This window comes from Camelimonas fluminis, assembly GCF_014656355.1.
Classification (GTDB): domain Bacteria; phylum Pseudomonadota; class Alphaproteobacteria; order Rhizobiales; family Beijerinckiaceae; genus Camelimonas; species Camelimonas fluminis.
In genome coordinates, this window is sequence record NZ_BNCG01000001.1 from 315,221 (window position 1) to 363,159 (window position 47,939).

The window sequence follows — 47,939 nt, forward strand, 5'->3', positions numbered from 1 at the left end:
ATAATGCGGCTGCGCGGACCCACGTAGATCGGGCCGGTGTTCTGCGTTGACATGACGCCCTGCACGCCCATGGAGACGGTGACATCGCCGATCTCGGTGGGCGTGACCACGTCAGCCTGGATGCGACCGTAAGTGAAGGCCCCCGACTGGCCCTTGCCGCCGATCTGTACGCCGGCGCCGACGCGCCCGCCCACGTGAATGCAGGCTGCGGTTCCCTTCACCCGATAGAAGCCGGGGCCGCGCTCGGGGCAGGGCTCCGCGCCCCACAGATCCGGGATATACGGCCGGCGCGGAAACGCCGCGGGCGAATCATAGCTGGCGAGGCGCGGCAGCTCGGGCGTCGCCGGAGGCTGGCGGAACAGATCAGGCGAGCGATCAAGGCCGAAGGCCTTGACGACATCCGGCGCTGCGCCGAGGCGCGGGGCGGGCGTGGACGTTGGCTGTTGCGAGAAGCTGAAAAAGCTGGGCGGCTCGGGCGGACTGGCCAGCGCCGGTGAGAGAAGGACGATGAGCGCCCCTGCGGCGAGCGCCGGCAGCGGGAGCTTGCGCGTGATTGCCCGTCGGGCAGGGGCCGTCCGGCTGATGGTCATGATTGGCATCTGCTACCCCGCATTTCCGGCTGGCGCTCCGTTAACGGCAACGTCAGCAGTAACAGGCGCGGGCAGGATAACCGGGACCAGGCGCGGGCTCAAATGGCTATTTCACGCAGCAGGTTGAGGCGGGCGCGCCGTGCGCCGGCCCCTGGCGTCATGTCCGCGCGAGCGGTGCGGGGCCAATCTAACAAGCGATCAATTGCCATCAACAGGCCAGGCCGCTGGCGCAAAAGATAATTCTGCCCTGAAGCCAGGAATGTCAGCCAGAATCGTTCAAAAATCATCTGGCGCCAAAAATAACATGTTGCACCGCTCCGAACGTGGTCGTATGAATCAGGTACGACGCAGTATCCGAACGGAACGCGTGTTCCGGAGCAACGGTTTGCGATCAGGCCGGTGAGTAGGCCAAAAAAAAGGCCACGTCAGAGACGCGGCCATAAAGTCTAGGGAGGAAACGCCCAAGGAGGGCTGCAGCATCGCTGCTGCAAAGTCTCTATACGCGTTCTCCCGATTCCTCGCAAGCTATTTGCGACAGGAACGCTGTCCTTTTTCGCTGGGCGCCTATGTGTCCGGTGCATGACGCTTTGGCCAGGCAATATCGGCCGACTTCATTCTGAAATTCGCGTGTTGGATGGGCCTGCTGATGGCGGCGGGGCCTTGCCGTGCTTCGTTGGAGGACGCCTCCGCCCACCCTGGCAATGATGGGACATGCCATGACGCCAGGGCCCAATCAGCCTGCCGCGCCAGGCCTGCCTGAAGGGGCGGGAGGCGGCCCCTGCGGCGCTGGCTTTTCCCGCAAGGACATCCGTCATACGAATTCGCGCGCCGATCGCGGACGCATCAGCGCCCTGGCAATCAGTGAGCCGCGAATTGCTGGCGCGCCGTCCGGCACCCGGTCCGGGGGGACGGACGGCGGCTGTGGTGTTAACGCCCATTCGGGGAAAGCGGAAACCACGCCAACAAAAAGCGCCAGATCAACAAGTGGGGCATTCCAACCGGCGTTTATCGGAATGCGCCTGCGTGAGAGGCCGCTGTGGTCGCGGCGACCGCCGCTGTGGGCCGCGGGATGCCCTGATATGGAAGGCAGGGGCGTCCGTTGCCCCTGAAGACCGATAACTCGCCCGTCTCGGGACTGCATGAACGGGGAGGTCGGCTGGCCATCTGGGCCGGTTCCAGTCCGCGGGAGCCTGGCCCGTTCTGTCTTGCCACAACCGGCGTGCATCAATCAACTGTATTCCGGACAAAAGAAAAGCCGCCCGGAGGCGGCTTGTCTGGTGCGTCTGCACTGTAAGGGCCCGGTTGCCCGGCGCGTCAGTGCGTGAACGCGCCCCGGATCTGGCTGACGCCGCTGCGGACCAGCGCTTCGGCGGTCTCGCCCTGGGTGCGCTGGCGCAGGATGACCTCGGCGGCGCGCAGGCCAGCGTCGGCGGCGGCGGAGCGGACCTCAGACGTCGCCTGGGCTTCAGCCTGAGCGATTTTGGCTTCGGCGGCGGCGGTGCGGCCGGCCACGAACTCGGCCAGACGGTTGTGCGCCTCCTGGGAGACGCGCGCGGCCTCATCGCGGGCGGCGGCGACGATCTCGCCAGCTTCCTTCTCGGCTTCACGACGCTTGGTCATGTACTCGTCGCGCAGGGCGCGGGCCTCGGCCGACAGGCGACGGGCTTCCTCAAGCTCGGTGGCGATCCGCTGGCCGCGCTTGTCGAGCAGATTGCCGATCGTCTTGAAGCCACCCATCCACGCCGCAATGCCGAGGAGGATGAAGAACGCGACGGCGACCCAGAATTCGGGCGTATTCCACATCGCTTTTACTCCTGAAAAGCGCCCGTTCAGCTGATCAGCAGCGAGCGCCCGAATTCCGGTAAATGTTGAAACCCACGTCAGGCGAAGGGCAGTGAAGCCCTCCGGCCATTGTGGGTCAGACCGCCGCGCTGTCCAGGGCGGCGTCGACTTCCGCGCGAGCCGGAGCGGCGCCGGTCAGACGCTCGACAATGGTCGAGGCGGCTTCCGCGGCGATGTCGCGGACATTGGCCATGGCGGCGGCGGCGTTGACGCGGATGGTTTCTTCCGCCGAAGCAATCTTCTGGTTCAGATCGGCTTCAAGCGCCTTGCGGCGGGCTTCGAACTCCGCGGCCATTTCCTCGCGGGCCTGATGGGCGATGGCCTGCGCGTTGGCGCGGGCGTCGGCGAGGGCCTTTTCATAAGCCGTGACGGCTTCCTCTGACTCGGCGCGCAGCCTCTGCGCTTCGGCCAGATCGCCGGTAATCTTGCTGTGACGCTCGTCAAGCACCCTGGCAATGCGCGGCAGGGCGATGCGGGACATCAGGAAATAGAGCACGGCGAAGGAGATCAGCACCCAGAAAATCTGCGACGCGAAGGTCGCGCTTTCGAAGGGCGGAAATGCGATCGCGCCGTGGACCTCATTGGCCACTGCCGTCGAGGCGGTATGGGTAGGGCTAGCCATGCGACCTAATCCTCAGGCGGAACCGGCTGGTTCGCTGCCCGCACAGGCGGGATTGCTTTTGTCGGCTCAGGATCACCGTGTCGCCAGGGCGTCCTGTTCGCCAGGGCGTCTTGGCCGAAATCCTGTCCGTATATTGGCCAGAGCCTCCGCGCCGGGCGTCGCCGCCTGCATGGGAACCTCCAGCCTGTCCAACGCCTGGCGCCGTCGCCGCCCGGTCCCTGTGGTTCCGGACGACGCCTTGGCTCCAACGCGCCAGGTAGACTGGCCCGGGAATGGACGCTGGGCGACCACTCCCGATGCGTCAATCAGACTGCGAACAGCAGCAGCAGCGCGATCAGCAGCGAGAAGATGCCCAGGGCTTCGGTCAGCGCGAAGCCGAGGAGCAGGGTGCCCTGCTGGCCGGCGGCAGCCGACGGATTGCGCAGCGCGCCCGAGAGGAACTGGCCGAACAGGTTGCCGAGGGCGAGAGCAGCGCCTGCCATGCCGAAGCAAGCGAGACCAGCGCCGATGTACTTGGCTGCAACGGGATCCATTTGAAAACTCCTGGTCGAAAAAGTTGGAGAGACTGGGATCAATGATGGCCCGGATGGAGCGCATCGTTGAGGTAGATCGTTGTCAGGGTGGCGAACACATAGGCTTGCAGCGCCGCGACAAGGAACTCGAGAGCGGTCAGAGCGATGGCCAGCGCCAGCGGCAGCGGCGACAGCACCGCCCACGCGCCGGCCGTCAGCAGGGTCACCACGAAACCGGCGAAGATCTTCAGGGCGATGTGGCCGGCCAGCATGTTGGCGAAGAGACGAACAGACAGGCTGATCGGACGCGACACAAACGAGACAATCTCGACAGCCACCAGCAGCGGCAGCAGCCAGCCCGGCACGCCCGACGGCACGAACAGCCTCAGGAAGCCAAAGCCATGGCGGTAGAAGCCGTAAATGATGACAGTGCCGATCACCAGGGCCGCAAGGCAGAAGGTGACGATGATGTGGCTGGTGACGGTGAAGCCGTACGGCAGCATGCCGAGCATGTTGAGAACCAGCACGAACATGAACAGCGAGAACACGAAGGGGAAAAACTTCATCCCTTCCGTTCCGGCGCTATTTCGCACCGTTGTCGCCACAAATTCGTACAGACTTTCGACGATGGACTGCATGCGACCGGGCACGACGGCGGCGCGACCGATGCCGCCGATCATCAGGACAGCGGTCAGCGCGACGGCGACCCACATGTAAATCGCCGAATTCGTCACAGCGATCTCATGGGCGCCGGCGTGGCCAAGCGTCACGATATTCTTGATCTGGAACTGATGGATCGGATCAGCCATGGCCCGTCAGGTCCCCTTCCTGTCGCCTCGCAACGCCCCGCCAGGCCCAAACGCCTTACGGTCCGTTCATAATGTCAATCGATCAGCGCTCGTTAGCCTATCCAGACTTCAAGCGCCAGACCGTGCGGTTCACACAATCGGTTTTTATTGCCCGGCGCCGTCTTTTTTATCTGACGGAACCTGCAGTTGTCCGGTTGCGCGCATAACGTTGTAGACGCCGGTCAAGAAGCCCAGCATCAAAAATACAATCAGTCCCCAGGGGGACACGCCCAGAAAGCGGTCCATCGACCAGCCAATGAGCCCGCCGGCGGCGACGCCAGCGATGAATTCAGCGGAGAGGCGAAAAGCCCGCCCCAGCGGCGATGGGCCAGAAGCAGCCTGTTTCGCCGCGTCCGCAGCCGCCTTGCGCGTCTCTACCTCATGAACAGCATCGAGCTTCGCGCCGAGGCGTTTCATCCGGAGGGCAAGATCGGAATCCGCCGCAGGCTGCTCGCCCGCGTGTGTGTTCCGCCTGTCCGGCCCGTCGTTGCTCATGGAGAAGCCGCCCTCTGTCCGCAAGGCCTGAGTCCAGAATTTCCCCATAAGCCGGCGGCACCATAATTTTTGCACTTTCCGGTGTCAAGGCTCGGAAAATCTATGCAAGTTATTGTAAATAAATAAATAAATTCATTTGGTGAATTGTGGCGGGGCAGCGGCTTGCGACATCGCTGCGACTCTTTGCGCCCCTGGGGAATGCCGGTGACGGCGCGACATGGACGAAAATGCGGTGAAACAGATTCGGGATTTCGCCGCATCCGGTTGATTTGGCGCGCCTTTCCACCTTTGGCCGCGTGATCGACGGCTGGGGCGGCGGTTGCCGGTCACATTTCCCGGCGGATCGCGGCGAATCTTCCGGGTCCGGGCATGGCGCTCGTTGGTGGAGGCGATCAGCCGACAAAAAAGCCGGCTCCCGCGGGAGCCGGCCGTCTCTTTGCGCCCGCGGGCAGAATCACTCGCCGAGCAGCGGCTTCAGTTCCTTGTCCAGGTCGGACATGGACAGGGCGCCGCGAACCATCTTGCCGTTGATGAAGAAGGTTGGCGTGGAGCCAACGCCCAGCTTTTGGGCGCGTTCGCGAACCGCGTTCACCCCGTCCAGCAGCTTCTGGTCCGCCAGGCAGCTTTCCACCTTCTCCCGGGTGAAGCCCGCCTGCCTGAGGAGGTTGACCAGTCCATCCAGAGGCTTGTCGGTGGCCGCCCAGTCGTTCTGGCGGGAGAACAGCAGGTCGGTGACCGGATAGTATTTGTCATTGCCCTCGCAGCGGGCGAGCACGAAGCCGCCGGCGGCGAGGGGATCGAGCGGGAATTCACGCAGGGTGAAGCGCACCTTGCCGGTGTCGATGTATTTCTTCTTGAATTCCGGGAAGGTGTTGTTGTGGAAGTCAGCGCAATGCGAGCAGGTCAGCGAGGCGTATTCGATGACATGAACTTTGGCGCTCTTGTCCCCCAGCGTCACGTCGCCGAGCGGGCCGGCCTCGGCAAGGTCCTGGGCGCTGACGGTTTGCGCCATCGCCGGGGCGAGTCCCAGGCCGCCGGCTACGGCAAGGGCTGAACCAACGGCCATGGTTTCCAGCAGTCGGCGGCGTGTGATCATCTCATGCTCCTGGCCGGGGCTGCCGGCTTTACAAAATTCACGAGGGACGATCGCGGCCAGATCTCCGCCGCGTCGGTTCGGTTGGTCGTCCACGCGCGGCTGGCGTTCGCGACGCTGGCGCATGGACCCTGGGCGAAGGTAATTCCCGCCAGAATTCAGGCGGAAGCATGTCTGAAGCGCAGGCCTGGATCAATCATTGACCTGGCGAATGGACGGGGACCCCGCAGCGCCGTCGTGCTGTCAACAGCCGAAGCGGCCAGAGCGCGGGGCCAGGCGTCAGGGCCTGGCTCAGCCGGGGCCTGGCTGGCTGAGGACGGCGGCGCCAAGTCGGGTCAGGGCGCCGCGCAGGCGTTCGTCTTCAACGCGGGCGGTTAGCGATTCGGCCTGTTGCTGCGCCTGCGGATCAATGGCCGGAGCCGGTGGCGGCGGGGCCGGGCGCGGCGGCGACCCCTGACGAATGAGGATTTTGCCGATGCAGCGCCAGCCGAAGTGGGCGTTGATGCGCTCGATGATCACGGGCGCGGTGTGCTGCAGCTCAAGGGCAAAGGCGCTGCTCGCCAGCACCTCGAGCGTCGCCGGAGTTTTTGGGGCGTCGCCATGGCGGGGCTGGCGCGGCCAGTTGATGCGCAGGGGCCGCGCATATTGCGCCAGGCGCGGGCCGACGATGTCCTCCCACGCCAGCAGGATATCGCTGGCGGCAAACCCTTGAGCCGCCAGCGCCTTGTCGAGACAGCGGTCGAGCAGGTCGGCAAGGGGAACCGGGCGGGAGGAGCGGGCGGGAGGGCTCATGACATGATGCTCATGGCGTTGTCGCGCGTCCCGGCGCGGGGCCGACCGTGCGCTACACGACGTATTTGTATATGCCTGCGACGGCGCGCTGGATAGCGCTATCGGCGCGGGAGAGCGTTTTCGGACAGCGACGACGCCGGTCCGGCTGGGCCGGGGCGGTTTGTCGGGTCGCCCGACGCGGTTTGCATCGGCAGTTTTCATGCGGGAATTTTCATGACGGCGGATTGTTCGTGACGCGTACGCCCCGGTTGCCATCCCCCGGACGTGGCCAGAATGGCGCGCGGGCCTTTGCCGCCCGGCGACGCGGCGCCGCGAAGCCGGCGCCGGTCGATGCGGCGGCCGCGCCCGCGCCGCCGGATCAGGAATCGTTGCTCCATATGGCGGCTGGGCAGACGTCCCAGGAGCCGGATCGGGGTGCGGCGGTTCCGGAAGCCGGCCCGGATCCGGCGGCGTTGCTGGGCTGGTATGACGCCCACCGGCGCACCCTGCCATGGCGGGCGCCGCCTGGCGCGCCGGCCGATCCGTATCGGGTTTGGCTTTCCGAAATCATGTTGCAGCAGACCACCGTCACGGCGGTGCAGCCTTTCTATGCGCGGTTTCTGGCGCGGTTTCCGGATGTGAACAGCCTGGCGTCGGCTCCGGCCGAGGCGGTGATGCAGGCCTGGGCCGGGCTTGGCTATTACTCCCGGGCGCGCAACCTGCACGCCTGCGCCCGCACCGTTGTGGCGGAGCATGGCGGCGCTTTCCCCGCCTCGCTGGACGGGTTGCTGGCCCTGCCAGGCGTCGGCCCCTACACGGCGGCGGCGGTTGGCGCCATTGCCTTCGACCTGCCGGCGGCGGCGGTGGACGGCAATGTCGAGCGGGTGATCAGCCGCATTTACCGGGTGGAGGAGCCGCTGCCGGGCGCCAAGCCGCGCATCCGCGCCCTGACCCAGGCGCTGGTTCCAGCATTGCGCCCAGGCGATTTCGCCCAGGCGATGATGGATCTGGGCGCGATGATCTGCACGCCGCGTCGGCCTGCCTGCGGCGTGTGTCCCTGGATGGGGTCTTGCGCAGCGCGGGCGGCGGGCGATGCGGAGACCTTTCCGCGCAAGGCGCCGAAAAAGGCGGTTCCCTCGCGATTCGGCGCGGCGTTCGTCGGCGTGCGCGCCGACGGGGCCGTGCTGTTGCGAACCCGGCCGCCGGAAGGATTGCTAGGCGGCATGGACGAACCGCCAGGCGGGGCCTGGCGGGAGGGCGACGCCATGCCGGCGTTGGCGGATTTGCTGCAGGAAGCGCCGTTTGCCGCCCCGTGGCGGCCCGCCCCAGGCGGGGTGCGGCACGTGTTCACGCATTTCCGGCTGGAACTTGTGGTGTTCGTGGCGATCGTCGCGACAGATTACGCCGCGCCGGCCGGCATGCGCTGGGTCCGTCGGGCCGATCTGGCGCGCTCGGCCCTGCCCAATGTCATGCGCAAGGTGGTGGCGCACGGGCTGGAGTTCGCCGGTCGCGCCCGATCCGGCGTGGAATGAAAAAAGCCGGCGCGTGGCCGGCTTTCATTTTTGCAGTGAGCCGTCGGTCGCTGCGGTTCAGGCGGCGGCGCGGTGTGTCTGGCGGTACTCGCCGCGCAGGGCGTCGATGTGCAGGCGCTGGCCGTTGCGTTCGATCATCCAGTAGGTCCAGCCGTTGCAGGACGGCAGGCCCTGGGACAGGGCGCCAATCTTGTGGATGGAGCCCACGGCCGGGCCGAGTTGCAGGGTTCCGTCGGCCCGCACCAGCGCCTTGTGGCGACGGCGCTCGTCTTCCAGCATCTCGCCAGGGGCGATCAGGCCGGCCTCGATCAGCGACAGGAAGGCGACGCGGGGCTCCGAGCGTTTGGCTGGCGCCGCGGCGAAGGCTTGCGGGTCGACCGGCGCCGCAGCGTCCACCCGCTGTTGCGCCGCCCTGGCGTAAACCGGATCTCGCTCGATGCCGATAAAGCGGCGGCCGAGTTTTTTCGCCACGGCGGCGCTGGTGCCGGAGCCAAGGAACGGATCGAGCACCACGTCGCCTGGATTGGACGACGATAGCAGAACGCGGGCCAGCAGCGCCTCGGGCTTCTGGGTCGGGTGCACCTTGCGTCCCCCGGCGTCCTTCAGCCGCTCGTCGCCGGTGCACAGGGGGATGAACCAGTCCGAGCGCATCTGCAGGTCGTCGTTGCCGCCCTTCAGCGCCTCATAATGGAAGGTGTAGCGCTTCGAGCGCGTCGGCGTCGCCCAGATCAGGGTTTCGTGGGCGTTGGTGAAACGGCGGCCACGGAAGTTCGGCATCGGATTGGCCTTGCGCCAGACGATGTCGTTGAGAATCCAGTAGCCGAGATCCTGAAGGATCGCGCCGACGCGAAACACATTGTGATAGGAGCCGATGACCCACAGGGCCCCGTCCGGCTTCAGCACGCGGCGGCACTCGGCCAGCCATGCACGGGTGAAGGCGTCGTATTCAGCGAAGCTGTCGAATTTGTCCCAGTCGTCGTCCACCGCGTCCACATGGGAGTGGTCCGGGCGGGTCAGGGCGCCTTCCAGCTGCAAATTGTAGGGGGGATCGGCGAAGACCAGGTCGACGCTCTGCGACGGCAGCCGTTGCAGCTCGGCGAGGCAATCGCCAAGAATGATCCGGTCCAGCGCCAGCTCGCTGGCGGCGCGCTGGTCTGGGGGGGAGCCCGGCAGGGCGGCCGACGCGGTCAGCCCGGTACGCACAACCTTGATCCGGGAATTGACGCCAGCGATCCTGGCTCGTGAAACTTCCATATCGCCCTGCCGGTTACGCAACTCACAGGACGGCATGGTGAACATACGAGGTAAAGGCGACGTTTCCGGTTTTGGAGGCGTGTCCCGATCCGGCACAGATGGGCTGGGGGACAGCCTGCGGCGCGGCGCGCTTAACCGTTGGCTAACCAGGGCGCGTCAGGCCGGAACGTCAGCGCGGGTTCAGTGCAAAATCCTGCCATACTGAATCTGGATCAAATTTTATCTCTTTGAATCAGAATATTACGCTGATCCGGCCGTTTGCCGGCGCCGCGCCAGTTCTTCGGCGTGCTCCGGCATCAGGCGGAACGGCGCGAAGCTGAGGCGGTGCCAGGGGGAGGCGCCATGGCTTTCGATGGCGGCGCGATGGGCGGCGCTGCCATAGCCCATGTGTTTGCCAAAGCCATAGTGCGGGCAACTGGCGTCCAGCCGCGCCATCATCCGGTCGCGCGCCACCTTCGCGACGATCGAGGCGGCGGCGATGGAGGCGACCAGGGCGTCGCCGCCGATAATGGCGTCGGCGCCGCAGGGCAGGGCCGGCCGGTCGCGGCCATCAACCAGCACGTGGGCCGGCAGAGCAGGCAGGGCGGCGACGGCGCGGCTCATGGCGGTGAGCGACGCCTTGCGGATGTCGGTGGCGTCGATCTCCCAGACCGAGGCGCTGGCGACGCTGACGTGCAGGGCCCGGGCCATGATCTCGTCATGCAACCGGTCGCGCGCCGCTTTCGTCAGCTTCTTGCTATCATTGAGGCCGTCCGGCACGTCCGCGGGATTGAGAATCACCGCGGCAGCCACCACCGGGCCGGCGAGGGGGCCGCGCCCGACCTCATCGATGCCCGCCACTGGCCAGACGCCGCGCGCCCGCAGCCGTTCCTCCCGGTCGAACACCGGGCCTTCCGGAAACAGGATCAGCGAATCAGCCTGGGCTTCAGTCTTCAGTTTGCGCGCCATGGCCTATAGGTGAACCGGGCGCGACGGACGATCAACCCTGGCGGCGTTCCAGCCGTCGTCGCGCCGGCTTCAGGCATGGGCGGCGTTGTCGAGAAAAGCGATGCCATTGGCGTCCGCTCGCGTTCGGATGCGGCGCACGGGATCAATGTGGCGGCGGGCGGGGCGCGCGGCGGGGGCGTCGTCGGTTCCGAATAGCGACAGTTGTCCCTCCGCCACGGCGCTGTTGGGCGCGCGAAACTGGTTGATGTCCAGCCGTCGCCTTTCCTTGTTGAAGCCGATCCGGGCGCAGGCGAGCTGGAAGCGGCGGCCCGTCATCCAGGCGTAGGGGCCAGAGCCGACCATGCGATCCCCCCATGCGGCGTCGTAGTCCTTGCCGCCGCGCGACTGGCGCATCAGTGCGCGGGCGCGGCGGGCCTTGTCCGGCCATTCGGTCTCCAGCCAGGTCCACATGGCGTCGCGCACCTCATGGGGCAGGCGCAGCATCACATAGCCGGCTTCGCGTGCGCCGTGGGCGTGCGCGGCCTCAAGAATGCGTTCGATCTCGTCGTCATTCACGGCGGGAATCACCGGCGCGACCATCACTGAGGCCGGCACGCCGGCGTCAGCCAGCTTGCGGATGGCGTCGAGGCGGCGCGACGGGGTGGCGGCCCGCGGCTCCATGGAGCGCGCCAGCTTCGGATCGAGCGTTGTGATCGACAGGGCGACCTTGGCCAGGTTCTTCGCCGCCATGCGCGACAGGATGTCGATGTCGCGGGTGATCAGCGCCGATTTGGTGACGATGCCGACGGGATGATTGAAGCGCTCCAGCACCTCAAGAATCTCGCGGGTGATGCGGTAGCGCTGTTCGATCGGCTGGTATGGATCAGTGTTGGTGCCCATGGCGATGACGCGTGGCTCATAGCCCCGGGCCGACAGCTCCTTCTCCAGCAACCGCGCGGCGTCCGGCTTGGCGAACAGCTTCGTTTCGAAATCGAGGCCTGGCGACAGGCCCATGTAGGCGTGGCTGGGGCGTGCGAAGCAGTAGACGCAGCCGTGCTCGCAACCGCGATAGGGATTGATGGAGCGATCGAACGAGATATCCGGCGAAGCGTTGCGGGTGATGATGGTCTTCGGCTTCTCGACGGTGACTTCCGTGCGGAACGGCGGCAGGTCGTCCAGCGAGTTCCAGCCGTCGTCCACGTCCTCGCGGGTATGCTTTTCGAAGCGGCCGGTGGGATTGATGAGGACGCCGCGGCCGCGTCGCCGCTCCGGCGCGATGCGCTGGCGCGCCCCCCAGGGCTCGCCGCCGCCATGAGCCATGGCGGGCATGTGGGCCATGGCGGGCATCAGGTCCACGTCCTGACAGGCGACAGGGGCCTGATTTTCCAGGGTTTTGCGGGATGCTTCGCTCATGTCCGCGCCTCCGTTCCGGATCCCGGCCAGACTCACCCGGCCTGTGGATATCATAAGAACAAAATAGGAACATTGACAAGCGGGGCGGTGATGCGCGCAGACGTGGTCGCGAGGTCGGCAATTCACATTCCTCGCGTTTTGCATAAACAATGCGGCTGCTGCTGCGTTGTATGCAGGGGCTTGTTGAGCAGGGGACACGGCATGCGGTGGGAAGATTTCCGGACCTCGGAGAATGTCGATGACCGGCGCGGCGATGGTCCCTCGGGCGGCGGCATGCTGCCGGGTGGTCGTGGCGGCCTCGGGATCGGCACGATCGTGGTGCTCGGACTGGTCGGCTGGGCGCTGGGCATTGATCCGCGCCTGCTGATTTCTGGCGCTGAAATTCTGTCCGGCGGCGGAGGTCCCGCCTACGAACAGCAGGCGCCGCGTCCGCAGCAGGGCAAACCCTCGGCGCCGCCGCAGGACCAGACCGGCCGGTTCGCTGCAGCGGTGCTCGGCAATACCGAGGACGTGTGGAAGGTGGTGCTGCCGCAACAGCTGAACGTGCGCTACCAGGAGCCGCGGATGGTGCTGTTCTCCGGTTCCACCCGGTCCGCCTGCGGCGCCGCCCAGGCGGCCATGGGTCCGTTCTACTGCCCGGTGGACCGCACGGTTTACATCGACCTGTCGTTCTTCCAGGAAATGAAGCAGCGCTTCCGGGCCGGCGGCGATTTCGCCTACGCTTATGTGTTGGCCCATGAGGTGGGACACCATGTGCAGAACCAGCTCGGCATTCTGGACAAGGTGGAAGGGGCCAAGCGCTCGATGTCGGCGGCCGAGCGCAACGCCCTGTCCGTCCGGGTGGAGCTGATGGCCGACTGCCTCGCGGGCGTCTGGGCCAACAACAGCAACCAGAAATACAATTCCCTTGAAGAAGGCGATGTGGAGCAGGCGATGAACGCCGCCGCGGCCATCGGCGACGACCGCCTGCAGAAGCAGTCCCAGGGCTTCGCCGTTCCGGACAGCTTCACCCATGGCACCTCGGCCCAGCGCACGCGCTGGTTCATGACCGGGCTGAAATCAGGCAAGGTTCAGTCGTGCAACACGCTCAGCCAGAACGCGCAGCTTTGATGGGCGCGTTTGGCGCAGGACGCTGAAAAGCGCTCGACGCCATGTCAGCTTGCGGCGCTTTCATCGAGCGCCGCGCGGATGGCGCGGAAGTCGCGCCAGGCCAGGCGTTTTTGCAGGGGTGAGCGCAACAGATAGGCGGGATGCAGGGTCGGCAGCGCCCTGATCCCGGCGTCGCCCACATTGTAGGTGGACCAGCGGCCGCGCAGACGCAGGATGCCTTCGCGCACGCCGAGCAGGGCCTGGGCCGAGGGGCCACCGAGACAGACCAGCACGTCAGGATTCACCAAGGCGATCTGCCGTTCAATGAACGGGCGGCAGATGGCGGATTCCTGTGGCGTTGGCGTGCGGTTGCCCGGAGGCCGCCATGGCACGGTGTTGGCGATGTAGACCTGGCTGCGGTCAAGGCCGATGGCCGCCAGCATGCGGTCCAGCAACTGGCCGGAGCGTCCAACGAACGGCCTGCCGATGCGGTCCTCTTCCGCTCCGGGCGCTTCGCCAACGAACATGATCCGTGCATCAGGGGCGCCGTCGCCGAACACCAGCTGGCGCGCGGTGCGCTTCAGCGAGCAGCCGTCGAAGTCCGCCATGGCTTCCCGCAGGGCGTCAAGGGTTGTGGCGGCGCGGGCGATCTCGCCGGCCTGGAGCGCCACGTCGTCCGCCGCGCTGGCGAAGTTTGCCGGCGGCGCGGGCGCTAGGGGAGGCGGCGTTGCGGGGCTGGCGACCGGTAGCGGCGGGCGCGCGGCGGGCGGGGCTTCCACAGCGGCGGCGCGGCTGGCCGCTCCGGTCCGATCAGCGTTCTGCGCCCAGGCGGGAGCAAAACGGGGCGCCGGCGCGTTGACCTCTGCGAAGCGGTCGTGCGGCGTCTCGTCCAGCACCCAGTCAGCGCCGGCTTCCATATGGAACGCCAGCAGCGTTTCGAGGTCAGCAAGACTGTATTCCGCTGGATCAGGAGGCGGCCCGTCCGCCGTATCGCCGTTCATTCCGCGACCTTACGACAGCGCGCGGCGCGGCGCGACTGGCGCGACCGGGGAATGGGCGAGGGCAATGGGCGAAACGCCAGTTTCCCACTGGCCCAGAATTTCCGCTGGGCCGGAAACGCATTGGCTCAGGAGCGCGCCGGAGAAAGGGCGCATCCGGTCGCGCCAGGGGACAAGGCGCTGTTTCCCATGCGGCCGGGCGGGGGCGCCGGTCGGCGGAATTGACGCAGGCAGGCGTGGAAAGGGAGCGTTGATCCACATCAGTTCTTGTGAGACTGCCTCGAATGGTTCAAAAGTGAACGGTTTCTGGCCGCTTGCCCCATGGTCACAGTCCATCCGGTCGTGGCCGTGGCGAAGCGCCGTTTAACCGATTTGTCCGGTTCCGTCCCAGTGACGGCCGGAGCGCGTTGCGCCAGTCCGGCAAGGGCTGTCCGGGCGCGCCATGTGTAGCAGGCTTTTTGGGTTTCGCCACGCGGACGCGCCCCCCGGCCCCGCATCGCGGCGAAACGCAACAGGGACGACGTCCGGAGGAGCAAGGGGATGGAACTGCCTGAACGCGAGGGTATGGATTACGATGTCGTGATCGTCGGCGGCGGGCCCGCCGGCCTGTCGGCAGCGATCCGCCTGAAACAGCTCGCGAACGAGGCCGGAACGGACATCTCTGTCGTGCTGGTGGAGAAGGGCTCGGAAGTCGGCGCCCACATTCTCTCCGGCGCCGTGATCGACCCGATTGGCCTTGACCGCCTGCTGCCGGAATGGCGCGAGGATCCGGAGCGTCCGCTGAAGACGGAAGTGACGGACGACCGCTTCTATTACCTGGGCCCGGCCGGCGGCATTCGCCTTCCCAACTTCGGCATGCCGAAGTTGATGAACAACCACGGTAATTTTATTGGCTCGCTGGGCAACGTGGCGCGCTATCTCGCAACGCAGGCCGAAGCGCTCGGCGTGGAGATCTATCCGGGCTTCCCGGCCGCCGAAGTGCTCTATAACGACGCTGGCGCCGTCATCGGCATCGCTACCGGCGACATGGGCGTCGCCCGTGACGGCGAGCACAAGGGCGACTACACGCGCGGCATGGAGCTGCGCGGCAAGTACACCCTGTTCGCCGAGGGCGCGCGCGGCAGCCTGACCAAGGAAATCGCGAAGAAATTCAACCTGCGCGAGAAGTCTGACTACGACAAATACGGCATCGGCCTGAAGGAGCTGTGGCAGATCGATCCGGCCAAACACAAGCCGGGCCTGGTGCAGCATTCGTTCGGCTGGCCGCTGGACAACACCACGGGCGGCGGCTCGTTCCTCTATCATTTCGAGGACAATCTGGTCGCCATCGGCTTCGTGGTGCACCTGAACTACCAGAACCCCACCCTGTCGCCGTTCGACGAATTCCAGCGGATGAAGCAGCATCCGTACATCCGGGAGACGCTGGAAGGGGGCAAGCGCCTCAGCTACGGCGCCCGCGCCATCACCGAAGGCGGCTATCAGTCGGTGCCGAAGCTGTGCTTCCCGGGCGGCGCGCTGATCGGCTGCGCGGCCGGCTTCGTCAATGTGCCGCGCATCAAGGGCTCGCACAACGCCATGCTGTCCGGCATGCTGGCGGCGGAGAAGCTCGCAAAGGCGCTCGCCGCTGGCCGCGAGCATGACGAGCTGATGGAATACGAGCAGGCGTGGCGCGCCTCCGACGTTGGCCAGGACCTCAAGAAGGTGCGCAACGTCAAGCCGCTGTGGTCGCGCTTCGGCACGCGCATCGGCGTGGTGCTTGGCGGCCTCGACATGTGGACCAACGAGCTGTTCGGCTTCTCGTTCTTCGGGACGCTGAAGCATGGCAAGCCCGATTACGCCACGCTGAAGCCGATCGACCAGGTGAAGCAGATCGCCTACCCGAAGCCGGATGGCGTCATCTCCTTCGACAAGCTGTCGTCGGTGTTCCTCTCCAACACCAACCACGAGGAGGACCAGCCGGTCCACCTGAAGCTGAAGGATCCGTCGATCCCGGTGAAGGAGAACCTGCCGAAATATGGCGAGCCGGCGCGGCTGTACTGCCCGGCCGGCGTGTACGAGGTGATGTATGACGACGAGGCGGCGAAAACCAATCCGCGCTTCGTGATCAACGCCCAGAACTGCGTGCACTGCAAGACCTGCGACATCAAGGATCCGGCCCAGAACATCAACTGGACCACGCCGGAAGGCGGCGGCGGGCCGAACTACCCGAACATGTAAGACAGCGCGGCGGCCCATGGGCCGCCGTCCTGCTTTTGGGGGCTGGTGTTTTGATCCGCCGGCGGCGCCGTAACCGGATATTGGCTGCCGGTCATGCGCTGGCGGCGCGATGGTCGTCTGGTCCGCTCGCGTCGCGAGCGCCGCGCCTCCGGTGATCGGGAGAGGCTGCTTGCCGGGATGGCTCAAAACGGCCATTGTCTGGCGCCATAACGGCTGCCTTCCGCCAGAGTCGGTTACGGCCAGGGCGAATCGCCTGGCGATCGTCCTGTCACGCTAACCGGCTTCAGCCCTGAAGCCTGGGCCTGTGATGTTTCTGCGTGGGGCCGGATCCGGCTTCTGGCGGGGGCGACGGGCGCCGGCGCGTCAATGCGCGGGCAGGCGGTTCTGGAGCACGACTCTCTTCAAACAGAATGGGAGTTTGGCTCCTTCATTGTGAGTTGACGCGTTTTCCTGGCGCGGATGGCGCCCATTTCGCCGGAAAACCCTTCAGCAGGGGGCTGAAACAAATACCGTTTTGCTTCAGCTCCCGGCATGCTCCGGTTCGGGAGAATCGCCTTCGGGAAGATTTTTCGCCGGATGCGTCCAGAGGTTCAGCGCGGCCGGGCGCCCTCCACGGCCAGATATCAGCGAGAAGCCAGTGATACGTCTGTTTCGGCAACCATCGGGAATCGTGCGTTCTGTGGGCGTGATGGCTTTGGCCGTCGCGCTGGGCTGGACCGGGCCGGCGCTGGCCAGCCGCGACGCGGGGCAGGCTGGAGCGGATGAGCCGTCCGTCGCCGCAAGTCTCGAAGGGAACTATCTGGCGGCGGTCGTCGCGGGCGCTTCGCGGGACGCCAGCGCGGCGGCGCGTTACTTCGGCGAAGCCCTGCGTAGCGATCCGCGCAATCGCGACCTTCAGGAGCGCGCCTTCATCGCCTTCCTCGCCAGCGGCGAGATGAAGGAAGCCTTCGCCGCCGCGCAGAAAATTCTCGCCCGAGACCCCGGCAACGCCCTGGCCCGTCTCGCCATTGGCGTGCGCGACCTGAAGGCCGGGCAATACGTCAAGGCGCGCGCCCAGTTCCAGCGCGGCGGCGCCGCCGCCAGCGATGTGACCGCCACCCTGCTCACCGCCTGGAGCTGGGCTGGCTCCGGCAACTTCAAGAAGGCGCTGGAAACCGTCGACAAGCTGCGGAGCGTCAACGCCTTCACCCTGTTTCGCGAGTATCATGGCGGCCTGATCGCCGCGCTTGGCGGGCCGAAGTTTCGCTCCGAGGCCGACCGGCGGATGAACGCTGCTTACGCCATGGAGCGCACGACGCTGCGCGTGGTGGACGCCTATGGACGCTATCTGTCCGGCGTGGGTGACCGCGACGCCGCGACCGCCGCTTACGACGCTTTCCTGAAGCTGGCGCCGCGCCAGCCGATCGCGGCCGCGTCGCTGGGCGCGCTCAAGGATGGCAAGACCCTGGCGCCGCTGGTTAGCGGGGCCCAGCAGGGCGCCGCAGAGGTGCTCTATGGTCTGGGCGCCGCCGGCAACCAGCAGGGCGATGAACTCGCCGCCATGATCTATCTTCAGCTTTCGCTCTATCTGGAGCCGAAAAACGAGATGGCGCTGATCACCCTGGCGGATATCTACGAGCGGCTGCGCAAGCCCGAGGACGCCATCGCTGTCTACCGGGCCATTCCGGAGACGTCGCCGATGCGCGCCTCCGCCGATATCCAGATCGGCGTTGGGCTCGAGGCGCTCGGCCGCGGCGACGAGGCGATCGCCCATCTTGAGAAGCTGGTGAAGGAGCGGCCGGACGACGTGGACGCCCCGTCCGCGCTTGGCGCCCTCTATCGCAGCAAGAAAGAGTGGGTGAAGGCCGCTGACGCCTACACCGCCGCCATCGCCCGCACCGGCAAGCCCGAGCCGCGGTTCTGGTCGCTGTATTATTTCAGGGGCATGTCTTACGAGCGCGCCAGGCAATGGGCGAAGGCGGAGGCGGACCTGAAGCAGGCGCTGGAGCTGGCGCCCGATGGCGACGGGCGCGAGCGGGCCGTGGTGCTTAACTATCTCGGCTATTCCTGGGTCGATCAGGGGATCAACCTGAAGGAAGCCTTCGACATGCTGCACAAGGCCGTGGCCCTGCGGCCGCGCGACGGCTACATCGTCGACAGCCTGGGCTGGGCCTATTATCGCCTCGGACGTTACGACGACGCGGTGCGCGAACTGGAGCGGGCCATCGCCCTGAAACCATCCGACCCGACGATCAACGATCACCTCGGCGACGCCTACTGGAAAACGGGCCGCAAGCTGGAGGCGCGTTTTCAGTGGAACCACGCCCGTGATCTCGAGCCGGAGCCGGATGAGCTGCCGAAGATCCTCGCCAAGATCGCCAATGGCATGACGGATGACGGCAAGCCCGCTGAAGGCAAAGACGCGGCGAACAGGCCGGCGGACGGCAACGGCGCGACCGCGCCGAAGCCGGCCGACAGGCGGCAGGAAGGCGATCAGCCCTCCGGCAAGTCGCAGCCAGACGGCGCCGCGCCTGGCAAGGGGGAGGACGCGCAACCGTCGCCGAAGGGCGAGCCGGGCAAAGACGCTCCCGTGAAGGAGCCGGCCGACGGGTCGGGCAAGGATGCGCCTGCCGCGCCTGAGCAGCGCAAGCCTGATCAGCCTGCGCCGGGTTCCGCGCCTGCGCCTGGTCCTGCGCCTGCGCCTGGCAAAGGCCTGACGCCGGATGACCGGGGCGAAGCGCCTGTGGGGCGTGGCGGCGCGGTTTCCGGCGAGGCGCGGGATGGCGCCGGCAGCCAGACGCCGGCGCAGACGCCGTCTCCGGCGTCGCGGCCGGCAGAAAAGAAGCTGGACTGAAGCAGCGCGGCGTCCGCAACGCCGTGGATGGCGCCGGCAGAGGCAGGCGTCTTCCGCAAGGCGGACGCTGCTCCTTGCCAGGAAACGGTCTTCAACCGCAACGATGGGCAAATTCGGCGTGACCGGATTTTGCTCCAGGGCGTTTTTGGTGAAAAACCGTTCACCTGAAGTGCTCCATCCCTTTGATTTGACGCTTTTCCCGAAAAGTGGCCTCCACTTTTTTCAGAAATGCTCTGGCGGCCTGTTTCCGATATTTGCTCCGCCGCCCTGTATCCAGGGCTGCGAATGTCGGAAGTGGATTGTAAATGTTGAATTCGTTCCAATACCCCCGGTTGCATTGAAAATGCCGTGACGGATGGCGGATGGACCAGACCGACCTGCCTTTGACGACGCGCGCCCCGGCCAAGGTCAATCTGACCTTGCGGGTCGCTGGCCGGCGACCTGACGGTTATCATGAACTCGACAGCCTGACGGCCTTCACGGCCGGCGAGGGCGATGGCGTGGCCGATGGGCTGTCGCTGCTGCCAGGGGCGTCGCTTTCCTTGACGGTGACTGGCGATACGGCGGTGGAGGCCGGGCCAGACGACGACAATCTGGTGCTGCGCGCCGCGCGCGCGCTGCAACAATTGTGCCCGGGGCTGCAGACCGGGCGGTTTACGCTGGAAAAACGCCTGCCGGTCGCCGCCGGGCTGGGCGGCGGCTCATCTGACGCCGCCGCCGCCCTGCGTCTCCTGGCGCGGCTCAATGGTCTGGCGGCGGATGATGCGCGTCTGCGCGAGGCCGCCGCCGCGACCGGGGCCGATGTTCCGGTTTGCCTTGCCGCCAGGGCGCGGGTGATGGCCGGGCTGGGGGAGGTTCTCGGGCCGCAACTGACCCTGCCCGCGCTGCCGGCGCTGCTGGTCAATCCGCGCGTCGCGGTTTCGACGCCGGCGGTGTTCCGGGCGTTGGCCGCATCGCCGCTGCAAGCTGGCTCACCGCCCGCCATGCTGACGCCGGACGTTGCGACGGAAGCCGGGTTGCGGCGTTACTTGCTGGCGGGCTGGAACGATCTGGAGGCGCCCGCGCGAAGCCTCTGCCCTGAAATCAGCGAGGCGCTGGAGCTGGTGCAGCGGATGTCTGGATGCTGGCTGGCGCGCATGTCCGGCTCCGGCGCGACGGTTTTTGGGCTGTTTGACGATCAGGCCCAGGCCGAGGTCGCGGCGGGACGCATACATGCGACCTGGCCGGCGTGGTGGGCGCGCCCGGTCATGCTGGCCTGAGCCTCAGGGCGCGCGGGCGTCGCCCGCCTGGGCAATGCGTGACTTTCACGCCAGGTCGCAAAAGATGCGCACGCCTCCGCTACCGGCAAGGCCCAGGTCAGCTGCCGGCAAGGTTAAAGTCAGCGTGACGCATGTGCTTGCAAGACATTGCCGTGCGCACCTTGGACCTTCCCAAAACGCCATGAGCCAGGCTCATGGCGTTTTGGCATCGGTCAGTGCGCGCGCGAAATGCAGAAATCCACCGTGTCGAGCAACGCCGTCTTCAGCGGGCCGGCCGGGTAGCGGTCAAGCGCGGCGCGGGCGGCGTCGCCATAGCTTTCGGCGCGGGCAATGGTTTCGCGCAAGGCGCCGTTGCCGCGCATCATGGCGATGGCGCGCTTGAGGGCGTCGTCGTCGGTTGCGCCTTCCTCCAGCGCCTGGCGCCAGAACTCCCGGTCGGCGGCGTCGCCGCGCTGCAGCGACAGCACCACCGGCAGGGTCAGCTTGCCCTCGCGAAAGTCATCGCCGACGTTCTTGCCGAGGGCGTCGGCGGTCCCGCCGTAATCGAGCGCATCGTCGATGAGCTGGAAGGCGACGCCGAGGTTCATGCCATAGTCGCGACAGGCGGCGCGGTCGTCCGGGTTATTGCCGGCAAGGATCGGGCCGACCTCGCAGGCGGCCGCGAACAGGGTCGCGGTCTTGGCGCGGATAACGGCGAGATATTCGTCCTCGGTGGTGCCGAGGCTGCGGGCGGCCGAAAGCTGCATCACCTCGCCCTCGGCGATGACCGCGGCGGCGGTGGACAGCACGTCGAGCGCGTCGAGCGAGCCGACCTCAACCATCATGCGGAAGGCCTGGCCGAGCAGGAAGTCGCCGACCAGAACGCTGGCTTCGTTGCCCCACACCTTGCGGGCCGCCGGCTTGCCGCGGCGCATGTCGCTCTCGTCGACCACATCGTCATGAAGCAGGGTGGCGGTGTGCATGAACTCGACGCTGGCCGCCAGCTTGATGTGGCCTTCGCCCTCGTAGTTGCACAGCGCGGCGGCGGAGAGGGTGAGCATGGGCCGCAGCCGCTTGCCGCCGGACGAGATCAGGTGGTTGGCGACCTCGGGAATCATCAGCACGTCGGATCCCGTGCGCGACAGGATCATCTGGTTCACCCGCTCCATGTCGGCGGCGACCAGCTTCACCAGGCCTTCGATGCTGGCCTGCCTGCCCTTGTCCCTGTCCAGTGCAACGGCGATACCCAACCTGATCTCCTTCCGGTCCACGGTCCGGCGCGGCGAGGGCCTCAAGACGGCCAGCATCCGCAGGCCCGACTTGTCCAATGTTTCAACCGGATTTGCAAATGAAACCGCGATGCGAAACGCATCGGAAAGGGGCGGCGGATTGCCCCTGTAACAGTGTTGGCGTCTTCACAATGCAAGCGCGCCTGGCGGCGTTTTGGGCTTCTTGAACGCTCGCGCGTACGCCATCGGCGTGAACGCGACGCCGGCGGACTGGCGCTGCCTGCAGGCGGCGGCCAGAAAAGCCGCCGTTCCTGCCCGCGCGCATTCCTGCCCGCATGCAAATGCGCTATTCCTGCAGGCATGGAAGAATTGCTGCGCACCAATGACGTCGTCGCCCTCGGCTATATGACAGGCCTGCTGGATCAGGCCGGCATTCTCAATATGGTGGCTGACAGCCAGGTCAGCGCCATTGAGGGCTCGATTGGCGCCTTTCCCCGGCGGCTGATGGTCGCCGGCGACGCCCTGGCGGCGGCGCGCGCGCTGCTCGCGGAAGCCGGCTTGGCGGAATATCTGCCGCGCTCGCCGGATTGAACCGTGGTTGATGCGGAGCAAAGCCTCGACGCTTTCTTCAATGGCGGGCTGCAACTGGCGCAGTTCCGCAGCGGGCACCATCGCGGCGGCACCGACGGCGTACTCGCCGCCATGGCCGGCGCGACCATGGCGGAGGCGCTGTCACGGCGGCTGCGGCGGACAGTTGACGTGCTCGACATGGGGGCGGGCAGCGGGCTGATTGGTCTGGGGGTGGCCCTGGCCGCGCTAGAAACGCAGGTGACGTTGGCTGAGCGTGACGCCGGTCTGGCGGGGCTGTGCGCCGGCAATATCGCCCGCAACGGCATGGATAAACGCGTTCGCGTCCTCAACGTCGATCTGCTGGCGCGGCCGGGCGCGCTGGCGGCTGCGGGCCTTGCCGCGGAAAGCCAGGACCTGGTGGTGACCAACCCGCCCTGGTTCGCGCCGGAGGCGGTGCGCGCCTCGCCAGGCGCTGGCCGGCGGGCGGCGCACGTGTTCGATGCGACCGGGAGTGAGGTCCAGGCGCCGTTGCGGGAGGACGCCCTGCAGGCCTGGTTGCGGTGCGCCTGCCGGCTGCTGCGGCCGGGCGGGGCGCTGCTGGTGATCCACCGGGCTGAAGCCCTGCCGGCGATTCTCGCAGGAATGGCGCGGCGCTTTGGCGACGTGCGGGTGCGGCCGGTGGCGGCGCGGGCCGGCGATCCGGCGATCCGGGTGATGGTGGGCGGGGCGCGCGGCCGGCGCGGCCCGTTCGTGCTCGATGCGCCGCTCCCGCTGCACGAACGGGATGGGGCCTTCACCGCCGAAGCGGCCCGCGCGCATGCCGGCGAACGCCTGCCATGGGGCGGTTGATCGCTGGACACGGCTGCGTCCGGACGAATTCCAACTGTTTCCGTTGGCTTTTCGTTGTATAGGGACCTGCGTCGGCGCGCCGCCGCAGCGACAGAAGCACGCGATATCAGAAGAATGCGATCATGACCGGCTCCGATCAGTCCAGCCCGAAGCGCTCCTTTCAGGGGCTTATCCTGACGCTCCACGATTTCTGGGCGAAGCAGGGCTGCGTCATTCTCCAGCCCTATGACATGGAGGTGGGCGCCGGCACCTTTCACCCGGCCACCACCCTGAGGGCGCTGGGGCCGAAGCCGTGGAAAGCCGCCTATGTGCAGCCCTCGCGCCGCCCCACCGACGGGCGCTATGGCGAGAACCCCAACCGGCTGCAGCATTATTACCAGTATCAGGTCATCCTGAAGCCGAACCCGCCGAACCTGCAGGAGTTGTATCTGGCGTCGCTGGAGGCCATCGGCGTCGACCTTGCGCTGCATGACGTGCGCTTCGTCGAGGACGACTGGGAGAGCCCGACCCTCGGCGCGTGGGGCCTTGGCTGGGAGTGCTGGTGCGACGGCATGGAAGTGTCGCAGTTCACTTATTTCCAACAGGTGGCGGGCGTGGAGTGCGCGCCGGTAGCCGGCGAACTGACCTATGGCCTTGAGCGCCTCGCCATGTATGTGCAGGGCGTGGAGCGCGTCTACGACCTCAATTTCAACGGCGGCGAAGGCGACGACAAGGTGACCTATGGCGACGTGTTCCTTCAGGCCGAGCAGGAGTTTTCCGCGTTCAATTTCGAATACGCCGACACGGAAATCCTGTTCCGTCATTTTGCCGACGCCGAGAAGGAGTGCAAACGCCTTCTCGAAGCCGGTGAGCGCGCCGACGGCCGCCACGGCCTCGCCATGCCGGCTTATGACCAGTGCATCAAGGCCAGCCACGCCTTCAATCTGCTGGATGCGCGCGGCGTGATCTCGGTCACCGAGCGGCAGAGCTACATCCTGCGCGTGCGCGAACTGGCCAAGGCCTGCGGCGCCGCGTGGCTGCGCACCGAGGGCGGCGGCGCGGCGGCCTGAGTTGATCCAGGCCTCCGCAACCGTTTCGCCGCACGCCCGTTTGACGCTTTTCAGGCCCACCGGGGCCGATGGAACCTCCGATGCCCGACCTTCTGCTTGAACTGTTCAGTGAAGAAATCCCCGCCCGCATGCAGCGCAAGGCGGCGCAGGACCTGCAGAGCCTGGTGACCAACGCCCTCGTCGAGCGCGGCCTGCTGTATGAAGGCGCCGGCGCCTGGGCGACGCCGCGTCGCATCGCCCTGCACGTCGCCGGCCTGCCGGCGGTGGGCCAGGACGTGCGCGAGGAGCGCAAGGGACCGCGCGTCGGCGCGCCGGAGGGGGCGATCCAGGGCTTCCTGAAGAGCGCCGGCCTGACCTCTGTCGACCAGGCGCAAATCGTGTCCGATCCGAAAAAGGGCGAGTTCTATGTGGCGGTGATCGAGAAGTCCGGCCAGCCGACGCTGGACGTGCTGGCCGAGGTGCTGCCGCGCATCATCCAGAACTTCCCATGGCCGAAGTCGATGCGCTGGGGCGCCGCCTCCGCCCAGCCGGGCGCGATGCGCTGGGTGCGGCCGCTGCATTCCATCGTCGCCACCTTCGGGCCTGAAACCGAGGAGCCGCAGATCGTGCGGTTCAGCGTCGGCGGCGTGACGGCGGGCGACGAAACGCGCGGCCACCGCTTCATGGCGAAGGGCGCCGGGTTCCCCGGTCCGATCCAGGTGAAGCGCTTCGACGATTACGTCGCCGTGCTGGAGAAGGCGAAGGTGATCCTCGACATCGACCGCCGCAAGGACATCATTCTGGCCGAGGCGCGCAATCTGGCCTTCGCCCAGGGGCTGGAGCTGGTGGAAGACGAAGGCCTGCTCGAAGAGGTCGCCGGCCTGGTGGAATGGCCGGTGGTGCTGATGGGCGCCTTCGGGGAGGAGTTCCTGGCGATACCGCCGGAGGTGATCCGCGCCACCATCCGCGCCAACCAGAAGTGCTTCGTGCTGAAGAAGGCTGACGGCGCGCTGGCCAACAGATTCATCCTCGTGTCCAACATCGTCGCGCCGGATCGCGGCGCCGCCATCATCGCCGGCAACGAACGCGTGGTGCGCGCCCGCCTCTCCGACGCCCGCCACTTCTGGCAGACCGACCAGCGGCCGATGCCGGACTATCGCGAGCGTGAGGACACCAGGCATCTGAAGCCGCTGGAGCAGCGTCTGCAGAAGTTGATCGACTCCCGCTCCGTGTTCCACGAGAAGCTGGGAACCCAGGGCGAGCGCGTCGAGCGGCTGGTGGAGCTGGCCGGCAAGATCGCGCTGGCGATCGGCGCTGACGGCGGCTTGGCGACCCGCGCCGCCCGCCTGGCCAAGGCCGACCTCACCACCGAAATGGTGGGCGAGTTCCCGGAATTGCAGGGCCTCATGGGCCGTTACTACGCGGTGGCCGAGGGCGAGGACCCGCATGTGGCGGCGGCGCTTGAGGACCATTACAAGCCGCTCGGCCCGTCCGATCGCACGCCGACGGCGCCGATCTCGGTCACCGTGGCCCTGGCCGACAAGCTGGATACGCTGGCCGGTTTTTGGGCTATCGACGAGAAGCCGACCGGCTCCAAGGACCCTTACGCCCTGCGCCGCGCGGCGCTCGGCGTCATCCGTCTGGTGCTGGAGAACGACCTGCGGCTGCCGCTGGTGGAAATCTGCCAGGAGGCGGAGCCGGAAGGGGCGAAGCGCGCCGCGCCGCGCATGCCGGAAGAATTCGCCGGTCGCGTCGTGTCGTCCGACGCGGTGTCGCTGCTGGAGTTCTTCCACGACCGCCTGAAGGTCTTCCTGCGCGATCAGGGCTACAGCCACGATCTGATCGACGCGGTGCTGTCGCTGGGCGATCAGGACGATCTGCTGCTGGTGGTGCGCCGGGTTGAGGCGCTGAAGCAGTTCCTCGACGCCGCCGACGGCAAGTCGCTGCTGGCCGGCGTCAGGCGCGCCGCCAACATCCTGCGCATCGAGGAGAAGAAGGACGGCGCGGCATGGGACGCCGCCGCCGACGCCGCCCTGTTGCAGGCCGACGAAGAGAAGGCGTTGTTCACGGCGCTGGCCACCGCCCGCGAAGCGGCGGAAGCGGCGGTGAAGCGGGAAGACTACCAGGGCGCCATGACGGCGCTGGCGGCGCTGCGCGGCCCGGTGGACGCCTTTTTCGAGGCGGTGACGGTGAATGCCGACGACGCGGCCCTGCGCGCCAATCGCCTGCGCCTGCTCGCCGGTATCCGCGAAGCGACGCGCGCCATCGCCGATTTCTCGCGCATTGAAGGCTGAAATCGTCGCAGCCGACTGATGCAACAATGGCCCGGCAGACGATGTCCGCCGGGTTTTTCTTGAGCGCCGCTGCCTGATGACGCTGATCCCCGGATCAGCCAGCGTGACGGGGAAACACCGGAATGGGGCGTTGTCACCAACCGGGCTGCCGCCATGCAAGGATCGCTTGCCGGCTTCTGTCACCGCTCCTGGAGCGGCGCCCCGTTCTCAACGTGCGGGGCCAAGCCGCGCCATGATGAAGGCGACGCGCTCCGCCACCGGCGCTTTCGGCAGCCAGACCAGTTCATAGCCCAGCGCCGGCCAGACCCGGGCCATGACCGCGCAGGTGGCTTCCGCCTCGGCGAGGTCCTGCCTGCGTTCGGCGTCGTTGACGTAAATGTCCGGCCAGAACGGCGCGATGAAGACCTGGGAATGATAGCGGCGGGACTGCGCCGCCTGCCGGCAGCGATGCGCGATCGCATCGTCCCTGAGGCCAACCAGCTCCAGATAGCCCAGCACGTCGCCGATGCCCCGGTCGAAGAACACCGGCCCCCGGGCGCCGTCTGTTGCATGGAACGCCGCGACGGCGTGCCCGAGCATGGCCTCTGCGAAACGCGCCGGATTGCGCCACGGCAGGGCGTCGCCGCCGCCGGCCTGCTGCTGCAGGATCACGTCCCGTCCTGCTTCTGGCATCGTGGCGTGGCCGTGGCTGGCGAGGGCCTGCAGCAGCGTGGTTTTTCCCGATCCGGGGCCGCCGGTCAGGACAATCCGCAGGGGCGGGCGATGCATGGCTCTCTTTCAGGGGTGATCCGGGCTACAGCCACTTTTTCCAGCGGAAAAAGAAGTAGGGCGCGATGGCGGCGATGACCATGCCGACCAGGGCCAGCGGGTAGCCGAGCTTCCAGTCGAGCTCCGGCATCGCCTTGAAGTTCATGCCGTAGATGGAGGCGATCAGGGTTGGCGGCATGAACACCACCGCCATAACCGAAAACAGCTTGATGATGTTGTTCTGCTCGATGTTGACGAGACCGAGCGTGGCGTCGAGCAGGAACTGGATCTTGCCGCTCTGGAAGGTGGCGTGCTCCTCCAGCGATTGCAGGTCGCGCAGGTTGGTGCGCACCTGTTCGCGCAGTTCCATGGGCACGCGGGCGGTGCGATAGGCGACGGTGAGGAACAGCATGACCCGCTCGATCGACAGCAGGCTTTCGCGGCTTTTGGAGATCAGGTCGCCGTGATGGCCCAGGGTCTGGACGATGTCCTGGAACTCGGCGTTGCGCTTGCCGGGGTCGTGCTTGGTCTCGAACACCTGGCGGGACAGGGTGTTGATCTCCTCGCCGATGTTCTGGAGCACTTCGGCGGCGCGGTCGATGATGGTTTCGATGAGGCCGGCCATCACCTGCTCGGCGGTGAGGCCGCCGCTGCCCGGCCTTCCGGCGCGATGGGCGAACATGATGAACGCCTTCGGTTCATCGTAACGCACGGTGATCAACGTGTTGCGGGCGAGAATGAAGCTGACGCTGGCGAGCTGTGCGTCGTGGGCGACGTTGAACAGCAGCTGCGTGGTCATGTAGCGGGCGCCGTTCTCGTTGTAGAGCAACTCGGACGGCTCGATGTAGTCGGTGTCCTCGCGCGTGGGGACGCTGACGCCATAGTGCGCCTCCGCCAGGCGCGCCTCGGCGCGCGACGGCTCGATCAGATCAACCCAGATTGCGTCGGCCGGAAACAGCTCGCCGGGAACGAGCATGCGCCGCTCCAGGAAACCCTCGCCTTCAGGCGTTGTCGCTGGCCGGTGAACAATGATCATGGTCTGGTCTCCCGCCGGGCAGCATTGCCACCGGGATCATGTCACTGGCGTGACGGCTGGACGTGTTCGGTTGCGCTGTTGACGACGCGGACGGCCTTCGCCTCTTGCGGGGCCCGGGCCGATGGCGGTTCGTTCACAGGCAATGGGTTTTACGGCGCGTTCCGGAATTGCGCTCCAGGCATGATCAGGAACGATTACGTCTGAATACGGGCCATGAACAACCCCGGCGTGGTTGGGATGCGCCACAGGCGCCGGCGCGGCGACGTCAACCGCTCCCGCTCCGCCGTCCCGGTTCTAGCCAGGCGGGCGCAATACATTCTATCTGTTTGAATTGTCGCGGCTACAGGCGCAAAAACCGTGTCCGCAGGAGATGCTCTAGCGACTTTCGCTGGCGCTGACAACCAGCGATGCGCTGTCGGATTTCAGCCCCGCCGCCGTAGGCTGCCGGGCCGGCGACAGGGACGCTTCAGGTCAGGACGGCGCCGGCGCATCCGGGACCCGCAGGCTCATACGGGCGGAACGCATGCGCTTGTTGCACATGCCCTGCGCCCGCGGGCTTCACCAACGCGTCAGACGCTATCGAAGCTGGGGTGATATGTGATCTCGCCGGCAGGAGGCGGTCCGCGAAACACGATGCGCTGAAAGTATTCCTGAGGGACATCGCCATAGCGCAGGGCCGGATCGCATGCGAAGCCGAAGCGTCCATAATAGCGCGGATCGCCCAGCACCACGCAGCCGGCGGCGCCCTGATCGCGTAGCGTCGCCAGCCCCGTGCGGATCAGCGCCTGGCCGACGCCGGCGCGCTGGCGGTCAGGGCGCGCGGAAACCGGCCCCAGCCCGAACCACCCGGACGCGCCGGAACTGCATGTCACAGGCGAGAACGCCGCATGGCCGACAATGCCGCCAGCCTCCGCCGCAACGAGCGACAGGGTCAACGCTCCGGCTGCGCGCAGCGCGTCGATGATGGCCGCTTCCGTTCCTGAGCTGTGAGGCGCGCCCGCGAAAGCCGCGGCGGTCAGCGCGCGAATGGCGTCTGTGTCGGCTGCCGTTTCAGGCCGGATATGGAACATGCGCTGTTTCCCCAATCCATGGCGGGCGTCGCGCCGCCCAGTTCAGACAACGCCGTTTCATCCTCCTGCCGGCTGTGCGTCGCGCGCCGGCGAAAGGAGTGCAAATGGGCGGCCGGCGCCAAGCCGTCGTCTGACTGAGGCGCCGGTTCGGCTTCAGGCGACCAGCGCGTCCTGCGCGTCCAGAACGGCGTCGCCGCCGCGCAGCACGATCTGCTCCAGAGCCTGGGCTTCTGGAGCGATATTGCTGGCGAAGAAGCGGGCGATCTGAATGCGGCTGGCATGGGCCGGGTTGGCGTCGCCGGCCTCAATGGCCCTGGCGGCGGCGAGGGCGATATTCAGCAGGGCGTCGAGACCCTCGGCGATGCCAAACAGCCGCAGATAGGGCGTGGCGACAGCCAGCGCCGCGTCGGGGTTATTGCCAGCCTGCTGCTGCAACAGGAAGGCGGTGGCGCGATCCAGCGATTCCGCGGCGTCGCGCAGGCGGGCTCCGGCGTCGCCAAACGCCGCGCCGGCCGAAACCTGGGCGTTGGCGGCCTGCGTCGCCGTCTGGCGCATGGCGGCGATGGCGGCCTGCGCCACCGCGCCGCCGTTCATCGGCAGCTTGCGGGTGACAAGATCGATGGCCTGGATGCCGTTGGTGCCCTCATAAATCGGAGCGATGCGGGCGTCGCGCAGGTGCTGCGCCGCGCCAGTCTCCTCGATGAAGCCCATGCCGCCGTGAATCTGCACGCCGATGGACGCCGCCTCGACGCCGATATCCGTGGACCAGGCTTTTGCCACCGGGGTCAGCAGCGAGGCATGCGCCGCGCCGCGCGCCCGCTCGGCCGGATCGGCGGCCAGATGGGCGCGATCAAGCGCGGCGGCGGTGCGGTAGCAGATGGCGCGGGCGGCGGCGGCCAGCGCCTTCATGGTCAGCAGTTTGCGCTGGATATTGGGGTGCTGGATGATCGGGCTCATCTCGCCAGCCGGCGCGCCATTGGCGCGGCCCTGACGGCGCTCATGCGCATAGGCCAGCGCCTGCTGGTAGGCCCGATCGGCGATGGCGACGCCCTGCAGGCCAACGGCCAGACGGGCGGCGTTCATCATCGTGAACATGCAGTTGAGGCCGCGATTTTCCTCACCGATCAACCAGCCGGTAGCGCCGCCTTCGTCGCCATAGACCATGACGCAGGTGGGCGAACCGTGGATGCCGAGCTTGTGCTCGATGCTGGCGCAGCGCACGTCGTTGCGTTGCCCCGGATTGCCGTTGGCGTCCGGGATGAACTTTGGCGCCAGGAACAGCGAGATGCCGCGGGTGCCAGCCGGCGCGTCCGGCAGGCGGGCCAGCACGAGATGGACAATATTGTCCGCCATGTCGTGCTCGCCATAGGTGATGAAGATCTTCTGGCCGGTGATGCGATAGCTGCCGTCGCCGTTGGGAACCGCCTTCGTGCGCAGCGCCGCCAGGTCGGAGCCGGCCTGCGGCTCGGTCAGGTTCATGGTGCCGGTCCATTCGCCGGCCACCAGTTTCGCCAGATAGGTCTGTTTCAGCTCCTCGGAGCCGTGGGCGATCAGAGCCTCCACGGCGCCAGCGCTCAGCAGCGGGGCCAGGGCGAAGGACATGGCCGAGGCGTTCCACATTTCGGCGCAGGCGGCCTGCACGATCGCCGGCAGGCCCTGGCCGCCCCACTGTTCCGGCGCGGGCAGGGCGTTCCAGCCCGCCGCGGTCCAGTCGCGGTAGGTTTCCTTCCAGCCGGGCGGCGTGGTGACGACGCCATCGCTCCAGCGGGAGCCGATTTCGTCGCCGACGCGATTCAGCGGCGCGATGCGCTCGCTGGCGAAACGGCCGGCTTCTTCCAGCACCGAGGCGACCAGATCCAGCGACAGGTCGCCATAAACCCCGTCCGCCACAGCTTGCTCGAAGCCGGCGGCCGAGCGGATGGTCTCGACCATGTCGTTGACGGGAGCGGCGTAGGTCATGGTTATCATCTCCGGACTGCGCATCGCCCGGCGACCGTGACGCCGGCGCATGTATAGACGAAGGTTTAATGTCATCGCCGTCAATTTGCCAGCGGCCTGTTTGCTCCTGGCGGGCGATTTCGGAAACGACTTCCGTAACTTGTTGCGTCCGGGCCTTTTGGCGGGACTTTTTATCCGGACCCTGACATGCGAACTGTGACGGACAGCGCCCGCGCGACAAAAGGGATACAAAAGGATACCAAAGCCGCTACACAGGCGCGGGCGCCGGATGCCCGGATACAGGAACGGATGATGACGCGGCGCACCCTGCGACTCGACGCCAGCGCGGACGGCCTTGCCACCGCGGCGCAACTGCTGCGCGACGGCGGCCTTGTCGCCTTTCCCACCGAGACGGTTTACGGGCTGGGCGGCGATGCGACCAACGGGCGGGCGGTGGCCGGCATCTACGCCGCCAAGGGGCGGCCCTCGTTCAATCCGCTGATTTCACACGTGCCGGACCTCGCCGCCGCCCGTGCTTTTGGCGCGTTCGACGCGGTGGCGTTGCGGCTGGCGGAGCGGTTCTGGCCGGGGCCCCTGACCCTGGTGGTTCCGGCCGTGGCCGGCTCCGGCGTCAGCGATCTGGCGGTGGCGGGACTGCCGACCATCGCCCTGCGCGTCCCGGCCACCAGCGCGGCGCGGGAGTTGCTGCGCCAGGTCGGGCGGCCGGTGACGGCGCCTTCCGCCAATGCTTCCGGCCATGTCAGCCCGACCACAGCCGCCCATGTGCTGGCCGATCTCGATGGTCGCATCGACGCGGTGGTGGATGGCGGACCGACGCAGGTGGGGGTCGAATCGACGGTGGTGGCGGTTGTTGACGGCGTCGCCACGCTGCTGCGCCCGGGCGGCGTCACGCGGAGCACCCTGGAGGCTGTGTTGGGAGGCAAGCTGGTTGAGAACGCTGACGCCGACCCGGCGCGTCCCGCCTCGCCCGGCATGCTGGCGTCGCACTATGCGCCGAACGCCCAGGTTCGGCTCAATGTCGATGAGGTGCGGGTGGGGGAGGCGCTGCTGACCTTCGGCGGCGCCCGGCCGCCTGGCAGCGAGCACGCCGTGATGACGCTGGATCTCAGCGAAAGCGGCGACCTGGCGGAGGCCGCCGCCGGCCTGTTCGGCGCCTTGCGTCGGCTCGACGCCGCTGGCGTGACCGCGATTGCGACGACGCCCGTGCCGGACCGGGATCTCGGCGAGGCGATCAACGACCGCCTGCGCCGCGCCGCCGCGCCGAAGTAGGACAAACCGCTTCAGGTCGGGCCGGAATGAACCCGGCCCCGACGTTCTTCCCCGCTACGGACCCAGATGCGGGATGGCGCCAGCCCTGCATCGGGAGCGCGAGCGCTTGTCAGGAAGCCAGCTTCGCGGCGATCTTCGCCACATGCGCGCCCTGGTAGCGGGCGCCGGCCAGGTCTGCTTCGGACGGCTGGCGGCTGCCGTCGCCATCGGCAATGGTGCTGGCGCCGTAGGGCGAGCCGCCCTTGATCTGGTCCACGCCCATCTGGCCGGCGAAGGCGTAAGGCAGGCCGACCACAACCATGCCGTGGTGCAGCAGCGTCGGATGGAAGGTGAGGATGGTCGATTCCTGGCCGCCATGCTGCGTGGCGCTGGAGGTGAAGGCGCTGCCGACCTTGCCGACCAGCTTGCCCTGGGCCCACAGGCCGCCGGTCTGGTCGAGGAAGGCGCGCATTTGCGAGGCGAAGACGCCGAAGCGTGTTGGCGCGCCGAAGATAATGGCGTCGTATTCCGGCAGTTCGGCGACGGTGGCCACCGGCGCGGCCTGGTCGAGCTTGAAATGGGAGCTGCGGGCCAGATCTTCCGGAACCGTTTCCGGCACGCGCTTCACCGTCACGTCCGCGCCAGCGCTACGCGCGCCTTCCGCAACGGCTTCGGCCATTTTCTCGATGTGGCCGTAGCTGGAATAATAGAGAACCAGAACCTTGGTCATTGTCATTCTCCGCGTCCTGCAACCAGGCCGGCGAAACGCTTCGCAGCGGCGTGGCGTGGATCAAAAAAAACGGGGTCAGAAACGGATGCACAGGGCATGTGCTGCGCCGGTTCCCGCCGGCGCGCCGTCTTGCCGCCCCTTCAAACTGACCATTCTTTTCGCGCAGGACCAGAGCCGATGACGCAATTGTTTTATTGCAAATTTGCAATCTGAAGTCATGCTCCTGTCATGACTGAAGCAACCGCCGCCAACCGCGCCCGAACGCGACTGACCAATACCGCCGTGCCGCTGGATGATTTCCGCCTGGTGCGCGCCATCGCCTCAGCGCGCGGTCTGGCCGGAGCGGCGGCGACGCTTGGCGTCAACAATTCAACTGTCTTCCGCCGGCTGGCGCAACTGGAGGCCACGCTGGACTGCACCCTGTTCGAGCGACGACGCGGCGGCTATGCGCTCACCGCCGCCGGCGAGGAAATGGTGGCCGTGGCCGACGCCATGGAGGATGCGGCCAGCGGCTTCCTGCGCAGGGTCGAGGGCAAGGATCTGGCTCCCTCCGGCGAGTTGCGCGTCACCACCAATGACGGCCTCATGGGGACGCTGCTGACCCGGATCATTGGCGAGTTTCGCCAGAGGCATCCGCAAATCCGCCTCGACGTGGTGGTGGACAACGCGCAGCTCAATCTGTCGCGCCGCGACGCCGACATCGCCATCCGCGCCACGGACAAGCCAGGCGAAACCCTGGTGGGACGTCGCATCGGCCGCATCGCCTGGGCGATTTATGGCCGCCGCGTTGATTTCGCGGACAGCACTGGCGGCCATGCGCCCGAGATTTGCGCCAGGGCAAGCTGGGTGGGGCTGGGCGGCGAACTAAGCGAGATCCGGGCGGCGCGCTTTGTGCGCGACCAGGCTGGCGGTCACGAGCAGGTCGGGTTTCGCGTCAACACCGTGCGCTCACTGATGGATGCGGTTGTCGCGGGTCTGGGCATCGGCCCGTTGCCATGCATGGCCGCAGACCTGAATGGCGATCTGGTGCGGCTGTCGCCGCCGCACAATGACATTTCCAGCAGCCTGTGGCTGCTGACCCATCAGGATTTGCGCCACGCGCCGCGCGTGCGCGCCTTTATGGATTTCGTTGGGGGCGAGCTCAACCGTTGCCGCCCGGTAATCGAGGGCGAGGCGCCCTGGACGCCGCAGGATTGACCGGATCGGGCCCAAAGGGGGCGCTCCAGCGCTGATATCGACGCCAGGCCTTGCACGGCGCAGGGGTAAATGTCCGGTCCCCAGGTTTCGCCAGGACGCCAGTTCCACCAGAACATCAATATGTTGCTGGCGGCCCTCCCATTCCGGCGCCTGCTCTGTCCGTCGCGTTGTTTCCAGGCGAAGCGGCGCGCTTCGCCTGGAAACCTTCTCATGGTCTGCTTCCGACATGCGCATGCCGCGATGCGAAGCGCCGGAGTGAATGCCGGCGGCAAAAGGCCGACAGCGAACTATTTTACAGTTGATCTTATGAATTTAACATTTGCGCGCCGCCTGAGAAGGCGGTGGCAAATGTTAAATTCTTTCAACTTGAGCATTTCGGCGAACGCCAGTTCACACAAATGCTCAATCTCGCCAATCTGACGCATTTTCTTCACGAAAAGTGGGCTCCACTTTTCCCGAACATGCTCTAGCCGATGTTCACGACGAGGCGGCCGCGTACGCGACCCGCGAGGATGTCGCGGGCGGCGCCCTCCACATCGTCGAGACCGATGGTCGACGTCATGTCGCCAAGCTTGCGCAGGTCCAGTTCTTTCGCCAGCCGCGTCCAGGCCTCGCGACGGTCGGCGACCGGACACATGACGCTGTCGACGCCGAGCAGGGCGATGTTGCGCAGGATGAACGGCGCGACCGAGCCCGGCAGGTCCATGCCCTGGGCAAGGCCACAGGCGGCGACGGCGCCGCGATATTTCGTCGAGGCCAGCACATTGGCGAGGGTGTGGGAGCCGACCGAATCGATGGCGGCCGCCCAGCGCTCCTTGCCCAGCGGCTTGCCGGGGGCGGAGAGCTCTTCGCGGTTCATGACCGTGGTGGCGCCGAGGCCCTGCAGATAGGCGGCTTCCTCAGGGCGTCCGGTGGAGGCTATCACCTCCCAGCCGGCCGCCGCCATCAGCGCCACCGCGACCGATCCGACGCCGCCGGAGGCGCCGGTGACCAGCACCGGCCCCTGGTCCGGCGTGGCTCCATGGCGCTCCAGCGCCATGCGGCACAGCATCGCCGTATAGCCGGCCGTGCCGATCGCCATGGCCTGCGCCGCCGTCAGGCCGGCCGGCAGCGGCACGAGCCAGTCGCTTTTGACGCGGGCGCGCTGGGCGTAGCCGCCTGGATGACCCTCGCCGACGCCCCAGCCGTTGAGCACCACTTCAGAGCCAACAGGAAAGGCGGAACTGTCCGACTGTTCGACCACGCCAGCGAAATCGATGCCGGGAATCATCGGCCAGCGGCGGATAATCGGCGAGCGGCCGGTGATGGCGAGGCCATCCTTGAAATTGACGGTGGAGTGGGTGACCCGCACCGTGACGTCGCCCTCGCCCAGGATCGTATCGTCGACAGTTTCCAGGCTGACGCGCTGGGTCTTGTCATCGGGATTGTCAGATTTGCGCACCACCAGCGCGCGGAAACTGCCTGTCGCCATGGGTTCTCTCCCTTGCGGCGGCCCGGGTCTCGCCCGGCTCCGCCATTGCGTCCGATCCCGGGCCGCGACGACATCGCCACATCGGCAACCCGCCAGGTCCGGGCTTTTCCAAAATCCCCTGAGCCTGGCCCGTGGGATTTTGGCGTGCTGTCTGGTTCAACCTGATTGCGACGCATCGGGCAACAGGGAAGCTGTATTTGATGGATGTTGATCGGCCAGGCCGCCCGGGGGCCCGGGCGCCGGGCGCCGGGCGGCGTCTGGCTGGCGCGCGGCCAGGCAGGTTGGGGGCCGAACCTGCATCTGTTCAGCGCAACCCGGCTTTTGCTGATGCAAATCCCTGGCGGTTTTGCGGGGGAGCCCCGGTCGTTGGCGGGCTGGCGAACGTCTGTCTGAGGCAGCGGGAAAGGCCCGGCGGCGCATGGCGTTCCTTGCGAGGGATATGCGCCCCATCGATCTGGGTCTTGCAGATTGCGGATGCGTGGGCGCAGTCCTGAAATGGCGTCAGACGCGGGTTGGCGCGTCATTCAAGTATTAATTCATGTTATATTATTTTTGCCGGATTTGAATTTGTGTATTTGCCATTGCAAAAAGTATTTATCTGCTGTAATTCTTGTTCATCAGGTTGTCGTTCCATCTGATGGCGTCTGGGGAGATGCAGGCGCGTCTGTCCTGAGGTGAAAGCGCTGCAGGCAATATGTTCCTCTATTGGGCGCATATCCGCGAATTGGGGTTGTATTTGCTGTGCTGCGCGTAACACTTGTCCCATTCCGTCAGCTTTCTTGAGAGGAGAGCGGCTGTGTCTGAAGACATCATCGAAGATAATATTATCAGCCTTACGACCAGTATTGTTTCTGCTTACGTCAAAAATAATCAAATCGACAGCGATCAGCTGTCCGATGTGATCAATTCAGTTCATGGTTCGTTGACCCGGCTTAGTGGGTCCGTGGCTGAAGCGGCCAGCAAGCTGAAGCCAGCGGTTCCAGTTAAAAAATCAGTTACGCCAGAGTATATTGTCTGTCTGGAAGACGGAAAGCGCTTCAAGTTTCTGAAGCGGCATCTGAGCGCGGCGTTTGGCATGACGCCGGCGGACTACAGGGCCAAGTGGAATTTGCCTCCCACTTACCCGATGATCGCGCCCAATTATGCTTCGCCGCGCACACGTGGACCATATGGCTACAACGATGTGTTTACGCCGGAGGGTGGTGAACGCTCCCCCGCAGCCAACACCGGCGGACGGCGGCTGGCGCGCTCCTGAACCTGCAGGCGCGGCTGCCCCATAAAAGCGCCCTGACGTTGGTTGACGTCAGGGCGCGAAGTCACAGGCGCATCCGTGATCTGCAGGGTTCAAATCGGTGTGGCGCACGTTCCTGCGCGGTGTGGCGTGCGCTGCTCCAGCCCCCCAGAATTCAATGAAACGTACTCATCGGGTCTGGCATGAGGCCAGGCGACTGGTTTTGCCGTCAGATCATTGTTGACCGTTTTGCAGGTCAGTTCAGGTCAACTCAGGTCAGGTCTGGCCTGGACGCAACTGATAGAAGATATGGCGGCCGATCACGTCGTTTTTCTTCAGCTTCCTTGCCCAGCGCGGCCGGACATAGTCGGCGTGATAGTGCGTGGCGCCGCCAACTTCTGCGACGTAGGTCTGGCCTTCATAGACCGCGCGGGCGATCTGCGTCGCCTGACGCCAGGAGGCGGTTTCGTTGGTGACCAGACGCTTGCCTTCACAGGCGAAGGAGAACTGGCAGGCGTTGTGGCGGTGGCGGTTCTGGTAGACGACGCCACAGACCGTGGTTGGATACAGCCCGCTCTTGACGCGGTTCAGCACCACCTGGGCCACGGCGGCCTGGCCGGCGGCCGGCTCGCTGCGGGCTTCGAAATACACCGCCTCAGCAAGGCAGCGCTGTTCACGCGCCATGTGGTCGGGGCTGATCAGGCCGGCGTAGCTTTGACGCCCTGGACTGAGGCGGGCCACGACGGACATGCTCTGGCCTGGGGCGACAATCACCGGCGCGGCGGCGATTTCCATGGGCGTGGCCTCAGGTGGGGCCGGCGTGGCGGAGGCCAGCGCCATGGCGCGCGGGGTCGCTGGCGTGCCGCCGTCGCGCGCATCACTGGGCCGGCGCCACGAGAACGTGGCGGCGCGACGGGCGCTGCCAAACAGCTTCTCCGCCGCTTCCTTTTCAGGCGCCTCCGGCGCGTCGGCCGGGTCCGTGGGGCCGGTGGCGATGGCGGAAGGGGCGACAGGCGACGATTCAGCGCTCTGCTGCGCCGTGGCGCCGTCGTACTCGTCGTCAGCGGCTTCGAAGCGCAGCACGTCTTCCAGCGCCGGCACTTCCACCGGGCCTTCCATCATGATGGTGCGTGGCAGCAGCCGGTCGTCGCGGGTGAAGAGCAGCTTGCCGGCGTGGGTGGCTGGTCGCGTCCAGCCGGAATCGCGTCCGGCCCGGCTGAGTGTCGAACGGAGCGCCACCTGTGGGTCGCCCTTGCGCTGGCGCTGCACTTCCGGGAAGCGCGGATCAGGCAGGCGGCGGGCCTGTTGCTTCAGGTCGTCGCGTGGAGCCTGGCCGACTTCGTCGGGTCCGGGAAACAGCCGCAGGTCGGCGTCATTGGTGTAGGACGCGAGGCGGATCGCCGCGCCAGCCTGGGAAGGCCCGAGGCTCGCAAGGCCAGAATTGCCACCGGCAAGTCCAAGCGTCGCCGCGACGAGGCCAGGCGCCTGCGGCACCAGATTGTCCTGATCGAGGATCGCGTATTTGACGGGCGCGGGACCAGCGCTGACGCCGACGCTCAGATCCTGCCCGGCGCTGGCGGTGAACGACACGAGCATGCCGGCCCCGAGGGCCCATGGCGTGGTCGTGGCGCAGAGCCATTTCATCCTGTTGCGACGCAAACGCATGGTTTCGCTGCCATTTATCCAGTCGTGCCGACGGGAGCCCGGGCCGGAGAATCTGATCCGGCGACAACGAAAGAATCACGCAACAGCGTTTAGAAACGGTAAAGCCGGCTGCACAAGTGTGCCCGGGCGAAACAGCGGGGGCGGCGGCGGCGACGCAAACGAAACAGGCCGGCGCGATTGCGCCGGCCTGTTTCCGTTCTTCAGGGCTCCGCTGAAGCCTTACTGCACGCCCTTGAGGCGGATGGCGGCCTGCGCGGCGGCAAGGCGGGCGATCGGCACGCGGTAGGGCGAGCAGGAGACGTAGTCGAGGCCGGTTTCCTCACAGAAGGCGACGGAAGCGGGATCGCCGCCGTGCTCGCCACAGATGCCGACCTTCAGGCCGGCGCGGGTCTTGCGGCCGCGCTCGACGCCGATGCGCACAAGTTCGCCGACGCCGTCCTGATCGATGGTGACAAACGGATCAGCCGGCAGCAGCCCGGCAGCCGTATAGGTCCCGAGGAACGAGCCGGCGTCGTCGCGGCTGATGCCAAGGGTGGTCTGGGTCAGGTCGTTGGTGCCGAAGGAGAAGAACTCAGCCGATTCGGCGATCTCGCCAGCGCGCAAGGCGGCGCGCGGCAGCTCGATCATGGTGCCGACCTGGTAGGTGAAGCTGGCGCCGGTCTCCTGTTGCACGGCGGCGGCCATGGCGTCGATGCGGGCCTTGACCAGGTCCAACTCGGCGCGGGTCATGACCAGCGGCACCATCACTTCCGGGATCACCGGCTGGCCGGTCTTCTTCGACGCCTCGACGGCGGCCTCAAAGATGGCCCGCGCCTGCATTTCGGCGATTTCCGGATAGGCGACCGCCAGACGGCAGCCACGGAAGCCGAGCATCGGGTTGAACTCGTGCAGCTCCTGGGCGCGGCGGCGCACCTTCTCGGGCGAGGCGTCGATAGCCTTCGCCACCTCTTCGATGTCCGCCTCGGTATGGGGCAGGAACTCGTGCAGCGGTGGGTCGAGCAGGCGGATGGTGACCGGCAGACCAGCCATCAACGTGAACAGCTCGGCGAAGTCCGAACGCTGCATGGGCAGCAGGCGGGCCAGCGCGGCGCGGCGGCCGTCCGCGTCCTCGGCGAGAATCATCTCGCGCATGGTCATGATGCGGTCCGCGTCGAAGAACATGTGCTCGGTGCGGCACAGGCCGATGCCTTCGGCGCCGAAGGTGCGCGCGGTGCTGGCGTCGCGGGGGGTATCGGCGTTGGCGCGCACCTTGAGGCGGCGGCCCGCGTCGGCCCACCCCATCAGCGTCGCGAACTCGCCCGACAGTTCCGGCTCGATGGTCGGCACCGCGCCGGCGAACACCTCGCCGGTGCCGCCGTCCAGGGTGATGACGTCGCCGCGATTGAAGACATGGCCGCCGACCGTCATGGTCTGGGCCCTGTAGTCAACGCGGATGGAGCCGGCGCCGGAGACGCAGGGCTTGCCCATGCCGCGGGCCACCACGGCGGCGTGCGAGGTCATGCCGCCGCGCGTCGTCAGGATGCCTTCGGCGGCGTGCATGCCGTGGATGTCTTCAGGGCTGGTTTCGATGCGAACCAGAATGACGCGGCGGCCAGCCTTGCGGGCGTCTTCCGCCTCATCGGAGGAGAACACGATCTCGCCGCAGGCCGCGCCAGGGGAGGCCGGCAGGCCGCTGGCGACGAGGGTGCGGGCGGCCTTGGGATCAAGGGTCGGGTGCAGCAGCTGGTCGAGCGCCTGGGGCTCGACGCGCAACACCGCTTCTTCCTTGGTCAGCAGACCTTCGCTGGCCAGATCGACGGCGATGCGCAGCGCGGCGCGCGCCGTGCGCTTGCCGTTGCGGGTCTGCAGCATCCACAGCTTGCCTTCCTCGACCGTGAACTCCATGTCCTGCATGTCGCGGTAGTGCTTTTCCAGCAGGCCATAGATACGGACGAGTTCGGCGTAGACCTCCGGCATTTCCTGCTCGAGCGAGGGCTTGTCGGAGCCGGCGTGGATCCGCGCCTTTTCCGTGATGTCCTGCGGCGTGCGGATGCCGGCCACCACGTCCTCGCCCTGGGCGTTGATCAGGTATTCGCCGTACAGCTCCTTCTCGCCCGTCGAGGGGTTGCGCGTGAAGGCGACGCCGGTGGCGGACGTCACGCCGCGATTGCCGAACACCATGGCCTGGATGTTGACCGCCGTGCCCCAACTGGCCGGAATGCCATGCAGCTCACGGTATTTGTTGGCGCGGGCGTTCATCCACGAGCCGAACACGGCGCCCATGGCGCCCCAGAGCTGCTCCTTCGCGTCCTGCGGGAAGGGGCGGCCAAGCTCGCGATTGACGATGTCCTTGTAGACGCCGACCAGGCCCTTCCAGTCCTCGGCGGACAGATCGGTGTCGAGGCCATAGCCCTTGCGGTTCTTCACCTGGTCAAGGGCGTCTTCGAAATGGTGGTGCTCAACGCCCAGCACCACGTCGGAATACATGGTGATGAAGCGGCGGTAGCTGTCCCAGGCGAACCGCGGGTCGCCGGACAGGCGGGAGATGGTCTCTACAGTCTCATCATTGAGCCCGAGATTGAGAACCGTATCCATCATGCCCGGCATGGAGGCGCGGGCGCCGGAGCGCACGGAAACCAGCAGCGGGTTTTCCCGGTCGCCGAAGGTCTTGCCGGTGATGGCGCCGACGTGATCCAGCGCGGCGTTCACCTGTGCTTCCAGGTCGGCGGGATATGTCTTGCCGTTGGCGTAATACCAGGTGCAAACCTCGGTGGTCACGGTAAAACCGGGGGGCACGGGGAGGCCGAGATTGGCCATTTCGGCAAGGTTCGCGCCCTTGCCGCCCAGGAGGTTCTTCATGCCCGCTTCGCCTTCGGCGCGTCCGTCGCCAAAGGTGTAGACCCACTTCGTCATGATTGGCGCCACTCTCTTGGTTAGAGCCAGCCCGCCTGCGGGAGGAAGCGCCATGGCGGTTCCTTCAGGAGCGTCAGACTGTCCCTTTCATGGAGCCGGAGCGTGAGCCACCCATTGATCGGGAACCGCAATGGTCCCGGATGGGCGCCTCGCGCGCCAGCCTGCCAGGTCCGGGAGGGTGTACGGATAGAATCGCAAAAGGCAATGCTGCTTGAGCGTCGATTGATCAGATTCTGCGACCGCCAGCTGTATTTTGACGGCATTCTTTGCGCCTTGAGACCGTCAAACGCCGATGTCGAGGACAGAACGCCGCCGCAACCCGCGTCAAAACGCATCGCGCCACATCCGCACGCAGGCGCAGGAAGACGGACCGGGGGGCGGCCCCCGACCTCGCATCTGGGACGTTACATTTTGCGGCCGATCAGCAAACCAACCAGCACGGCGGCCAGGGTGGCGTTGATGATGGTCTTGCGCGCCACGGGCTGCTTGCGCTCGCCAGCGATGTCGGCGGAAAGCGCCTCGCCGATTGACCTGATTCTTTCGCCAGCGGAGCGGGCCGCGTCGAAAGCCTGGGCCGCGGCGGCGCCGGCGGCTTTGGCGCCGATGTCGGTCGCCGCGTCCACGGCGGCGGAGCCGAGGCTGGCGGCGTTGACTGCCGGCAGCGGCGCGGGTTTGCGGCGCGGGCGGGCGAACGCGTAGATCAGGGCGATGACGGCGATGAGCAGCGCCGCGCCGGCCACCGCCAGATGGCCCGCCACCGGCCCCCAGTAAAAGGCGACCGCCAGGAACAGCGCGCTGAGCAGGGCCGAGATCAGCATGATGGAAGCCGCCACGGCGATCGTCACGCCAATGACCAGCCTGACGATGCTCTGGCGGGTTTCCGCGATCCGCGCCGACGCTGCGGCCATCAGCGCGCCAAACATCAGCGACTCCGGGTCATGAGGCCAATAAGGACGCCGACGCCGAGGGAGGTCAGAATGGCCCCCAACGGATTGCGGCGCACGGTGTCCTCCACGTCGCCTGCAAAGGAGGCGGCGTGTTGCCTGGCCGAACCGGCGATATCGGCGCCCGCGCTACAGGCGTCGGCCGCCGTGGCGAAGACATTGTCCTTCATGGCGCGCACGCTGTCGCCCACGGCTGACGCCGCCGCCGATCCCCGGCTGGCCGCGATCGCGGTGACGGTTTCGCTCAGCCTGGCTATATCCTCGCGGAGTTGGCGCAGATCATCGGCGATGTCGTCCCTGGCCTGGTCCGCGGCCTGCCGGATCTCAGCCGCGCCCTTCTTCACTTCATCGGTCGCGTTGCCGCCAGCTCCGCCGGGCGTCGCATCGTCTTTCTGGGCCATGCCAATCCGCTCCTGTTGCTTTGCGTTGCGCCGCACGGCCCGCCGACGGTCTGGCGGGAGACGGGCGCCGTTCATGCCAGGGCGCGGAAGCCGTTCAGCGTGAACGGATCCGGGTCCCGGGCGCGGTTTTTCGGCAGGCTGGACCACACGGGAACATGCATCGCATCGGCGACAATCCACCAGCCAGGCGCTTGCGCCCAAGCTTGCGCCGGTTGGCTACGCTGCGCAATCAACATCGTCCACAGTGGTAAATTCCGCCGGAGCGGCCCGCCTGCACTGGGACAACTGTCTGGGCGCCGCCTTGTTCCCTGGCCCTGTCCGCTCCCGCCGCAAGCGGGCGGGCCCGGGCCGGGTTGGCGATCAGGCGGCGTGCTGCGTACGGGCGGTCCGCGCGCATCGTCTCAGGGGCAGGCGGGTTCCGTCAAAGCACTGCGCCGGGGTTCAGCAACCCGTCGGGGTCGATGGCGCGCTTGACGGCCCGCATCAGGTCGAGGGCGACCGGATCCTTGAAGCCGGGCAGCAGGTCGCGCTTCAGCCGGCCGACGCCATGCTCGGCCGAAATCGAGCCGCCGTGGCGGGCGACAATGGCGTGCACGGCCTCGTTCATGGCGTCCCACTGGTCCAGATAGGCCGCCTTTTCGGCGGGGTCGCCGCTGCCTGCCGGCTGGTTGACGTTGAAGTGAATGTTGCCGTCGCCCATGTGGCCGAACGGCACCGGCCGGCAACCGGGAACCATGGCGGTGACGCAGGCGATGGCCTCGTCGAGAAATTGCGGGATCAGCGCCACCGGCACCGAGACGTCGTGCTTGATCGAGCCGCCCTCGTGCTTCTGCACCTCGGAGAGCGCCTCGCGCAGGGTCCAGAAGCCGGCGCGCTGGTCCAGCGAGGCCGCAATGGCGGCGTCAGAAACCAGGCCGTTCTCAATCGCCGCTTCCAGCAGACCTTCCATGATCTCGTCAAGGCCGCTCTCCCCTGGCGAGGACAGCTCCAGCAGCACGTACCAGGGGGAGGCGTCGCTGAGTGGATCGCGCGCGCCAGGAATGTGCTTCACCACGAATTCGACGCCGATGCGCGGCACCAGTTCGAAGGTGGTGAGGGCGGAGCCGGCCTGACGTTTGGCCAGCATCAACAGGTCCAGCGCAGCCGTCGGCGTTGCCACGGCGCAGAAGGCGGTGGCCCGGCTGCGCGGGCGCGGAAACAGTTTGAGCACCGCGGCGGTGACGATGCCGAGGGTGCCTTCCGAGCCGACGAACAGATCCTTCAGATCGTAGCCGGTGTTGTCCTTGCGCAGCTTGTTGAGGCCATGCCAGACGCGGCCGTCGGCCAGCACCACCTCCAGCCCCAGCACCAGATCGCGGGTGTTGCCATAGGCCAGCACCGCCGTGCCGCCAGCGTTGGCGGCGATGTTGCCGCCGATGGTGCATGAGCCCTCTGAAGCCAGCGACAGGGGGAACAGCCGGTCGGCCTGTTCGGCCAGTTCCTGCACTTTCAACAATGTGAGGCCGGCTTCCACGGTCATCGTGTCGGTGAGTGGGTCGATGTCGCGCACCCGGTCCATGCGGGTCAGCGACAGCACGATGGCGTCGATCTCGCCACCCGGAATCTGGCCGCCGACGAGGCCGGTGTTGCCGCCCTGGGGCACCACGACCAGCCCCAGCTGCCGCGCCAGCCGCACCACGGCGGCGACCTCCCCGGTGGTCGCCGGTTTCACCACGGCGCGGGCGACGCCCTGATACAGGTCGCGGGCCTCGCGCAGGTGCGGCTCCATGTCGGCCGGAGCGGTGATGACGTGGCGCTCGCCGACGATGGCGGTGAAACCGCCGAGATCGACGGCGGGACGGGCGATGGGAGTGGTGACTGCGACGGGCTTGCTCATCGTTTCGCCTTTGGCGCGCGGGCGCGCTCGAATACGCCGATCACTTCCGTGTGGGCGGAATAACGGAACTGGTCCACCGGGGTGACGCTCGCGAGCGTGAAGCCGCCGCCGGTGAGAATGGCGGCGTCACGGGCGAAGGTGACCGGATCACAGGACACATACGCCACCTTGCCAATTTTGGCGGCGGCGATCTGCTGGGCGAGCGCTTCGGCTCCGGCGCGCGGCGGATCGAGCACCAGGGCGTCGAAACGGTCAATCTCCTGCGGAAACAGGGGGCGGCGGAACAGGTCGCGTTTTTCGGTGGTGACGCGCTTCAGTCCCTGGGCGGCGCGGAAAGCGCGGTCGAGCGCCGCCAGCGCCGGCGCCTCCAGTTCAACGGCGTGAACCTCGGCCTGCCCGGCGAGGCGCAGGGCGAAAGGGCCACAACCGGAAAAGCAGTCAACGACGCGTTTCACCTTGCCGACGGCCGCGAGCATGAGTTCGGCGAGAACCTGCTCGCCGGCGGCTGTCGCCTGGAGGAAGCCGCCGGGGGCCGGAACCACCTGGGCTTTGCCCATGGCGATCAACGGCGGCCGGCGTTCCACCAGCACGTCGCCGTGCAGCGACAGGCGGGCGAGGTCAAGCTTTTCCGCCATTTCCACCAGGCGCAACCGGGTGGCGTCGGCCTGCTTGCCAAGGTTTTTCTGGCCAAGACCGCGAATGTCGACGTCAAGGCCGGCCTGGGTGGCGGTGAGCTGGATGTCGAGCGGCTTGCCAAAGCTGGCGAGCATGCGCGTCAGGGCTGTGGCCACGGCGGGGGCCCGGTCAAGGCCCGGCTCCAGTTCAAGGCAGCGGTCGATGGCGATGAGATCGTGACTGCGCGGGGCCATGAAGCCAGCGGCGGGCTTTCCGGGCGAAACCCGGCCGTGCAGGGTGACGCGGCGCCGACCCAGGCCACGGGCGTCGACCATGGGGCGCAGCGCGTCGGCGACGCCGCCGCGTTGCAGGGCGGCCCGCACGGCGCCCGTCTTCCAGGTCGCATACAGGTCCGGGGCCATATGGCGGGCGACGCAACCGCCGCACTTGTCGTACCATGCGCAATCCTGCGCCTGACGCTGGGGCGACGCCTGCGCCACCGACAGCAGCCGGCCGCGATTGCCGCTGATCTCGACGTCAACCACCTCGCCTGGCAGGACGCGGTCGACATAGATGGGGCCATCCGGCGTCAGCGCCACGCCGTCGCCGCGCGCGCCAAGATGGTCGATGGTGAGTTGCTCCGCCACGCGCGGACCCTTTCTGACATTCAGAGCCAGGATCAGTTGATGTCGAACCTGAGCTTCGCCGTATCTCTTCGCTTCATTCCGTTTTGCAGGCTGCTCGCGCGCGCCCCACGCCCACCGGGCGGCGTCCACCTGGAGCGCTTTCCGTGAAGCCCGGTTCGCCGAAGCGCGCTATCTGTCTGATATAACGCATTTTATTCATGAAAAGTGGAGTTCACTTTGTCCAAAAATGCTCGAATGACCTGATTCCGACGCTCGCATCCCTCCATACAGGGCGGCGCCGAAAAGTTGTCAGGCGGCGTGTGCGGCCGCCACAAGAAACTCCTGGTTGCCGTCGCCGCCGGCAATGGGCGAGGGGATGACGCCGTGGACCGTGAAGCCCAACTGCGCCAGCAGCGCCGTGACGTCGTCGCAGGCGCGTTGTCGCGCCGCGGCGTCGCGCACCAGGCCCTTGTCGACCAGCGCCCGCCCGACCTCGAACTGCGGCTTGATCAGCGCCACCAGATCCCCGCCAGCCTTCAGCAGCGGTGGAACCGCCGGCAGCACCAGACGCAGGGAAATGAAGCTCAGATCCATCACGGCCATATCGGCCGGCCCGCCCAGCGCTTCCGGCGTCACCGTGCGGGCGTCCTGGCCCTCAAAGGCCACAACCCGTGGATCGGCGGCGATGCGGGGGTGCAACTGGCCGTGGCCCACATCCACCGCCAGCACCCTGGCGGCGCCGCGCGTGAGCAAGACGTCGGTGAAGCCACCGGTTGAAGCCCCCAGATCAACGCAGGTTCTTCCGGCCGGATCGAGGCCGAAATGGTCCAGCGCCGCCGCCAGTTTGACGCCCCCGCGCGAGGCCCACGGATAGGGCGCTCCGGCGACGATGTCCGCATCGGCGTCGATCTGCTCGGACGGTTTGGCGAGGATCTTGCCGTTGACCTGCACCAGGCCGGCGGCAATCGCCTCCTGCGCCTTGGCCCGGCTGTCGAAGAATCCGCGCGCCGCCAGCACCCGATCGGCGCGATCGCGCGCGGCTTTCGTATCGGCGCGATCGCGCGCCATGATCCGTCAGCCCGCCCGGCGCGGCGCGGAACGCGCGTCGGCGGAGGCTGGCCCGAGGGTGGACAGCGCCTTTTCGACGATGCCTGCGGCGTCGAGGCCCGCGTCGGCGTACATGCGCTCCGGCTTGTCATGATCCTGGTAAGCGTCGGGCAGCGTCATGGCGCGCACCTTGAGGCCGCCGTCGAGCGCGCCATGATCTGACAGCGCCTGCAATACCCATGAGCCAAAACCGCCGACGGAGCCCTCTTCAATGGTGATGAGCACCTCGTGCGTGCGCGCCAGGCCCAGGATCAGCTCCAGATCCAGCGGCTTGGCGAAACGGGCGTCGGCCACGGTGGTCGGCAGGCCGCGCGCCTCCAGCTCCTCAGCCGCCTTCAGCGCTTCTGCGAGGCGCGTGCCCAGCGACAGCAGCGCGACGCGGGAGCCTTCGCGCACGATGCGGCCCTTGCCGATGGGCAGCGGAACGCCGCGCTCGGGCATGTCGACGCCAACGCCCTCGCCGCGCGGATAACGGAAGGCAATGGGGCCGTCTTCATAGGCCGCCGCGGTGGCGACCATGTGAACCAGCTCCGCCTCATCGGAGGCGGCCATCACCACCATGTTGGGCAGGCAGGCGAGATAGGCGATGTCGAAGGCGCCGGCGTGGGTCGGGCCATCGGCGCCGACGAGGCCAGCGCGGTCGAGGGCGAAACGCACCGGCAGATTCTGCAACGCCACGTCATGCACCACCTGATCATAGGCGCGCTGCAGGAACGTGGAGTAAATGGCGCAGAACGGCTTGTAGCCTTCCGTCGCCATGCCGGCGGCGAAGGTGACGGCGTGTTGCTCGGCGATGCCCACGTCGAAGGTGCGGGTCGGAAATTCCTTGCCGAACAGATCGAGCCCGGTGCCTGAGGGCATGGCGGCGGTGACGGGGAAG

At 66.9% G+C, this 47,939-nt stretch carries 38 protein-coding genes and 1 pseudogene; 12 read left to right on the forward strand and 27 right to left on the reverse strand.

Going from position 1 to position 47,939, the window contains the following annotated elements:
• From IE243_RS01360 to IE243_RS01400, 8 genes are all read right to left on the reverse strand, one after another.
• On the reverse strand, positions 1 to 590 hold a 590-nt coding region (locus IE243_RS01360), incomplete at its 3' end, for a hypothetical protein (protein WP_191317539.1).
• A gap of 1,314 nt (positions 591 to 1,904) precedes the next feature.
• Positions 1,905 to 2,393, reverse strand: a complete 489-nt coding sequence (locus IE243_RS01370) for a F0F1 ATP synthase subunit B family protein (RefSeq protein ID WP_191317541.1) — start codon at positions 2,391 to 2,393, stop codon at positions 1,905 to 1,907.
• Between the two features lie 115 nt (positions 2,394 to 2,508).
• The gene (locus tag IE243_RS01375) at positions 2,509 to 3,054 is read right to left on the reverse strand and encodes a F0F1 ATP synthase subunit B family protein (protein ID WP_191317542.1); all 546 of its coding nucleotides are present in this window, start codon (positions 3,052 to 3,054) and stop codon (positions 2,509 to 2,511) included.
• Between the two features lie 305 nt (positions 3,055 to 3,359).
• Entirely contained in the window at positions 3,360 to 3,587 is a 228-nt protein-coding gene (locus IE243_RS01380; protein ID WP_132002207.1) for a F0F1 ATP synthase subunit C, read from the reverse strand.
• A 38-nt stretch (positions 3,588 to 3,625) separates the two neighbouring features.
• A complete protein-coding gene (locus tag IE243_RS01385) occupies positions 3,626 to 4,375 on the reverse strand; it encodes a F0F1 ATP synthase subunit A (protein WP_191317543.1) in 750 nt (249 codons plus the stop codon).
• A gap of 144 nt (positions 4,376 to 4,519) precedes the next feature.
• The gene (locus IE243_RS01390) at positions 4,520 to 4,909 is read right to left on the reverse strand and encodes an AtpZ/AtpI family protein (RefSeq protein ID WP_191317544.1); all 390 of its coding nucleotides are present in this window, start codon (positions 4,907 to 4,909) and stop codon (positions 4,520 to 4,522) included.
• A gap of 454 nt (positions 4,910 to 5,363) precedes the next feature.
• Positions 5,364 to 6,005 carry a DsbA family protein gene (locus IE243_RS01395; RefSeq protein WP_191317545.1) on the reverse strand — a complete coding sequence of 214 codons (642 nt, stop codon included), beginning with the start codon at positions 6,003 to 6,005 and terminating at the stop codon, positions 5,364 to 5,366.
• Between the two features lie 288 nt (positions 6,006 to 6,293).
• The gene (locus IE243_RS01400; RefSeq protein WP_191317546.1) at positions 6,294 to 6,794 is read right to left on the reverse strand and encodes a DUF721 domain-containing protein; all 501 of its coding nucleotides are present in this window, start codon (positions 6,792 to 6,794) and stop codon (positions 6,294 to 6,296) included.
• A 377-nt stretch (positions 6,795 to 7,171) separates the two neighbouring features.
• Between IE243_RS01400 and mutY the strand changes: the two genes are divergently transcribed.
• Positions 7,172 to 8,305, forward strand: coding sequence for an A/G-specific adenine glycosylase (gene mutY / locus IE243_RS01405; protein ID WP_191317902.1), 1,134 nt, complete (start codon positions 7,172 to 7,174; stop codon positions 8,303 to 8,305).
• A gap of 57 nt (positions 8,306 to 8,362) precedes the next feature.
• Here mutY and IE243_RS01410 read toward each other — a convergent pair whose 3' ends face one another.
• From IE243_RS01410 to IE243_RS01420, 3 genes and pseudogenes are all read right to left on the reverse strand, one after another.
• On the reverse strand, positions 8,363 to 9,559 hold the full coding sequence (locus tag IE243_RS01410; protein WP_191317547.1) for a site-specific DNA-methyltransferase: 1,197 nt from the start codon (positions 9,557 to 9,559) through the stop codon (positions 8,363 to 8,365).
• 240 nt (positions 9,560 to 9,799) lie between these two features.
• Entirely contained in the window at positions 9,800 to 10,507 is a 708-nt protein-coding gene (rnhB, locus tag IE243_RS01415) for a ribonuclease HII (RefSeq protein ID WP_191317548.1), read from the reverse strand.
• A gap of 189 nt (positions 10,508 to 10,696) precedes the next feature.
• Positions 10,697 to 11,815, reverse strand: a pseudogene (locus tag IE243_RS01420) (PA0069 family radical SAM protein); the annotation flags it as partial.
• Between the two features lie 285 nt (positions 11,816 to 12,100).
• Here IE243_RS01420 and ypfJ point away from each other — a divergent pair.
• Positions 12,101 to 13,009 carry a KPN_02809 family neutral zinc metallopeptidase gene (ypfJ, locus tag IE243_RS01425; protein ID WP_191317550.1) on the forward strand — a complete coding sequence of 303 codons (909 nt, stop codon included), beginning with the start codon at positions 12,101 to 12,103 and terminating at the stop codon, positions 13,007 to 13,009.
• 44 nt (positions 13,010 to 13,053) lie between these two features.
• On the opposite strand, the gene IE243_RS01430 is transcribed toward ypfJ, so the two are convergent.
• On the reverse strand, positions 13,054 to 13,989 hold the full coding sequence (locus IE243_RS01430; RefSeq protein WP_191317551.1) for a uracil-DNA glycosylase: 936 nt from the start codon (positions 13,987 to 13,989) through the stop codon (positions 13,054 to 13,056).
• 537 nt (positions 13,990 to 14,526) lie between these two features.
• On the opposite strand from IE243_RS01430, the gene IE243_RS01435 reads away from it, so the two are divergent.
• The 3 genes from IE243_RS01435 (at position 14,527) to IE243_RS01445 (ending at position 20,295) form a co-directional block, all read left to right on the forward strand.
• A complete protein-coding gene (locus tag IE243_RS01435; RefSeq protein WP_244642595.1) occupies positions 14,527 to 16,203 on the forward strand; it encodes an electron transfer flavoprotein-ubiquinone oxidoreductase in 1,677 nt (558 codons plus the stop codon).
• 688 nt (positions 16,204 to 16,891) lie between these two features.
• Positions 16,892 to 19,036 (forward strand): tetratricopeptide repeat protein, encoded by a 2,145-nt coding sequence (locus tag IE243_RS01440; protein WP_244642597.1) that lies wholly within the window; start codon positions 16,892 to 16,894, stop codon positions 19,034 to 19,036.
• A gap of 362 nt (positions 19,037 to 19,398) precedes the next feature.
• Positions 19,399 to 20,295, forward strand: a complete 897-nt coding sequence (locus IE243_RS01445; RefSeq protein WP_191317552.1) for a 4-(cytidine 5'-diphospho)-2-C-methyl-D-erythritol kinase — start codon at positions 19,399 to 19,401, stop codon at positions 20,293 to 20,295.
• 212 nt (positions 20,296 to 20,507) lie between these two features.
• Here the strand turns inward: IE243_RS01445 and IE243_RS01450 are convergent, their stop codons facing one another.
• Positions 20,508 to 21,524 (reverse strand): polyprenyl synthetase family protein, encoded by a 1,017-nt coding sequence (locus tag IE243_RS01450; protein WP_191317553.1) that lies wholly within the window; start codon positions 21,522 to 21,524, stop codon positions 20,508 to 20,510.
• A gap of 339 nt (positions 21,525 to 21,863) precedes the next feature.
• Between IE243_RS01450 and IE243_RS01455 the strand changes: the two genes are divergently transcribed.
• The 4 genes from IE243_RS01455 to glyS all read left to right on the forward strand — a co-directional run bounded on the left by IE243_RS01455 (position 21,864) and on the right by glyS (position 26,244).
• Positions 21,864 to 22,094, forward strand: a complete 231-nt coding sequence (locus IE243_RS01455; RefSeq protein WP_191317554.1) for a putative signal transducing protein — start codon at positions 21,864 to 21,866, stop codon at positions 22,092 to 22,094.
• 3 nt (positions 22,095 to 22,097) lie between these two features.
• Positions 22,098 to 22,922 (forward strand): tRNA1(Val) (adenine(37)-N6)-methyltransferase, encoded by an 825-nt coding sequence (locus tag IE243_RS01460; RefSeq protein WP_244642599.1) that lies wholly within the window; start codon positions 22,098 to 22,100, stop codon positions 22,920 to 22,922.
• A gap of 122 nt (positions 22,923 to 23,044) precedes the next feature.
• Positions 23,045 to 23,971 carry a glycine--tRNA ligase subunit alpha gene (locus IE243_RS01465; protein ID WP_191317555.1) on the forward strand — a complete coding sequence of 309 codons (927 nt, stop codon included), beginning with the start codon at positions 23,045 to 23,047 and terminating at the stop codon, positions 23,969 to 23,971.
• Between the two features lie 80 nt (positions 23,972 to 24,051).
• On the forward strand, positions 24,052 to 26,244 hold the full coding sequence (glyS, locus tag IE243_RS01470) for a glycine--tRNA ligase subunit beta (RefSeq protein WP_191317556.1): 2,193 nt from the start codon (positions 24,052 to 24,054) through the stop codon (positions 26,242 to 26,244).
• 207 nt (positions 26,245 to 26,451) lie between these two features.
• Here glyS and IE243_RS01475 read toward each other — a convergent pair whose 3' ends face one another.
• From IE243_RS01475 to IE243_RS01490, 4 genes are all read right to left on the reverse strand, one after another.
• Positions 26,452 to 27,012 (reverse strand): AAA family ATPase, encoded by a 561-nt coding sequence (locus IE243_RS01475; RefSeq protein WP_191317557.1) that lies wholly within the window; start codon positions 27,010 to 27,012, stop codon positions 26,452 to 26,454.
• 25 nt (positions 27,013 to 27,037) lie between these two features.
• The gene (locus IE243_RS01480; RefSeq protein WP_191317558.1) at positions 27,038 to 28,027 is read right to left on the reverse strand and encodes a magnesium transporter CorA family protein; all 990 of its coding nucleotides are present in this window, start codon (positions 28,025 to 28,027) and stop codon (positions 27,038 to 27,040) included.
• 569 nt (positions 28,028 to 28,596) lie between these two features.
• Positions 28,597 to 29,097: a GNAT family N-acetyltransferase gene (locus IE243_RS01485; RefSeq protein ID WP_191317559.1), complete on the reverse strand. Its 501-nt coding sequence runs from the start codon at positions 29,095 to 29,097 to the stop codon at positions 28,597 to 28,599.
• A gap of 153 nt (positions 29,098 to 29,250) precedes the next feature.
• The gene (locus tag IE243_RS01490; RefSeq protein WP_191317560.1) at positions 29,251 to 31,056 is read right to left on the reverse strand and encodes an acyl-CoA dehydrogenase family protein; all 1,806 of its coding nucleotides are present in this window, start codon (positions 31,054 to 31,056) and stop codon (positions 29,251 to 29,253) included.
• A 291-nt stretch (positions 31,057 to 31,347) separates the two neighbouring features.
• On the opposite strand from IE243_RS01490, the gene IE243_RS01495 reads away from it, so the two are divergent.
• On the forward strand, positions 31,348 to 32,325 hold the full coding sequence (locus IE243_RS01495; RefSeq protein WP_244642602.1) for an L-threonylcarbamoyladenylate synthase: 978 nt from the start codon (positions 31,348 to 31,350) through the stop codon (positions 32,323 to 32,325).
• Between the two features lie 109 nt (positions 32,326 to 32,434).
• Here the strand turns inward: IE243_RS01495 and wrbA are convergent, their stop codons facing one another.
• A complete protein-coding gene (gene wrbA / locus IE243_RS01500; protein WP_191317562.1) occupies positions 32,435 to 33,034 on the reverse strand; it encodes an NAD(P)H:quinone oxidoreductase in 600 nt (199 codons plus the stop codon).
• A gap of 228 nt (positions 33,035 to 33,262) precedes the next feature.
• Between wrbA and IE243_RS01505 the strand changes: the two genes are divergently transcribed.
• Positions 33,263 to 34,231 (forward strand): LysR family transcriptional regulator, encoded by a 969-nt coding sequence (locus tag IE243_RS01505; protein WP_191317563.1) that lies wholly within the window; start codon positions 33,263 to 33,265, stop codon positions 34,229 to 34,231.
• A 466-nt stretch (positions 34,232 to 34,697) separates the two neighbouring features.
• Here IE243_RS01505 and acuI read toward each other — a convergent pair whose 3' ends face one another.
• Positions 34,698 to 35,702 (reverse strand): acrylyl-CoA reductase (NADPH), encoded by a 1,005-nt coding sequence (gene acuI, locus IE243_RS01510; RefSeq protein WP_191317564.1) that lies wholly within the window; start codon positions 35,700 to 35,702, stop codon positions 34,698 to 34,700.
• 796 nt (positions 35,703 to 36,498) lie between these two features.
• Between acuI and IE243_RS01515 the strand changes: the two genes are divergently transcribed.
• Positions 36,499 to 36,957 (forward strand): Ros/MucR family transcriptional regulator, encoded by a 459-nt coding sequence (locus IE243_RS01515; protein WP_191317565.1) that lies wholly within the window; start codon positions 36,499 to 36,501, stop codon positions 36,955 to 36,957.
• Between the two features lie 252 nt (positions 36,958 to 37,209).
• On the opposite strand, the gene IE243_RS01520 is transcribed toward IE243_RS01515, so the two are convergent.
• The 8 genes from IE243_RS01520 to IE243_RS01555 form a co-directional block, all read right to left on the reverse strand.
• Positions 37,210 to 38,598 (reverse strand): cell wall hydrolase, encoded by a 1,389-nt coding sequence (locus IE243_RS01520; protein ID WP_244642605.1) that lies wholly within the window; start codon positions 38,596 to 38,598, stop codon positions 37,210 to 37,212.
• A gap of 219 nt (positions 38,599 to 38,817) precedes the next feature.
• Positions 38,818 to 41,490: a pyruvate, phosphate dikinase gene (ppdK, locus tag IE243_RS01525; RefSeq protein ID WP_191317566.1), complete on the reverse strand. Its 2,673-nt coding sequence runs from the start codon at positions 41,488 to 41,490 to the stop codon at positions 38,818 to 38,820.
• Between the two features lie 404 nt (positions 41,491 to 41,894).
• On the reverse strand, positions 41,895 to 42,413 hold the full coding sequence (locus IE243_RS01530; RefSeq protein WP_191317567.1) for a hypothetical protein: 519 nt from the start codon (positions 42,411 to 42,413) through the stop codon (positions 41,895 to 41,897).
• Entirely contained in the window at positions 42,413 to 42,835 is a 423-nt protein-coding gene (locus tag IE243_RS01535) for an ElaB/YgaM/YqjD family protein (protein ID WP_191317568.1), read from the reverse strand. Before IE243_RS01535 ends, IE243_RS01530 begins: the two co-directional genes overlap by 1 nt.
• A 421-nt stretch (positions 42,836 to 43,256) precedes the next feature.
• On the reverse strand, positions 43,257 to 44,711 hold the full coding sequence (locus IE243_RS01540) for an FAD-binding oxidoreductase (RefSeq protein WP_191317569.1): 1,455 nt from the start codon (positions 44,709 to 44,711) through the stop codon (positions 43,257 to 43,259).
• Positions 44,708 to 45,973: a class I SAM-dependent RNA methyltransferase gene (locus tag IE243_RS01545; RefSeq protein ID WP_191317570.1), complete on the reverse strand. Its 1,266-nt coding sequence runs from the start codon at positions 45,971 to 45,973 to the stop codon at positions 44,708 to 44,710. Before IE243_RS01545 ends, IE243_RS01540 begins: the two co-directional genes overlap by 4 nt.
• A 288-nt stretch (positions 45,974 to 46,261) precedes the next feature.
• Positions 46,262 to 47,020 (reverse strand): TlyA family RNA methyltransferase, encoded by a 759-nt coding sequence (locus tag IE243_RS01550; protein ID WP_191317571.1) that lies wholly within the window; start codon positions 47,018 to 47,020, stop codon positions 46,262 to 46,264.
• A gap of 6 nt (positions 47,021 to 47,026) precedes the next feature.
• Positions 47,027 to 47,939: transketolase C-terminal domain-containing protein (locus IE243_RS01555; protein ID WP_280514572.1), on the reverse strand; the 913-nt coding region annotated here is incomplete at its 5' end.

Coding starts and splice junctions, on each gene's coding strand:
- IE243_RS01370 (WP_191317541.1), bottom strand. CDS start 2,393: ATGTGGAATACGCCCGAATTCTGGGTCGCCGTCGCGTTCTTCATCCTC.
- IE243_RS01375 (WP_191317542.1), bottom strand. CDS start 3,054: ATGGCTAGCCCTACCCATACCGCCTCGACGGCAGTGGCCAATGAGGTC.
- IE243_RS01380 (WP_132002207.1), bottom strand. CDS start 3,587: ATGGATCCCGTTGCAGCCAAGTACATCGGCGCTGGTCTCGCTTGCTTC.
- IE243_RS01385 (WP_191317543.1), bottom strand. CDS start 4,375: ATGGCTGATCCGATCCATCAGTTCCAGATCAAGAATATCGTGACGCTT.
- IE243_RS01390 (WP_191317544.1), bottom strand. CDS start 4,909: ATGAGCAACGACGGGCCGGACAGGCGGAACACACACGCGGGCGAGCAG.
- IE243_RS01395 (WP_191317545.1), bottom strand. CDS start 6,005: ATGATCACACGCCGCCGACTGCTGGAAACCATGGCCGTTGGTTCAGCC.
- IE243_RS01400 (WP_191317546.1), bottom strand. CDS start 6,794: ATGAGCCCTCCCGCCCGCTCCTCCCGCCCGGTTCCCCTTGCCGACCTG.
- mutY (WP_191317902.1), top strand. CDS start 7,172: ATGGCGGCTGGGCAGACGTCCCAGGAGCCGGATCGGGGTGCGGCGGTT.
- IE243_RS01410 (WP_191317547.1), bottom strand. CDS start 9,559: ATGGAAGTTTCACGAGCCAGGATCGCTGGCGTCAATTCCCGGATCAAG.
- rnhB (WP_191317548.1), bottom strand. CDS start 10,507: ATGGCGCGCAAACTGAAGACTGAAGCCCAGGCTGATTCGCTGATCCTG.
- ypfJ (WP_191317550.1), top strand. CDS start 12,101: ATGCGGTGGGAAGATTTCCGGACCTCGGAGAATGTCGATGACCGGCGC.
- IE243_RS01430 (WP_191317551.1), bottom strand. CDS start 13,989: ATGAACGGCGATACGGCGGACGGGCCGCCTCCTGATCCAGCGGAATAC.
- IE243_RS01435 (WP_244642595.1), top strand. CDS start 14,527: ATGGAACTGCCTGAACGCGAGGGTATGGATTACGATGTCGTGATCGTC.
- IE243_RS01440 (WP_244642597.1), top strand. CDS start 16,892: ATGGCTTTGGCCGTCGCGCTGGGCTGGACCGGGCCGGCGCTGGCCAGC.
- IE243_RS01445 (WP_191317552.1), top strand. CDS start 19,399: ATGGACCAGACCGACCTGCCTTTGACGACGCGCGCCCCGGCCAAGGTC.
- IE243_RS01455 (WP_191317554.1), top strand. CDS start 21,864: ATGGAAGAATTGCTGCGCACCAATGACGTCGTCGCCCTCGGCTATATG.
- IE243_RS01465 (WP_191317555.1), top strand. CDS start 23,045: ATGACCGGCTCCGATCAGTCCAGCCCGAAGCGCTCCTTTCAGGGGCTT.
- glyS (WP_191317556.1), top strand. CDS start 24,052: ATGCCCGACCTTCTGCTTGAACTGTTCAGTGAAGAAATCCCCGCCCGC.
- IE243_RS01475 (WP_191317557.1), bottom strand. CDS start 27,012: ATGCATCGCCCGCCCCTGCGGATTGTCCTGACCGGCGGCCCCGGATCG.
- IE243_RS01480 (WP_191317558.1), bottom strand. CDS start 28,027: ATGATCATTGTTCACCGGCCAGCGACAACGCCTGAAGGCGAGGGTTTC.
- IE243_RS01485 (WP_191317559.1), bottom strand. CDS start 29,097: ATGTTCCATATCCGGCCTGAAACGGCAGCCGACACAGACGCCATTCGC.
- IE243_RS01490 (WP_191317560.1), bottom strand. CDS start 31,056: ATGACCTACGCCGCTCCCGTCAACGACATGGTCGAGACCATCCGCTCG.
- IE243_RS01495 (WP_244642602.1), top strand. CDS start 31,348: ATGACGCGGCGCACCCTGCGACTCGACGCCAGCGCGGACGGCCTTGCC.
- wrbA (WP_191317562.1), bottom strand. CDS start 33,034: ATGACCAAGGTTCTGGTTCTCTATTATTCCAGCTACGGCCACATCGAG.
- IE243_RS01505 (WP_191317563.1), top strand. CDS start 33,263: ATGACTGAAGCAACCGCCGCCAACCGCGCCCGAACGCGACTGACCAAT.
- acuI (WP_191317564.1), bottom strand. CDS start 35,702: ATGGCGACAGGCAGTTTCCGCGCGCTGGTGGTGCGCAAATCTGACAAT.
- IE243_RS01520 (WP_244642605.1), bottom strand. CDS start 38,598: ATGCGTTTGCGTCGCAACAGGATGAAATGGCTCTGCGCCACGACCACG.
- ppdK (WP_191317566.1), bottom strand. CDS start 41,490: ATGACGAAGTGGGTCTACACCTTTGGCGACGGACGCGCCGAAGGCGAA.
- IE243_RS01530 (WP_191317567.1), bottom strand. CDS start 42,413: ATGTTTGGCGCGCTGATGGCCGCAGCGTCGGCGCGGATCGCGGAAACC.
- IE243_RS01535 (WP_191317568.1), bottom strand. CDS start 42,835: ATGGCCCAGAAAGACGATGCGACGCCCGGCGGAGCTGGCGGCAACGCG.
- IE243_RS01540 (WP_191317569.1), bottom strand. CDS start 44,711: ATGAGCAAGCCCGTCGCAGTCACCACTCCCATCGCCCGTCCCGCCGTC.
- IE243_RS01550 (WP_191317571.1), bottom strand. CDS start 47,020: ATGGCGCGCGATCGCGCCGATACGAAAGCCGCGCGCGATCGCGCCGAT.